Source organism: Streptomyces sp. NPDC058157 (assembly GCF_042884105.1).
GTDB lineage: Bacteria > Actinomycetota > Actinomycetes > Streptomycetales > Streptomycetaceae > Streptomyces.
On sequence record NZ_JBHVUQ010000047.1, the window covers coordinates 1 to 48,511 of the forward strand.

Genomic DNA, 48,511 nt, shown 5'->3' on the forward strand with positions numbered 1-48,511 from the left:
GTCCCGTACGTCCCGGAGGCGCACCCCGCCGCGCCGGGCGGGGTCCCGGACGCGCTGGCCGCGCGCCCCGCCGCGCCGGGCGGGGTTCCGGACGTCCCGGAGGCCGGACCGGTCGTGCCGGACCGGGCCGCGCGTTCGGCGGGGGCCGGGGCCGCGCCGCCGGGTGCCGGGCGGGCGGTGCCGGGGGTGCCCGTAGACACCCGGGGGTCCGCCGCACCGGGTGGGGAGGCGTAGCCGTGGCCGCCGGGTCGTACGACGTCCTCGTGCTCGGCGAGGTGCTCGTCGAGGTCCACGCCGACGCCCCGCTGCGCGAAGCCGCCGACGGGACCGCCGCCCGGATCTCCTACTCCGGTGACGCCCTCAACGCCGCTGCCGCCGCCGCGGCGGCGGGGGCCCGTACCGCGCTGCTCGCGGTCGTCGGCGAGGACGAGCTGAGCGTCCCGCTGCTGCGCCGGGCCGCCGAGCTGGGCGTGGACGTCTCGCACGTCCACCGCGCCCCCCACCCCAACGGCGCCTACCTGCTCAGCGCGGACACCGACGGGGAGCGCGAGTTCGTCTACTGGCGCACCCGCAGCGCCGGATCCACCCTCTCCCCGGCCCACGTCGAGGCCTGGCGGGAGCTCCTGACCGGAGCCGGAGCGCTCATCACGGGCGGGATCGCCGGCGCGCTCTCCCCGACCAGCCGCGAGGCGGTGCTCGAAGCCGCCCGCACCGTCCACGGGGCCGGCGGCCACGTCACGTACGACCCCAACTTCCGCCCCCGGCTGACCGGACGGGCCGGGGCCCGCTCCCTGCTGGCGGCGATGGCCCCGCTGACGGGGCTGCTCAAGACCTCCTGTCCCGCCGACGCCCTCGCCCTCGTCGACACCGACGACCCCCTCACCGCCGCCGCCCGCTACCGGGCGCTGGGCGCCCGCGCCGTCGCCGTCACCGCCGGGGCAGGCCGGGTGCTCCTGGACGAGGGCGCCCGGGCGGCGTACCACGCCGTCCCGGTGAACCCCGATCCCGTCGACGCCACCGGCGCCGGGGACTGCTTCACCGGCACCGCCACCGCCCGGCTCGCCCTCGGCGACCCGCTCCCGGAGGCGGTGGCCCACGGCGTCGCCGCGGCCTCCCTGTCGGTGTCGGGGCGCGGCGGCACCGGCCGCGTCCCCTCCTTCGCGCAGACGGCGGCGCTGGCCGCGACGCTGGCGCCCCCTACTCCTCTTCCGCCCAGGCCTCCTCTTCCTCCCGCAACTTCTCCTCCAGCGTCTTCTCCGGCGGCCGCGCGTACGGGAGCGGATCACTGACCCAGCCGGCCGCCAGGACCAGCCGCGAGGTGCGGTGCACGGCGAGGAATCCGAAGGGGCGGTCGAAGGACACCTCGACCCGGCGGGTGCGGTAGCGCAGGCGCGGGGGCGCGGCGCAGCCCACCGCCATGCCGACGGCGGTGACCGCCGCGGCCTCGAAGCCCTCCGCCCGGAACCGGGCCATCGCCGACTGCCGGGCCGAACCGACGGCCAGGGGCTCGGATCCGACTCCGGGGAAGTGGCCGCGGCTGTTGTCGCACGCCGCCTCCAGGCCGAACAGCCGGGCCCGCCGCAGGAGGTCGTGCTCGGCCCGCACCTCGAAGGCGGGGGTCTCGACCACGAGCCGGGGCTCGGGCGTCAGCGCGAGCTCCCTGGTGACGGTGAGTCCGGGACCGGGGCGGCCCTCCGGGAGCAGGCTCGCGGGGGTGACCGGCCGGGCGCGGGTGACGGCTTCGACGCCGGTGGTGAGGACCCCGCCGGGCCCGGCGCCGGCTTCGCCCAGCAGCAGGTGGACGTCCACGCCGGTGTCCCCGACCACCTCCAGCAGGGTCACCGCCCCGTGCGGCCCTTCCGCCACCGCGGCCCGGTCCGGCAGGGCCGTGGTGCGGTGCAGCATCTGCAGGGACCGCCCGGACCAGGGGCCTTCGGACGGCTCGCGGGGCCACTCGAAGAACGGCCGGACCCACTTCGTCTTCAGCGTGAGGGCCGAAGCCAGCACCAGCCGCGTCCCGTCCGGGCCCTCGGTCAGCGTGACCGGCATGTGCTTGACCAGCCCGCCCGTCCGCCGGTCGGCCCACGCGTCCAGCGCCTTGTGGCCTGCCTCCGCGGTGCCGCTCAGGGTGCCGTGGCTCCCTGGTGCGAGCCGTTCCAGCCAGGCCGGCTCCAGCGGCAGGTCCGCCCGGGTCCACAGGGCCGTCGCGGACCGCAGCCCGCGTACGCCGTCCAGCGCGGCCAGCAGCTCCCGCGCCGCCCCCGCCGCCCGCTCGGCGGGTATGCCCAGGGCCTCCGCCAGCTCCGCCCGGGCCGGGCCCGCCGCCCCGTCCGCGAGCGGGGCGAGCAGCGGCCAGACCCCGGCCGCGGTGAAGACCGTACCGGCGTCACCGCCGTGGGCTGCGGCCCAGCGCGCCGTGAGCCGGTTGACCGCCCGTACCGTGGAATTCCTCATGCTCATGCCGGGGGAGCGTACGGGGCGGGTAGCGGCCCCGCCGAATCCTTTCTCCGCGCCCGGAGTCCAGGGTGCGGCCGGTCCGAAAAACATCCTCCGCGCCCCTGGGCTCCTCCGCGCCCCGTCGCTACCCTCCGCGCATGATTCCCACGGTGGTCTGGGGCACGGGCAACGTAGGCCGCGCGGCGATCCGCGCCGTCGAGGCCCACCCGGCGCTCGAACTCACGGCAGTCATCGTCCACAACCCCGCCAAGGTCGGCCGCGACGCGGGCGAACTCGCCGGGCTCGACCGCCGGCTGGGGGTGGCGGCGACCGACGACGTCGGGGCGGTGCTCGCCGCCCGCCCGGCGGCCGTCGTCTACGCGGCGTCCGGCGACGTCCGCCCCGACGACGCCCTCGCCGACATCACCCGGGCCGTCGCCGCCGGCGCGGCCGTCGTCAGCCCGGCCCTCTACCCCCTCTACGACCACCGCAGCGCCCCGCCGGAGTTCCGCGACCCGGTGCTCGCGGCGATAGCCGAGGGCGGCGGCTCCCTCTTCGCCTCCGGCGTCGACCCCGGCTGGGGCAACGACGTGCTCCCGCTCCTGCTGAGCGGACTGGGCACCGAGGTGGACGCGATCCGCTGCCAGGAGATCTTCGACTACTCCACCTACGACCAGCCCGACTCCGTCCGCCACCTGGTCGGCATGGGACACCCCATGGAGTACGAGCCGATGATGCTCATGCCCTCCGTCCCGACGATGGTGTGGGGCGGCCAGATCCGGATGATGGCCCGCGCCCTCGGCGTCGAACTCGACGACATCCGCGAGACCTCCGACCGGCGCGCCCTCGACACCACCGTCACCACCCCCACCATGGGCGTGTTCGAGGCCGGTACCCAGGGCGCCATCCGCTTCGAGGTCCAGGGCATCGTCGGCGGCGAACCCCGCATCGTCATCGAACACGTCACCCGCATCCACGCCTCCTGCGCCCCCGACTGGCCGGCCCCGCCCGACGGCGGGGCCGGTGCCCACCGGGTCGTCATCGAGGGCCGTCCCCGCATCGAGGTGACCGTCGAGGCCACCGACGAGGGCGAGAACCGCTCGGCGGGCGGCAACGCCACCGCCGTCGGACGGCTGGTCGGCGCCATCGACTGGCTGGTGGAAGCGGAACCCGGGCTCTACGACGCCCTCGACGTCCCGCTGCGCCCCGCAGTCGGCAAACTCGGAAGGAAACAGCCATGAGGATCGACGTCCCCGACGGGCAGCACCCCATCGAGTACGTGTGGGGCGACCTGGTCCCCGGCATCGGCATGGCCGCCGCCAACTTCTCCCTGTCCGTCTACGCCCACACCACCCTGGGCCTGCGCGAGTTCGAGGCGGCCCGGCTGCGCATCGCGCAGATCAACGGATGCGTCTTCTGCCTGGACTGGCGCACCGACCGCGACGGCGAGAAGGTCGAGGAGGGCTTCGCCGACGCGGTGACCGCATGGCGCACCACCAAGGCCTTCGACGACCGCACCCGGCTGGCCGCCGAATACGCCGAGCGCTACGCCCTGGACCACCACAACCTCGACGAGGACTTCTGGGAGCGGATGACCGCGCACTACAGCCAGGTGGAGATCGTGGAGCTCAGCATGAGCATCGGCTCCTGGCTCGCCTTCGGCCGGCTCAACCACGTCCTGGGCCTCGACAGCGTCTGTGTGCTGCCGGGCGGCTGAACGGAGCCGGGGCCGGCCGGGGCGCGTACCGCGCCCGGCCGGCCCCGGTGACCGTGACCGCCCCGCGTCACAGGTCGGTGGCGATGATCTTCTCGATGTTCCGCTCGGCCAGGGCCGTGATCGTCACGAACGGGTTGACGCTGGTGTTGCCGGGGATCAGCGCCCCGTCGATGACGTAGAGGCCCGGGTGGCCGTGCAGACGGCCGTAGTTGTCGGTCGCCTTGCCCAGGACCGCCCCGCCGAGCGGGTGGTACGTGAGGTGGTCGCCCCAGATCTTGTTGGTGCCGAAGAGGTCGCTGCGGTAGATCGTCCCCTCCTTCGCGTTGATCTTGTCGAAGATGGTCTTCGCCATGTCGATGGACGGCTGCTTCCAGGCCGTCTGCCAGTTCAGCTCGACCTTGCCCGTCGCCGCGTTCCAGGAGAACTGGGCGCGGTTGGGGTTCTTGGTGATGGAGAGGTAGAAGGAGGCGTACGTCTCGATGCCGGTCGGCAGCGGGGCGACCTCGGCGAAGGCGCCGCCCGCGTCCCAGTTGTCGATGCCCCCGCAGGGGATGGACGCCTGGACCTTGCCGGTGGGGTCCCACATGTGGTTCGCCCGGCCGCACATGACGTTCCCGTTGTCCCCCCAGCCCTTGCCGATCTCGTCGTTGAGCAGCGGCAGGGCTCCGGTGGCCTTCAGCCGGACCAGGAGCTTGCTGGTGCCGACGCTGCCGGCGGCGAAGAACACCCGGTCGGCGGTGACGGTCTTGACGGAGACGACGTCGCCGGTGGTGTTCAGCTCCTCCATGGCGACCGTGTAGCCGCCACCGTCCGAGGGGGAGACGGTGGTGACCCGGTGCAGGGGGGAGACGGCCACCTTGCCGGTGGCCCGGGCGGCGGCGAGGTAGGTCTTCTGGAGGGACTTCTTGCCGGCGTTGTTGCCGTAGAGGATCTCCCCGTCCACGGCGGACTTGGGGACGGTGCCGGCCACCTCCTGCTTCATGTAGTCCCAGTCGTAGACGTCCGGCACGAACACGAAGGGGAAGCCGGAGCGCTGGGCGTGCTTGCGGCCGACGCGGGCGAACTGGTAGCAGTCCACCGTCTCGAACCAGTCGGGGTCGATGAGGCCCACGCCGAGCCCGGCGTTGGCCCGGGGGTAGTAGGTGGAGTACATCTCCTCGGCGTCCACCGTGGGGAGGATGGCGGCGAAGTTCTGCCGCTTGGGGGTCACCGCCATGCCGCCGTTGACGAGCGAGCCGCCGCCGACGCCGCGGCCCTGGTAGACGATGATCCCGCCCATCTCCTCGGCGTCGAGGATGCCCGTGTACTTCGGGACGTCCTTGTCGATGGGGAAGCCGAGGAAGTTGCTCAGCGGCGCCTTCGTGCGGGTGCGCAGCCAGAAGGAGCGGTAGTCGGGCTTGGTGGTGTTGGCGAAGATCTTGCCGTCGGTGCCCGGGGTGTCCCAGGCCATGCCCATCTCGATCATGTGCACGTCGACACCGGCCTGGGCGAGCCGCAGCGCGGCGACGGAGCCGCCGTAGCCGGTACCGATGACGAGGGCCGGGACCCGGTCCCCGGACGCGATGGGCGGGTTGGATACGGCGGATCCGGTGGCGGGATTGGCGCGGGCCGGGATGGCGTTGACGCTGAGGGCCATGGCCCCCAGAAGAGAACCGGTTCCAGCGATGAATCCACGTCGGGAGACACCCTTGGACACCTTGTTGTGCAGGCCTTTGTCGCTCATGTGGCGTTCCTCACTCTCGGCGGAGTGGGAACAAGTTCTACTGGCGGGTGCCTGCTAAGTCACTAGATACGTCGAGGTAATTTCCGGCCGGTTCCGGCGGGGGATCACGACAGGCTCACGACAGGCTCCAGTGGGCGACGTCGTCGCCGAGCCCGGCGTCCAGGGCGAACTGCACCGCCGCCGGGCGGGCTTCGGCCGGCAGCCGGAAGACGACGTAGCCCGTCGCCGACCCGCCCGGGGCGAGGGTGACGGCGGCGGGGAGCGCGGGGCCCGCGTCCGTGGCGGTGCTCAGGCCGGTGAAGCGCCGCCCGGTGGAGTCCAGGAGGTGCGCGGCCGGGGCGGGGGAGTCCGCGTAGGGGGCCGTTCCCGTGTTCTCCAGGCGCAGCTCCACGGCGACCAGCCGGTCGGCCCCGGCCCGCGCCGGCTCCGGGCCCGCGGGGTCGACGACCCGGGTGAGGGTCACGTCGAGCCGCTCGCCGGGCCGGTCGCCGTCGAGGGAGACGGTCTCGCCGGAGCCGCCGGTGCCCGCGCCGAGCAGCAGCACCGCGAGGGCGGGGGCCAGGAGGAGATGGGCGGTCCTGACCCCGTGCCCGGGACCTTCGTGGCCCGTGTGGCTGCCGTGGCGCATCACCGACCTCCTCCGCACCTCCCCTCGCCCTCCGTACCTCCCCTCGCCGCCCACGATCCTCCGTACCGCCCGCTCCCGCCACCGGCGCCCGGAGCGGTTCGGGGCGCCTTGGTCCCCCCTTCGGGGCAAACGCGGCATCTGGCAGACTTGGCCGGGTTGTCCCGGGCGGTGCAGGACAGGAAACCGGTGTGAATCCGGTGCGGTCCCGCCACTGTGACCGGCGACCCCCTCCGCGGGGTCCCGGGAGTCAGACACTGACGCACCGCCTCTTCACTTCGACCGGGGACGAGGATCCCCCGGAGAGGCCTCACCATGCCGCGTTTCCGCGCCGCCCCGCGCCCGCTCACCGCGCTCGCGCTCCTGCTGTCCCTGACCGCCTGCGGCGGTCCGCCCGGGGAGGAAGGGCCCGCCCCCGGCGCCCGGTCCGCGCCCGGGTTCCCGTACACCGTCACCAACTGCGGTGTGACCAGCACCTATCAGGCCCCGCCCGAGCGGGCCGTCACCATGAACCAGCACGCCACCGAGATCATGCTGGCCCTCGGCCTCCAGGACCGGATGGCCGGCACCGCCTACCTCGACGACGCCGTCCTCCCCGCCTACCGGAGCGCCTACGCGGGCGTCAAGGTGCTGGCGAAGGAGTACCCGTCGAAGGAGGTCCTCCTCGCGGCCGACCCCGACTTCGTCTACGGCGGCTATTCCAGCGCCTTCGACAAGGGGCAGGGCCGCGACCGCGAGGGGCTGGCCAGGTCCGGGATCGACTCGCGGCTCAGCGTGGAGTACTGCACCCCGGGCCGCGTCGGGCTCACCCAGCTGAAGACCGAGATCACCGAGGTCGCCCGGACCTTCGGCGTGCCCGAGCGCGGCACGGCCCTCATCGAGGACGAGCAGCGCCGGATCGACGCCGTCACCGCCCGGGTCGGGAACCGGCCCCGCCCGTCCGTCTTCGTCTACGACTCGGGAGAGTCCTCCGCCTTCACCTCCGGGGGCAACGGCATCGGCAACGAGATCGTCTCCCTGGCCGGGGGGACGAACGTCTTCGCCGACCTCCAGGACACCTTCGGCGACGTGCCGTGGGAGAAGGTCATCGAGCGGCGGCCCGAGGTCGTCCTCATCTACGACTACGGCGGCACCCCCGTGGAGGCCAAGAAGCAGCGCCTGTTGAACGATCCGGCGCTGGCGGAGGTTCCCGCCGTGAAGAACCGCCGGTTCGTCGTGCTGCCGCTGTCCTCGGCCGTCCTCGGCGTGCGCGTCGCCGACGCGGTCGAGTCCCTCGGCCGCCAGCTGCACCCCGACGCCCCGTGACCGGACGCCGCCGCACCCCGGCCGTCCTGGTGCTCCTCGCGCTCTTGCTGGCCGCCTCGATGGTGGCGGGGCTGGCCCTGGGCCCCGTCCGCATCGCCCCCGGCCGGGTGCTCGACGTCCTGCTGGCCGGGCCCCGGGCCCGGGGCGGCGCCTTCGCCTCCATCGTGTGGGACGTGCGGATGCCGCGCGTGCTGCTCGGGGCCGTGGTCGGCGCCGGGCTCGCGGTCTGCGGCGCCGTGCTCCAGGCCCTCGTCCGCAACGCGCTCGCCGACCCCTTCCTGCTGGGCGCCTCCTCGGGCGCGTCGGCGGGGGCGGTGGTCGTCATCGTGCTCGGGGTGGGGGCGGGTACCGCCCTCGGGCTCCCGCTGGCCGCCTTCGCCGGCTCCCTCGCCGCGCTCGTCGCCGTCTACACCCTGGCCCGGCGCGGCGGCACGATGACCACCGGGCGGCTGATCCTGGCCGGGGTGGCCGTGCAGTACGTCCTGTCCGCGCTGACCAGCCTGGTCCTCGTGCTGTCCGCGCACCCCGACCAGCTCCGGTCCGTGCTCTTCTGGACGCTGGGCGGCCTGGGCGGGGCCCGCTGGGACGAACTCGCCCTGCCGGCGGCCGTGCTGCTCGCCGGCACCGCCCTGCTCGTCGCCCTCGCGCGCCCCCTGGACCTGCTGCTCGCCGGGGAGGAGGGGGCCCGCACCCTCGGCCTGGACACCGGCCGCTTCCGGGCGGCCGCGTTCGTCCTCACCTCCCTGGTCATCGGGGTGCTGGTGGCCTACAGCGGGGCGATCGGCTTCGTCGGGCTGATGGTTCCGCACGCCGCCCGCATGGTGGTGGGCGCCGGGCACCGGGCGCTGCTGCCCGTCTGCGCGCTCGCCGGGGCGGTCTTCCTGAGTCTGGCCGACCTGCTGGCGCGCACGGCGGCGGCGCCCGAGGAGATACCCGTCGGCGTGGTCACCGCGCTGGCGGGCGGGCCGTTCTTCCTGTGGATGCTGCGCAGGTCCACCCGGGCCGAGGGGGTGGCCGGATGACGGGGCGTCCGGTGGAACTCTCGGTCGAGGGGCTGCGTTACGAGGTCGACGGGCGGAGGCTGCTGGACGGGATCGGCCTCACCGCCCGGCCCGGCGAGACGGTCGGGGTCGTCGGGCCGAACGGCAGCGGCAAGACGACGCTGCTGCGCTGCGTCTACGGCACCCTGCGGCCCACCGCCGGCCGGGTGCTGCTCGACGGGGCCGACGTCTCGGCGCTGGGCGTCAAGGAGCGCGCCCGGCGGGTGGCGGTGGTACCGCAGGACGCGGCGGGCACCTTCGGTCTGACGGTCCGCGAGGTCGTGTCCATGGGGCGCAGCCCGCACAAGAGGTTCTGGGAGCAGGACGGCCCGGACGACCGGCGGCACGTCGCGCGGGCGCTGGAGGAGGTCGGGGTGTCCGGCCTCGCCGGGCGCCGCTTCGACGGGCTCTCGGGCGGGGAGCGGCAGCGCGCGCTCGTCGCCCGCGCCCTCGTCCAGGAACCGGGGCTGCTCGCCCTGGACGAGCCCACGAACCACCTCGACATCCGCTACCAGCTGGAGGTCCTGGGGCTGGTCCGGCGGCTCCCCGTGACCGGCCTGCTCGTCCTGCACGACCTCAACCTCGCCGCGTCCTTCTGCGACCGGCTGTACGTGCTGGCGGGCGGCCGGGTGGTGGCCGAGGGTGCGCCGGGGCAGGTGCTCACGGAGGAGCTGCTGGCGGAGGTCTACGGGGTGGCCACCCGGATCGCCGTCCATCCGGCGACGGGCGCTCCGAGCATCGTCTACCTCCCGGGGCGGCAGGAGGTTCCCGCTCGTGGGGCCGGTCTCACTCCTCCGGCCGGGCCAGCCGCCTGAGCAGGGGCATCGCCTCGTCGAGGGGGACCGTGCGGAAGAAGCGCGCGTCGGCCTCCTCGACGGCGGCGACGGCCCGGGGTGCGAGTTCGGCCCCGGCGGCGGTGACGCGCAGCCGCTTCGCGCGGGTGTCGGCCGGGTCGACCTCGCGCTCGACGAGGCCCTTCTGCTCCAGGGCGCGCAGCACCTGGGAGGTCATCTTGACGTCGGTGCCGGCCTGGCGGGCCAGGGCGAGCTGGTTGGGGTGCTCACCCTGGCCGTTGAGCCACCAGGCGCAGGCGAGGAGCACGAACTGCACGTGGGTCAGGCCCAGCGGGGTGAGCGCCGAGGAGACCTCGCGCTGCCAGCGCAGGGTGGCGTGCCAGAGCAGGAACCCGGGGCTCTCGCCGGGGCTGAGGGCCATCAGCGGGCCGCCGACTCCGCCAGCGCGGCCATGGTCTCGGGCCAGTCGGCGGTGATGCCGGGGCCGATCGCGGGGCCGGTCTCGTCGGCGCCCGGGCCGGAGATCTCCATCCGGTAGGTGACGCGGACCAGTCCGTCCCCGGCGGGGTCGATCCGGTGGACCGTGCGCAGCAGCAGCCCGCCGAACCGGGCCTCGTCGACGAAGCTCTCGTCGCGGACGGCCTCGGCGACGACCAGCGGGATCGGGTCCTCGCCGGGCGGGGTCATCGTGATGCGGGCGCCGGCCGCGAAGGGGCCGTCGATCGCGATCCGCTCGACCCCCGGGTTCCAGTCACCCCAGTGCTCGACGTCGGCCCAGAGGCGCCAGATCGCGGCGGGGGCGGCGGTGGTCTCGATGGTGTGCTCGTACGTCCACATGCGCGTTCTCCTCCGTCGCCGTCATTCGTTCTGTGGAGAGATTATCTGCGCGCAGACTATCTGTCCAGGATTCCGGGCGGATGCGTGACGGGCAGGACGGCGGGCGGGGTGGGGGGCGGGGGGGCGGGGGGGGGGGGGGGGGCCCGGGCGGGGGGCAGGGCCCGCGACGCGGTGCGCCGCGGGCCCTGCGGGGTGGGTCGTCAGCCGCCGTAGGGGCGGGTGATGATCTCCATGGCGTGTCCGGAGGGGTCCAGGAAGTAGACCCCGCGGCCGCCGTCGTTGTGGTTGATCTCGCCCGGCTGCTTGCGGTGCGGATCGGCGAAGTACTCGACGCCGGCCGCCTGGATCTTCCCGAAGGCGGAGTCGAACTCCTCCTCCGAGATGAGGAACGCGTAGTGCTGCGTGGTGATCGACTCGGCGGTGCTGGTCGCGAAGTCCAAGGTCACCCCGTTCCCGGTCTCCACCGGAATGAACGGGCCCCACTCCGGGCCCACTTCGAGACCGAGGATGTGTGCCAGGAATACGGCGGACTCCCGGTTGTCACGGGAGTGGACGATCGTGTGGTTCAACTGGACGGACATGTGTGAATGCCTCCACAAGGCATCTCGCGGCACCTCCATGCCTCACCCGGCCGGTGACCGGCACGCGATGCCGCCGTCTTGATCCTAAGCACCCCAATCGCGCGCGGTCCACCGAATTCCGGCCGCCGGCCTGCCTCACGAACCCCCGTACACCGCGTTGACGTTGTCCTGAGCCGGGTGCGTCTTCCCGGCCGGGCCGGCGGCGAAGGCGCGCAGCAGGTTCTCCGTCACCCGGGTGGTCAGCGCGCCTGCCCGGGCGTCCAGGCCGTGGTTGGCGCCGCTGCGGCCGTCGCCGGTCGCGTCCAGGGCCTCGACCCAGCGCATCGTTCCGGTGGCGAAGACCCCCGCCCCGCTCGGCACGGTGTAGTAGGCCGTGTCCTGATGGCTCGGCCGGCCCTCGCACACCACCGGCGAGTGGGCCAGTATCTCGATCGGACGCGGGGTCGGAAAGCCCGTGCTGACCTTGTCGTACTCCACGCCGACCAGGTGCGCGAAGCCGTCGCCCGCCTTCACGCCCGTCCCCTCGAACAGCCAGTGGCCCGGGTTCGTGACCACGTACGGGGCGTCCACCGGGTAGCCGTCGTAGATCACCCCGAGCAGCGAGCTCTCCGGGTCGGCCCCCGGCGCGGACCGGAAGTCGACGGTCGCGGGATGCCCCCGCTTGAAGCCCGGGTCCTGCTCGTACGAGGACTTGTAGCAGACCACCGTACGGTCCGGGCCCAGCTCCGAGGGCTCCAGGCGGATGCGGCGGAAGCAGCAGTTCGCGCCCAGTATCGCGATGTTGCTCCCCGCGTCCCGGGCCGCGGTGACGTGCGCGCGCTGCTCCGGCGACCAGTACTCGTCGTGGCCGGGCGACAGCACCGCGGCGGCTCCCTCCAGCAGCCGCCGCTCGCGCGCCACATCGGTGGTCGTGGCGTACGCCAGGGGGATCCCGAGGCGCTCGGCGAGCGCGATCAGCGGCGCCTCGTACACCAGGAACAGCCCCGCCCCGTCGTCGTAGTCGTACGGCCGGTCGAAGGTCACGGACAGCGAACGCGAGGCGTATCCGCCGCTCGGGCCGTCGTAGCTGCCGTAGCCGCCCCAGCGGTTGTACGCCTGCCAGGTCGCCACCGCGTTGACCATCACCGTCCGTCCCGCCGCGGCCGCCGAGCGGACGGTCACCGGCACGAACCGCTGCCCCTCCCCGCCCTGTGCGTCCAGCCGCAGCAGGTAGCAGCCCTCCGGCCAGCCCTTGGTGTCTACCGTGGCGGTACGCGGCCACCGGGTGCGGACCATCCGAGTGCCGGACTCCACCGCGGGCTCGGGCTGGCGGACCCCGGGCAGCGCCTCGGAACGCCACACCAGCCGCGCCCGGGCCCCGCCGTACCAGCCCATCCGGTACGCGGAGACCGTGAACCGCGGCGCGGTGGTGGACACGTGCAGCCCGAACGACTCCCCGGGCAGCACGCTCACCCGGTCCGCGAACCCCTCGATCGCCCGGGCGGGCCCGGCCTTCGTCACGCGCCAGTCGGCGTTGCCGGGCCGGGCGTTCTCCGCCTTCACGTCGAACCCGCCCGGACCCGGCTCCGGCGTCGAGCCCTTGCCCGCGCCCTTCCCCTTCAGAGTGGCCCCGCTCGTCCCGTCCCCACCGCTCGCGCAGCCGGCGACCGAGCCGAGCCCGGCGGCGGTGGCCGTCCCCGTCGCGAGGGCGAGGAACCGCCGCCTGCCCGTGCCCTCGGGGCCCCCGGGTATCTGCTCCTGATCCATGCGGGCACGTTATGGCACCCCCTCCCGGCCGCCCCGCACCACCCCACCGCGAACCCACCCCCGCCCCCAGGCCGCGCGCCGCCTCCCTCATTCGACGTGCTCCCGGTAGCGGGCGATCACCTCCCGCAGCACCTCACGGCCGTCCCGCGCCCACAGGCCCGGATGGAAGATCTCCACCTCCACCGGCCCCCGGTACCCGGCCCGGTCGGCCAGCTGCCGGAAGGACCGCAGATCGACGCACCCGTCCCCGAGCTGCCCCCGCCCCAGCAGGACCCCCTCGGGGAGCGGAGTCACCCAGTCGGCCACCTGGACGGAGACGATCCGCCCGCCCGCACCCGCCCGGCCCAGATCGGCGGCCAGCCGCTCGTCCCACCACAGGTGGTAGGAGTCGGCCACAACCCCGACCCGCTCCGCCGGGAACTGCTCGGCGATGTCCAGGGCCTGCCCCAGCGTGGAGACCACGCAGCGGTCCGCCGCGAACATCGGATGCAGCGGCTCGATCCCCAGCCGCACCCCGTGCCCGGCGGCCCACGGAACCAGGTCGCCCAGGAACCCGGTGATCCGCCTCCGCGCCTCCGCGAGATCCCGCTCGCCCTCCGGCAGCCCGCCCGCGACCAGGACCAGGACGTCCGCCCCCAGCTCGGCCGCCTCCTCGACGGCCCGGCGGTTCTCCTCCAGCGCGGCCGCCCGCCCGGCGGGATCCGCGGCGGTGAAGAACCCGCCCCGGCACAGGGAACTGACGCGCAGTCCGGCGGCGGAGACCAGCCGCGCCGTCTCCCGCACCCCGAACCCGCGCACCGGATCCCGCCACAGCCCCACCGTCGTCACCCCGGCCGCACCGCACCCGGCCACCAGCTCGGGCAGCGACCACTGCCGCACGGTCTCCTGGTTCAGACTGAACCGGGCCGGAGCCGCCACCCCGGTCATCCCGGTCATCCCGGCACCCCCCGCTCCGACAGGAGCCGGCGCATCCGGCCCGCAGCGCATTCCGGGTCGGGGAACAGGCCCAGGGTGTCGGCCAGTTCGTAGGCCCGCGCCAGATGCGGCAGCGAACGGGCCGACTCCAGCCCGGCCAACATCGTGAAGTGCTCCTGATACCCCGCCAGCCAGGCCAGCAGGACCACACCGGTCTTGTAGAGAGGTGTCGGCGGTGCGAACAGGTGCCGGGCCAGTGCGACCGTCGGGTCCAGCAGCGCCCGGAAGCCCCCGGGATCCCCGCTGTCCAGGGCGAGCGCCGCCCGGGCGGCGATGGGGGCGACGGGGCCGAAGATCCCCAGGAGCGCGTCGCTGGCCAGCTCCCCGTCCCCGGCAATCAGCTCCGGATAGCGGTGGTCGTCGCCGGTGTAGCAGCGCACGCCCGCCGGGAGCCGGCGCCGCAGCTCCTTCTCCCGTTCCGCGTCCAGCAGCGAAACCTTGACGCCGTCCACCTTCCGCGGATGCTCGGCGACGATCTTCACGAGCAGGTCCGCGGCCTCGTCCAGGTCCTGGTGGCCCCAGTACCCCGCGAGCGCCGGATCGAAGACCGCTCCCAGCCAGTGCAGCACCACCGGCCGCGCGCTCTGCCTCAGCAGGGCCCCGTACACCTCCAGGTAGTCCTCGGGGCCACGGGCCGCCGCGACCAGGGCGCGGGAGGCCATCAGGACGGCCCCCGACCCGCAGCCCTCGACATGGGCGAGCTGTTCCTCGTAGGCGGCCCTGACCGCGGCGAGCGAGTGCGCGCGGCCCACGGCCAGCTGATCGGTACCCGCGCCGCAGACGATCCGGCCGCCCACCGCCCGGGCCTCCCGCGACGAGCGGCGGATCAGCTCCGCCGCCTCCGCCCAGCCCAGGCCCATGCCCCGCTGCGCGGTGTCCATGGCCTCCGCGACGCCGAGCCCCAGCCCCCACAGCCGGTGCCGGAACCCCAGGGTGGCCTCCCAGTCGACCACCGGGCCGCCGCCCGGCGAGGCGGGCGGGGCCGCGGCCACATGGGCGGCCGCGTACAGGACACGACTGCGGGCCGGGGCGGCGCCGAACGCTCCCAGTGGTGCGGCCGACGGCCGGTACAGCCGCCATCCCCCGTCCTCGGAGGGGAGCCGGATCCCGTTCACAGCGCCACCTCCGGTACCGGCAGCCGCCGTCCCTCCGCGCAGGAACGCAGGCCCAGCGAGGCCAGTTGTACTCCCCGGGCCCCGGCGAGCAGGTCCCACCGCCAGGGCTCGTCGCGTACGACATGACGCAGGAACAGTTCCCACTGGGTCCTGAACCCGTTGGCCGGCGGACCGTCGTCCGGCACCTTCCGCCACTGCGCCCTGAAGGGCTCGGCCGACGGCCGGTCCGGATCCCACACCGGTCTCGGCGTGGCCGCTCGCTGCTGGACCCGGCAGTTCCTGAGCCCGGCCACCGCCGAGCCGTGCGTCCCGTCCACCTGGAACTCCACCAGCTCGTCACGGTGCACCCGCACCGCCCAGGAGGAGTTGATCTGCGCCACGGCGCCGCCCTCCAGCTCGAAGGTCCCGTACACGGCGTCCTCGGCCGTGGCCTCGTACGGCTCGCCCTCCTCGTCCCACCGGCGGCCGATGTGCGTGCGGGTCAGGGCCTGCACCGTCCTGACCCGGCCGAACAGCTCGTGGAGCAGGTACTCCCAGTGCGGGAACATGTCGGCGACGATGCCCCCGCCGTCCTGCGCCCGGTAGTTCCAGGAGGGGCGCTGGGCCGGCTGTCCGTCGTCCCCTTCGAAGACCCAGTAGCCGAACTCCCCCCGGACGGAGAGCACCTGGCCGAAGAAGCCGTCCTCGACCAGCCGTCGCAGTTTCAGCAGGCCCGGCAGGAACAGCTTGTCCTGCACCACGCCGTGCTTGACCCCGGCCGCCGCGGCCAGCCGGGCCAGCTCCAGCGCGGCCGGGAAGCGCGAGGCCGTCGGCTTCTCGCAGTACACGTGTTTTCCCGCCGCCAGGGCCGAGCGCAGGGCCGCCTCCCGGGCACCGGTCACCTGGGCGTCGAAGTAGACCTCCACCTCCGGATCGGCCAGGACCGCCTCCAGGTCCGTGCTCACGTGTTCCAGGCCGTGCCGCCCGGCGATGGCCCGCAGGGCGGCCTCACGGCGCCCGACCAGCACCGGCTCCGGCCAGAGCAGCGTGCCGTCGCCGAGGTCCAGTCCGCCCCGCTCGCGCAGCGTGAGGACGGAGCGGACCAGATGCTGGCGGTACCCCATCCGCCCGGTCACGCCGTTCATCGCGATCTTGATCGTCCTGCGTTCCATGATGACTTCCTCCGGTCCGTCGCATCGTCTGTGAAAGCGATGGAAAGCGCTTTCTGCGTTTCACGGTAGGCCTCCGCATCGTGTCTCTTCAATTACCCGATCGAGTGATGGAAAGCGCTTTCTGAATCGGGCATCATGAGGAGCGCGGACAGATCGGACGACGGCCCGCGGCAACCACGGGCCACAGGGGGAGGGGATTGCGATGGCAGTGACGCTTGCGGAGGTCGCGGTACGTGCGGGGGTTTCGCCCGCCACGGTCTCGCGGGTGCTGAACGGCGGCTATCCGGTGGCCGGGGACACCCGGACCCGGGTGGAGCGGGCCGTCGAGGAGCTCGGCTACGTCGCCAACGCCTCCGCCCGAGCCCTCGCGGCCGCCACCTCCGACCTCGTCGGGATCCTCGTGCACGACATCGCCGACGGCTACTTCGGGATCCTCGCCGGCTCCCTGCAGAGCGCCCTCGACCCCGCCGGTGGGGCCGGTCCGCGCCGGCTGGCCGTCGTCTGCAACACCCAGGGCGCCCCCGCCGCCGAGACCGCCTACCTCACCCTGCTGGAAGGCCAGCGTGCGGGAGGCGTCGTCCTCACCGGCGCGGCCACCGAGGACCCGGAGCACACCGACGCCCTCACCCTGCGGGTGGCCCGCATGGCCGCCGCCGGCACCCGAGTGGTCCTCTGCGGACGCCCGCCCGTGCCGGTGCCCTCCGCCCTGCCCGTCGCCACCGTCGAGTTCGACGACCGAGGGGGCGCGTTCCGGCTCGCCGAACACCTCCTGACGCTGGGCCACCGGCGGATCGCCTACATCGCCGGCCCGCCCGGGCGGAGCACCACCCGCGAGCGCCTCGCCGGACACCGGGAGGCCCTCCGGCGCCACGACCCGGCCCTTCCCGAAGCCTGCGTCGACCTCACCGTCCACGCCGGGTTCGAGCGCTCCGCCGGCTATGACGCCACCCGTGAACTCCTGCGGAGGGGAGACCCCTTCACCGCAGTCGCCGCAGCCAACGACACGGCTGCCGCAGGGGTCGCCGCGGCACTGCGCGAAGCGGGCCTGCGCATACCCGAGGACGTCTCGGTCACCGGCTTCGACGACCTGCCGTTCAGCCAGGACACCGCCCCCGCCCTCACCACCGTCCGGGTGCCCCTGCGCGAGGCGGGCGCCCTCGCCGCCCAGCTGGTGACCGGCCGCCGGCCCCTGCCGCCGGGAGGCATCACCACCCTGCCCACCGAACTCATGGTGCGCGGTTCGACCGCGCCGCCACCGCTCACACGGAGGACGCCGTGAAGTACGCCTTCTCCACCCTCGGCCTGCCGGGGACCCCGCTCGCCCGCAGCGCCGCCCTGGCCGCCGGGCACGGCTACCAGGGCCTCGAACTGCGCGCCCACCCGGAGGAGCCACTGCACCCCCAGAGCCCGCCCGGGGACAGGGCCGCCGGGCTGCGGACCCTCAGCCGCGCCGGCGTGCGCGTCCTCGGGGTGGCGGGCTACACCAAGGTGGCGGCCCCCGGCGGTGACGAGCCGGTCCTCGGCGAACTGAGGTCCCTGGTCCGACTCGCCGCCGACCTGGAAGCCCCCTACGTCCGGGTCTTCCCCGGCGCAGCGGGCCCGCCCGGAGCGCAGGCCGACGGAGACGCCGTGCGCCGGCTGCGGGAAGCCGCCCCCTATGCCGAGCGCAACGGCGTCCGGATCCTGCTGGAGACCCACGACTCGCACCGCACGGCGGCGGCCGCCGCCCGTGTGCTCGACGCCGTCGGCCACCCGGCGGCCGGAGCCCTGTGGGACGTCCTGCACACCTGGCTGGGAGGCGAGGGGCCCGCCGAGTCGAGACGCAGACTCGGGCCGCATCTGGGCTACGTCCAGGTCAAGGACGTGGCGTCGGCCGACGACCTGACTCCGGTCGGGCTGGGAGCGGGCGTGCTGCCGCTCGCCGGGGCGGTGGCCGCCGCACCGCCCGACGGATGGCTGTGCTGGGAGTACGAGAGACGCTGGTACCCCGACGCGCCCGAGCTGACCGGCCCCCGGCTCGTCCGGGGCCGCGAACACCTCGAGGAGTTGGTGGCCCATGCCGGTCAGGCCGAGTAGGACAGCCGGCCCGGGTCCACCGGGTAGCGGAAGCCCACTCCCCGCGCGTACCGCTCCAGCTCCTCGACCGCCGCCATCGCCAGCCGCTCCAGCTCCCCGCCCAGCGAACCTGCCACATGGGGGGTGAGCAGGACGTTCGGCAGGTCGTACAGGGGGGATCCGGCGGGCAGCACCTCAGGTTCGGTGTGGTCGAGGACGGCGTACAGCCGCCTGGTGACCAGCTCCCGCGTCAGCGCCGCCGTGTCGACGAGGGAGCCGCGCGCGGTGTTGATCAGCGTGGCACCGTCCGGCATCAGGGCCAGCCGGGAGGCGTCCAGCAGGCCACGGGTGCGGGGCAGCTCGGGGGCGTGCAGGCTCACCACGTCACTGCGGCGGAGCAGTTCGTCCAGGCCGCAGGCCTCGCCGCCCAGGGAGGCGAGTTCGGCGGGGTCGGCGTACGGGTCGTGCACCAGGACCCGCAGGTCGAACGGGCGCAGCAGCTCCAGCACCCGCCGGCCGGTCCGGGAGGCGCCGACGAGTCCGACGGTCCGCTGGTAGTTGCCCGCCTCCGGGTAGCGGTGCAGGGGGTCGACCGGGCCGCGCGCGGTCCGGTAGGCCCGGGCGGCCTCCAGGACGCGCTTGTTGCACCACAGGATCGCGGCCAGCGTGTACTCCGCGACGGGCAGGGCGTTCGCGGCCGCCGCGCTGGAGACCAGCAGGCCGCGCTCCCAGCAGGCCTCGGTCAGATGCCCCTTGACGCTTCCGGCGGCGTGCACGACGGCCCGCAGCCGCGGCATCCGGCGCAGCGCCTCCGCGTCCAGGGCCGGACAGCCCCACCCGGTGAACAGCACCTCGGCGCGGGCGAGCCGTGCGCCGAGCAGGGAGCCGGGCCGTGTGAAGTCGGTGAGCAGCAGCCCGGGGTCCACATCGGCCACCCGGACCAGCTCGGCCAGGGCCGGACCGCGGAGGACGGCCGCCCGGGTGTCCGGACTCATCGCCAGCACCGTGGCGGGCCGGGCGGAGACGGCGGAACCGGTCAATCTGGCCTCTTCTGCACTGGCCCCCGGACGCCCGGGGCGCGGAGGCAGCGGGCCGTGAACGGGAGGGGACGGGGACGATGCTCACAGAGCCCGGCGGGACGGGGGCGGCGACACGGGGGGCCGGGTCCCGCGGTTCACCCGCAGGCCTGAGCGGGCCGTGGGGGCGGGGGAGGCCGTGCCGTCGTCGGCGGGGCCGTGTGGACAGCCGGTCCCCTCGGCCCCCGGCCGTGCGGGGGCGGGAGCCCGGCCCGGGGCCGCGGCCGTGCGGCGGTGGGGGCGCCCGGCCCGGGGGCGTGGCCGGTGCTCGTTCCGGGTGGACTGGGGCCCCGGCGCGGCGGCCGCGGCGTTCAGGGGGCGAGGGTGACGGCCGTCAGTTCCGGCCAGGCGGTGCCCGCCCCCTCCCGGGCCGCCACCGCGAAACGGGTGTCGCCGAGGGCGTGGCGGGCGGCCCGCTCGATCCTGGCCACGTCCGGGTGCGAGCGGTCCGGCAGCCCCCGCACCCCCGCGCTCGCCGCGAGCAGGCGCGCCGCCTGCGCGTACTCGCCCTGGCGCAGGGCCAGGTCCGCGACCCCGACCAGCACCTGCGCGATCAGCGGCGCGTGTCCCGCACCGGCCGCCGCTTCGCAGGCCGCCGCGCGGTGCGCGCGGGCCTCGGCCAGGTCGTCGGCGAGGTAGCCCAGCAGGTCGTGCGTCACCGCGAGGACATTGCCCTGCAAGGCGTCACCGCCCAGCAGCGCCGTCGCCGCGCCCAGCTGACGGCGCGCCTCCACCGCCTCGCCGCGCCACCGGGCGAGTTCCGCCCGCGTGAGCGCCAGTTCGGCCAGCGCGTCCGGCCAGGTGACCCGTTCCGCATGCCGCTGCGCCTCGGCGAGCGCGGCCGCGCAGGCCTCCTCGTCACCCCGCAGCCAGTACAGCTGGGCCTGCCGCGACCGCATCCGGATGACGTCCTCCACGGCCCCGAGCTCGGTGACCACCGTGATCGCCTGCTCCAGGTGCTCGCACGCGCCCGCGAACCCGCCCCGCACCGCGATCCGCTCGGCCAGCTCCGTCCGGGCGAACGAGATCCCGAACCGCTCGCCCAGCGCCCGGAACTCGGCGAGCGCCGTCTCCAGGTACGCGTCCGCGTCCCGCCCCTCGTGGCCCAGCATGATCCGCATCTTGCCCAGGTGTAGCCGCCCCAGCGCCCGCACCCAGGGGTCTTCGCTGTCGAGCAGCGGCTCGAACGCGGGCAGGAAGGCCTCCGGCGCCTCCAGCAGGCGTTCCAGCGCGGTGACGAGTCCCAGCAGCGGGTTCCGGTGCCGCGCGCGCAGGCTGAACCGGTACGCCTCGTGGATCCACTCCGCCGCCTGGTGCTCGTCGCCCCGCCCCGCGCTCACGAACAGCACCACCAGCGCGTACGCCGTGGCCCGTACGTCGTCCGCCACCTCCCCGGGCACGGCGACGGCGGCGGTGAGCAGCTCCCTGCCCTCGGTCCGGTGCCCGCTCAGCCACCAGTACCAGCCGGCGGCGGCCGCGAGCCGCATCGCCGACTGCGCCTCACCCCCCGAGATCGCCCCGCGCATCGCGGAACCGATGTTCTCGTGCTCGCACCCGAGCACGGCCAGCCACTCCAGCTGTTCGGCGCGCCGCAGATGCGGCTCGGCGGTCTCGGCGAGCGCGGTGAAGTGCGCCAGATGCGCCCGCCGCGCCCGCTCGGCCTCCCCGGCCTCGGCGAGCCGCTGGGCGGCGTACTCCTTGATCGTGCCCAGCATGCGGTAGCGCGGGGCGGCTCCGCCCTCGGCGCGCAGCAGGGACTTCTCCGCCAGGGCGGTGAGCAGTTCGAGCACGTCGCCCTCGCCGACACCCCCGCCCGCGTCGCCCAGGTCGTCCGCTCCGTCCGCGCAGACCCGTTCCGCCGCCTCCAGGCTCGCCCCGCCCGAGAACACCGAGAGCCGGCGCAGCACCGTCCGTTCGGCCCCGCTGAGCAGCTCCCAGCTCCAGTCGACCACCGCGCGCAGCGTCTTGTGCCGTGGCAGGGCGGTACGGCTGCCGCTGGTCAGCAGCCGGAACCGGTCGTCCAGCCGGTGGGCGAGCTGGTCGACGGACATCGTGCGCAGCCGGGCCGCGGCCAGTTCGATCGCCAGCGGCATCCCGTCCAGCGCCCGGCACACGCGCACCATCACCGCCAGCGTCCTGGCGTCCGTGCCCGCCGCGAGGTCCCGGCGCACCGCCCCGGCCCGGTCCCGCAGCAGCCGGACCGCCGGCGAGGACTCGATCTCCGCGGGTCCCGCCCCGCCGCGCGGCAGGGCCAGCGGCTCCACGGGCCACAGCGCCTCACCGGTGATGCCCAGCGGCTCCCGGCTCGTCGCCAGGATCCGCAGCCGCCGGCACTCGCCGAGCACCCGGTGGGCGAAGACCGCGGCCGACTCGACGACGTGCTCGCAGTTGTCCAGGATCAGCAGGGCCTCGCGTTCACGGACCGCGGCGATGAGCCGGTCCGTCAGCTCCGCGTTCGGCGCCCCGCCCAGCAGGGCGTCCCGCAGACCCAGCCCGTCGAGCGCCGTCCGCGCGATGTCACCCCCGTCCGCGCCGACCGCGGCGAGCTCCACCAGCCAGACCCCGTCCGGCAGATCGGCGAGCAGGGTGCGCGCCGTCTCCGTCGCCAGCCGGGTCTTTCCGGCACCGCCGGGACCGATGACGGTGGTGAGGCGGTGCTCGGCGACGAGTGCGCGGACGGCGGCGACATCGGCGTCCCGGCCGACGAAGCTGGTCAGTTCGGCACGCAGGTTGGTCCTGCGGTCCGCCGCGTTCCGCCCCAGCTCGCCCCGCAGCAACGCCAGGTGAACGGCGGCCAGTTCGGGCGACGGATCGGCGCCCAGGGTGTCGGCCAGGGCCTCGCGCGCCCGCTGGTAGACCTGCAGCGCCTCGCTGTCCCGGCCGGCCGCGACCAGGGCCCGCATCAGCGCGGCGACCAGCCGCTCCCGCACCGGGTGCGCGGCCACCAGGTCGGTCAGCTCCGTGACCAGCTCCGCACCGCGCCCGAGGGCGACGTCCGCCTCGGCCCGCGCCTCCGCGGCGGTCAGCCGCAGCCCCTCGAACCGTGCGACCGCCGCCTCGAACGCGGCGCTGTCCTGCAGACCGACGTCCTGCAGGGCCGCACCGCGCCACAGCCCGAGGGCCTCACGCAGCAGCCGCGCCCGCCCGGCGGCGTCCTCGCCTCGGGCCTGCCCCGCGACGACCAGCCGTTCGAACCGCACGGCGTCGACGGCCTCGGCCTCCACGGCCAGCCGGTAGCCGTCCGTCAGTCCCTCGACGGCCCCGCCGGGCAGCAGCTTGCGCAGCCGGGACACCAGGCGTTGGAGGGCGTTCGCTGCGTCGGCGGGCGGGTGGGCGCCCCAGATCCAGTCGACGAGCACCGACTTGGGGACCACGCGGCCCGGCCTGAGCGCGAGGGCGGCCAGCAGCCCGCGCAACCGGGCACCCGGCACGTCGACCGGCCGGCCGTCGTCCGCGCGCACCTCCAGTGGACCCAGCATCCCGATCTGCACGCGCCGATTCTGCCACGGGCTCCTACGGCCATCGCCAGGTCAACTCCCCTCCACGGAAGGCCGGCCGGACCCGCGGAAGGCGCGGACGGCACCGGTGTCACAAGCCTGCCAGGGAGAGGATCCGGCACATCTGCGCGACCGGCAGACGGGGATCCGCGGCCGCCGCGGCCGCGACGGATTCCGCGGGGTCGGCCAGCAGCCGCGTCAGCTCCTCCAGCGGCAGCCGGGGATGCCCGACCGTCACCCGGCGCACGAGGTGGTCGGGATCGGCGGCCAGGGCGCGGACGGTCTCCACCGGGAGCGCGGGGTCGCGCGGGGCGAGCTGCCGCATCCGCGGATCGGGGTCGCCGGCCAGCCGCCGCAGGACCTCCGCCGGGAGCGGGAAGTCGTCGGCCGGACGCCACCGGGTCCGTTTCTCCGGGCGGTGGTCGCGGTCGATGCGCTCGGCGGTGGCGGCATCGACCGCGTGGGGTGCGTGCCCGGCCATGGTCGTGCGTACGCCGCTGTCCTCGTCGGCGAGCAGCCGGGCCACGACCGGTGCCGGGAGGCGGTCGGAGGCGGCGGCCGAGGCGCGGAAGCAGACGTAGGGCGAGTCCGCGTGGGGCAACGGGTCGGCCGTCACCCACGGGAGGTACAGCCTCCGTAGTTCCGCGGGCGCCTGTTCGTTCTCGAACAGGCGCAGCAGCGCGGCTTCGTCCAGTTCGTCTTCGGGCTCCGGCCACTGCGTCGCGGCCGCCTCGGCCAGGATCCGCGCGTGGATCACGGCACGCAGCGGCTCCGGGGTGTCCTCGCGGGCGAAGACGGCTACCGCGACCCGCAGGCCGGGGTCCTCGGCGAGGCCTCCGCGCAGCTCCGGGGGCAGGTCCGGATGCCCGGCCAGCTCCCGGCGCACCGCATCGTCCGGGTCCCCGGCCAGCCGGCGGGCCGTGGCGGCGTCGAGGGTGCAGTGCCGCACCGCGCCCTCACATGTGACGGGGTCGGCCAGCAGCGCCGGGAGCAGGTCGGCGGGCGGTACGGGATGGGGGAGGCGGCGGTAGTAGGTGGCGCAGGCGGCAGCCCGCACGGAGTCCTCGGGGTCCGTCAGGAGGGTCCGGCGCACGGGTTCGGGGGCCCGCGTCCACCACTGGGCCAGCGTCGCCCGGACCTTCGGCTCCGGGTCGGCGGCCAGCCGGGCGCGCAGGTCGGCCGGTACCCGGTCGCTCTCCGCCAGGCATTCGCGTACCCGCAGGTCCGGGTCGCCCGCCAGGCGCTCGAAGAACTCCCGTGGTGCCCCGCGCTCCGCGCCGACCACCAGGGCCGCGCGGACGCCGGGATCGGGGTGCCCGGCGAGCTCCGTGCGGACGGGGTGCGGGAGGTCGCGGTTGAGTGCGAGCGCGTGCGTGAGCCGGATGTCGTCCAGGGCCAGGATCTCGGTGATCAGGTCGCCGGTCAGGTCCGGGCGCAGGGCCACGACGGAGCTCTGGCCGTGCGGCAGGAGGCGCCGTACCAGTTCGGTGGGCAGCGCGGGGTTCTTCGCGAGGCCGTCCACCACCGCATCGAGGTGGACCGGCCGGGGCAGGGCGTCCGACATGGCTGTTTCCGTTCCTGAGGGTCGCGCGGCGGGCGTTACGTGGTGCGGGAGCTCCTCAGGAGCCAGGGGGTGGGGTGCGGGGAGGTGACGAGCTCCTTGTAGACCTCGTCCCCGGGCAGCGGGACCACCAGCCACAGGCCGGGAGGGAAGAAGCGGCCCTTGGTGTGGGCGAGGCCTCCGTAGACCGAGCGGAGGAAGGCGGGGACCGCGTCGCGGGGGACGTCGTGGAACTCGACGTGGTCCACCGTGATCTTCGCGTCGTCGTCGGGGTGGAGGCGGACGTCCACCCGGGGCGTGCCGTCGAGTTCCACGAACGCCTCGTGCGGCAGGGTGCCGTCGGGGTCCAGGGCGGTGAAGGGGGCGGCGGCGGTACGGCGCGAGGTGCGGTCGGCGCCGATGTCCTCGGAGACCGTCGCCGTCCGGCCGTACTCCTCGGCGATCTCGCATATCGCGCGGACGGCGGATTCCGTCGTCGGGAGATGGGGGTGCTTCATGCAGTGATCATGGCCCATGGCGGCCCGGCACGGCGGAGCCGGGGCGACGTCACGCGGGGACGGACAGGCGGGCCAGGTGGACGGTGACGTCGGCGACGATCCCGACCGTCGGCGGGAGCACCCGGGCGATCCGCTCGAAGACCGGTTCCTGCTCCCTGACGGGCAGCGTCAGATAGGCCGAGACGGTGGAGAGGTGCCCCACGTAGTCGCGGGCGCTCATGGTCAGGCGGCGTTCCACCGTCGACTGCCGGACGTCGGTGAACCACTCGGACCGCCCGAGCTCCGCTCCCGGCCACAGCGGGTCGTACCCCGCGGGCGACGCGCCGTCCGGGGGCGGGGCTTCGTCGCTCTCCAGGAACGGTGCCCGCGCCGCCCGGACGGCCTCCTCCACGTCCGGGTCGGCCGGCCGGACCGGCCCGCCGAAGCAGGCGAACACCCCGCCCGGCCGCAGCAGGGCGGCCACGCGCGGCCACCGGCCCTCCGGCCGCGTCCAGTGCAGCGCCGCCGCCGCGTACACGGCGTCGTACCGTTCGCCGGGGCCCAGCTCCTCGAAGGCGGCCCGCACGGTGCGGACCGTCGGCGGCAGGTGCCGGCGCAGCTCGGCGAGCATGGCCGGGTCGGGTTCGGTCGCGGTGACGGTGATGCCCCGGGCGGCGAACACACGGGTGGCCTTGCCCGTTCCGGCGCCGATCTCCAGGGCGGTCCGGACCGGCCGGCCGGCGTACGCGACGACCAGGTCGGCCAACGCGTCCGGGTAGCCGGGGCGGAACCGCTCGTACGCCGCCGCCCGCGCCCCGAAGCTCAGCGCCCGATGTGCGTGATCTGCGGGATCGGACATGGCGAACATCCTGGCACGGGAACAGGAGGAGGGGGCCGCTCCGGGCCCGCTCCGGGCGGCCCCCTACGCTCCAGCGATGACGTTGAACCGGACGGCAGCCGCCGGGGTCGGCCTCGCGCGCGTGCCGGCGCACTGCGGGGGCAGCCCGGTGGCCGCCCTGCACCACCTGGGCGACGCGATCGCCGCCGCTCCGCAGGACCCCGAGCCCTACGAGGCACTCGCCGAACTGTGGGAGGAACGCCGCGCCGACCTGGCGGCGATCCTCGACGGAGCCGACACCCTGCGCACGGTGCCGGCGTACTCCTACGTCCGCTTCCTCGAGGGCGACATGGACGGGGCGGTGACCGCCCTGGGCTCCGTCACCGGCGCGCAGCCCGCCATCGCCTGGGCCCGGGCCCCCTGGTTCGGCGACCCCCGCTTCCAGGGGACGGTGGGTGCCGGGGCGCTCGCGGAGGCCCTCATCCGGACGATGGACCACGGTCACGCCCTGGACGGCGACGGTACGCGGGAGGCGCTGCGCCCCTGGCTGCACATCATCGAGGCGGTGTGCGCGCGAGCCGCTGCCGGAGGCGATGGCCCGGATGGCGATCTTCCTGCGGGCGTGCGGTCTCACCGACGCGTCGCTCGCCCTCTGCGACCGGGCGGACGCCGTCGAACCGGTGACGATGACGGAGGTCGTACGCGCGGGTACCTGGCGCAGGCTGGGCGACCCCGGCCGGACCGCGGCGGCGTTCGAGCGCGCGCTGGTCCTGGACCCCGCGAACTGGTCGCTGTACCTCGACCTGGCCGACGTGCGTGCCGAACAGGGTGACTTCGCCGCCGCGGTGCGGCTCGTCGGCCGGGGTCTGGAGCACGAGCCGGCCGAGGTCACGCTGCGCGCGGCCGGGGCGGCGTACCGGGCGCGTCTCACGGGCCGCGCCGAGGACCTCCGCGAACTGATCGCACTGGCACCGGCCGTCCCCGCCGCCGGATACCGCGGGCTCCTGATCGACCACACCTGCGCCGGGCCGGACCTGCCGCCCGCCCTCGTCGCGGAGGCACGCGCCCTGCGCGACGGCTGAGCGCCCTTCCGCGCCGGCGCGCCGCAGGCCGGTCGCCTTGTGCGTCATCGCGTGGCGTCCGGGCCGTGCCGTCGGCGAGACTGCGCGGACGAGACGCCGGCGCGGCGGGGAGGAGCCCTCCATGACGTCCCTGTCCTTCGAGGACATCGGCTACCGCGTCCTGTTCGGGCGCTACGTGATGCGCATCGACTCGGACCACCCGCGCTACGGCGAACTGAACCGCGGCCGCATCGTGCGGCCGGGCCGGTTCTACGCCGGACGTTTCGCCCGGGCCCTGATCGAGGACGCCACCGCCATCACCGACCCCGAGCTGGAAGCGCTCCTGGACCACGGCTGGCGCCAGCGGCTCACGGCCGCCTGGCTGATCGGCGTCGACCGCCGGACCTCCTTCCGCGAGCGGCTGGCCGGGCTGCTGCTGGACAGCGAGACCTGCTACGCCGGCGCCGGCTACTGCTTCGCCCTGGCCCGCTTCGGCACGGACGCGGACGCCGGGATCCTCGCCGCCTACCTCGACCGCTACCTGCCCCGCACCGACCTCGTGTACGACCAGCCGGAGGCCCTCGGCGCCCTCCTGCGCCTCGACGCCCGGCTCGGCGGCGACCGTGCGGCCCGCTTCACCGGGACCGACGGCCTCTGGGAGCGCTGGGTCCGGGCCCGGTCGTACCCGGTGGACCACCCGTACGCCAACCCCGGCGAACTGCGCCGCTGGATGGACCGCGAGTGCGACTTCGTCGACGCGTGGAGCCGGCCCGGGTAGGGGCGGCCCGTCGGCCGGGCCCCGGTCCGCACGCGTACGGCCCCGGAGGGAGGTGTTCCCGTAGGGACAGTAGGGTGGGCCGGGTGAACCTTTCTTCCGCGCTTCCGCGTTCCTTCCGGCTGCTCGTCACGGGTGGGGGCACCGGCGGCCACACCTATCCCGCCCTGACCGCGATCCGTACCCTCCAGGGCCGACTCGCGGCCGCCGGCGGCACGCTCGACGTGCTGTGGATCGGCACCGCCGACGGCCTGGAGGCGCGCGTCGCGCCGGCCGAGGGGATCGCGTTCAAGACCGTCGCCACCGGCAAGATCCGCCGCTCGGCGAACCCGCTGAAGATGCTGTCGGCCGCGAACATGAAGGACATGGCGCGCGTCCCGCTCGGCGTGGCCCAGGCCCGAACGATCGTCTCCGAGTTCGAGCCCGACGTGGTCCTCGCCACCGGCGGCTACGTCGCCGTGCCCGCCGGCCTGGCGGCCCGGCTGTGCAAGCGGCCGCTCGTGTTGCACGAGCAGACCGTGCGCCTCGGCCTCGCCAACCGCAAGCTCGCCGGATCCGCGACCCGCATCGCCGTGTCCTCGGAGTCCTCGCTCCCGCTGCTCCCCGCCGAGGTCCGCGAGCGCGCGGTCGTCACCGGCAACCCGGTCCGCCCCGAGGTGCTGTCCGGGCACCCCGACAAGGCCGTGCACGCGCTGAACCTGGTCGGCTTCGACCGCCGCCTGCCCACCGTCTACGTCACCGGCGGCGCGCAGGGCGCCCAGCAGATCAACGGCGTGGTGCGCGAGGTGCTCCCGTGGCTGCTGAGCCACGCGAACGTGATCCACCAGTGCGGCCCGGCCAACGTCGACGAGCTGCGCTTCGCGGCCGCCGGGCTGGACCCCGTGCTCGCGGGCCGCTACCACGTGACCGGCTTCGTCGGACCGGAGCTGCCCGACGTGCTCGCGCTCGCCGACATCGTGATCTCCCGCTCCGGCGCCGGCACCCTGGCCGAGCTGACCGCGCTGGGCAAGCCGGCCGTGTTCGTCCCGCTGGCCACCTCGGCCGGCAACGAGCAGGCGCACAACGCGCAGTACCTGGCGGACGCGGGCGCCGCCGTCGCCCTGCTCGGGGAGGTCACCGCGCACGGCCTGGCCGAGGCGGTCGGCCCGCTCCTCACCGACGCCGGCCGGCGGGCCCAGATGGCCGAGCGGGCCCGGGCCTACGGTCGGCCGGACGCCGCCGAGCGGCTCGTGGACGTGCTGCTGGCCGCCGCCAACGGCTGATCCGGAACAACAGCGCGGGGAGGGGCGTCGCCGGCACCGGGCCGGCGGCGCCCCTCCGCGCCGTCACACGGTGTTCACGCCCCCAGGGCCACGGACCATGTCCACCGACCGGACGGTATGCCTAGACTGGCCGCTCGTCGATCATGCAACCGATGAGTGTGGAGGACGGTCCCTCATGCGTTATCTCCCCCTGGGCAGTTCAGGTCTCCTGGTCTCCGCGGTAGGCCTCGGCTGCAACAACTTCGGCGGCCGCCTCGACCTCCAGGCCACCCGGGCCGTGGTCGACGCCGCCCTCGACGCCGGGATCACCCTGCTCGACACCGCCGACATCTACGGCGGCCAGGGCGGCTCCGAACGCCACCTCGGCCAGGCCCTCAAGGGCCGCCGCGACCAGGTGGTCCTGGCCACCAAGTTCGGCTACGACGGAGTCGACATGGGCTACGGGCCCGCCGCCGGCGCCCGCGGCGGCCGCGGCTACATCCGGCGCGCCGTCGAGGAGTCCCTGCGCCGCCTGGAGACCGACCACATCGACCTCCTCCAGCTGCACAGCCCCGACCCGGCCACCCCGATCGCCGAGACCCTCGCCGCCCTCGGCGAACTCGTCGCCGAGGGCAAGGTCCGCTACCTCGGCCACTCCAACTTCAGCGGCTGGCAGCTCGCCGAAGCCGCCCACACCGCCCGCGAGACCGGCGCGGTGCCCTTCGTGTCGGCGCAGAACGAGTGGTCGCTGCTGGAGCGGTCGGCCGAGCGCGAACTGGTCCCGGCCGCCCGCCACTACGGCCTGGGCGTCCTGCCGTACTTCCCCCTCGCCAACGGCCTGCTCACCGGCAAGATCCGCCGCGGCGCCCCCGTCCCGGCCGGCTCCCGCCTCGAAGGCCGCGACTCCTACCTCACCGACGAACGCCTCGACACCGTCGAAGCCCTGGCCGCGATCGCCGAGAAGCACGGCCGCACCGTTCTCGAACTCGCCATCGGCTGGCTCTCCGCCCGGCCCGGCTGCGCCTCCGTCATCGCCGGCGCCACCTCCCCCGAGCAGGTACGGGCCAACGCGGCCGTCGCCGACCGCCCCCTGGACGCGGAACTGCTGGCCGAGATCGACGCCGTCGCCCGGGCCCACGCGGGATGACCGCCCCCCTGCGCTGCGCGGTGCTGGACGACTTCCAAGGGGCGGCCACCACGCTCGCGGACTGGTCGCCCGTCACCGCACGGGGCGTCGAGGTGGTCTCCTACCCCGACCACCTCGCCGACGAGGACGAACTCGCCGCCCACCTGGCCGGTTACGACATCCTCGTCACCCTGCGCGAACGCGTCCCGTTCCCCGCGAGCCTGCTGGAGCGGCTGCCCCGCCTCAAGCTGCTCGTGGCCAGCGGCATGCGCAACTCCGTCATCGACCACGCCGCCGCCGCACGCACCGGAGTCACGGTGTGCGGCACCGCCAGCTCCTCCACCCCGCCCGTCGAACTCACCTGGGCCCTGCTCCTGGGCCTCGCGCGCGGGATCGTCACCGAGAACACCGCCCTGCGTACGGGCGGCCCCTGGCAGCAGACGGTGGGCGCCGACCTGCACGGCCGCCGCCTCGGGCTGCTGGGACTGGGCAGGACGGGCAGCCGGGTGGCCCGGATCGGGCTCGCCTTCGGCATGGAGGTGACGGCCTGGAGCCCGCACCTCACCGAGGAACGGGCCGAGGCCGAAGGGGCCGCCCTGGCCCCGTCCAAGGAGGCGCTGCTCGCGGGCAGCGACTTCGTCTCGGTCCACCTCGCCCTCGGCGAGCGCACCCGGGGGCTGATCGGGGCGGCCGAGCTGGCCCTGATGCGGCCGACCGCCTACCTGGTCAACACCTCCCGCTCGGCGATCGTGGACCAGGCGGCCCTCCTCGAGGCGCTGCGCGGCGGGCGGATCGCGGGGGCCGGCCTCGACGTCTTCGACACCGAGCCGCTGCCCGCGGACGACCCGCTGCGCACCGCCCCGAACCTCCTCGCCACCCCGCACCTCGGCTACGTCACCCGGGCCAACTACGCCACGTACTACGGCGAGGCCGTCGAGGACGTCCTCGCCTTCCTCGACGGCGCGCCCGTACGCGTCCTGTCCTGAACCCCGGAGAGCGCGCAGGGCCCTCCCGGAGACCGCCGGGAGGGCCCTGGGGGCGGGTGTCCTCAGGACACGATGTCCTTGCGGGAGAAGCCGCGGAAGGCGAGGGCGAACAGCACCAGCGCGTACGACACCGAAACCACCGCCCCCTTGGCCATCCCGCCCCACTCCAGCTGCGGCTGGAGGGCGTCCGCCCAGGCGAACTGCCAGTGCGCGGGCAGGAACTCCCGCCACGACCCGAGGGCCGTCACCGCGTCCAGCACGTTCCCCACGATCGTCAGCCCGACCGCCCCGCCGACCGCGCCCAGCGGGGCGTCCGTCCGCGTCGACAGCCAGAACGCCAGCCCGGCCGTGACCAGCTGCGAGACGAACACGAAGGCCACGGCCAGGGCCAGCCGGGGCACCGTGTCCGCGGCCGGAAGGGCCCCGCCCGCGGGCAGCTTCAGCGGTCCCCACCCGTACGCCGCCGTGCCCGCCGCCAGGGCCACCACCGGCAGCAGCACGATCGCGGCGAGGCTGAACCCCAGGGCCACCACCAGCTTGCTCCACAGCAGCCGGGCCCGGGGCACCGGCGAGGCCAGCAGGTAGCGCAGCGAGGACCAGCTCGCCTCCGAGGCCACGGTGTCCCCGCAGAACAGGGCCACCGGCACCACCAGCAGGAAGCCGGCCGACACGAACAGGCAGGTCGCGGCGAAGTTCGCGCCGGAGGCCGTGGCGGTGTCGATGAAGCTGACCCGGCCGTCGTTGCCGCCCCGCCCGTCGTCCGCCCCGCCCACCGCGAAGGCGATGATCATGACGAACGGCAGTGCGGCCAGCACCCCGCCCATCACCAGCGTCCGCCGCCGGCGCCACTGCCGCAGCGCCTCCACCCGCAGCGGCAGCGTCCGCCCCGGCCGGTAGCCGGGCGCGGTCTCCGCGGCGGGTGCCGCAGCACGTACGGCGCTCATGCCGCACCTCCGATCAGGGTCAGGAAGGCGTCCTCCAGCCGGCGGTGCGGCCCCACCGCCGTCACCGGCAGCTCCAGCCGCACGAGTTCGGCGATCAGGGCGGCGGGCGAGGCGCCGTCGAGCCGGACGAGGAGCCCCTCGTCGGCGGCCGCCACCGAGGCGACGCCCTCCAGCGCCGCGACCTTGCCCACGGCCGCCTCGTCCACCGGTCCTCCGAGCGCCACCAGCAGGGTGTCGCCGCCGCCGGTGATCTCCGCGACCGGACCGGCCTGCACCAGCCGTCCGCGGTCCATGACCACCAGGTGGGTGCAGGACTGCTCCACCTCGGACAGCAGGTGGCTGGAGACGATGACCGTCCGCCCGGCAGCGGCGTAGCGGATCATCACGTCGCGCATCTCCCGGATCTGCGGCGGGTCCAGCCCGTTCGTCGGCTCGTCCAGGATCAGCAGGTCCGGCAGCCCCAGCATCGCCTGGGCGATCGCGAGCCGCTGGCGCATGCCCTGCGAGTACGTGCGCACCGCGCGCTCCAGGGCGTCGCCCAGCCCGGCGATCTCCAGGGCCTCCGCCAGGTGCGCGTCCTCGGCGGGGCGGCCGGTGGCCTGCCAGTACAGCTCCAGGTTGGCCCGGCCGCTCAGATGCGGCAGGAACCCGGCGCCCTCCACGAACGCCCCGACCCGCGACAGCACCGGCGCCCCGGGCCGGATCGCGTGCCCGAACACCCGGATCTCCCCGGCGTCCGGCGTGATCAGCCCCATCAGCATCCGCAGCGTGGTGGTCTTCCCGGCCCCGTTGGGCCCGAGCAGGCCCAGCACCTGGCCCCGCTCCACCCGGAAGGACAGGTCCCGCACGGCGTACCGGTCCTGGGACTTGGCGTAGCGCTTCGTCAGGCCGGTGATGTCGAGCGGAACGCCGGCCGGCTCCGGCTCCGGCGGCGCCGCGGCCGCCCGGCCCCCGCCGGTGCGGCGGATCCCGAGCAGGGCCGCCGCCAGCGCCACCGCGCCCAGCGGCAGCCACCAGATCCAGCCGGGCAGACCTGCGGTGGCGGTCCGCACACCGGCGGCCACGGGCACCTGGAGCGGCCCGTCCACCGAGACGGTGTACGAGGCCGGCTCGGCCGGGGAGGCGTAGCCCAGGTCGGTGGCCGCGACGACCAGCCGCAGCCGGTGCCCGGCCTGGAAGGCGTGGTCCACGGCGGGCAGCCGCAGCCGCACGCTCCGGCCCTGCCCCGCGTCCGTCACCCGTACCGGGGCCACGAGCCGGCTCGGCAGCACCTGCTGACGCCCGTCGGGCCCCACGTCGTACAGCTTGCCGAACAGCACGGCCGACCCGTCCGCGGCCGTCGACCTCAGGTTCAGGGTGATGGTCGGGGTGCCGGTGACCCGGACCTCCCCGGCCAGCGGCTCCGACTCGAAGCGGGCGTTCTGCCCGGGGAAGTCCAGGGAGAACCCGGTCCCGAGCGCGGCCAGCTGACCGCCGATCCCGGGCAGCGCCGACAGGGCGGGCGGCGCCCCGCCCGCAGGGTTGCGGAAGGTCTGCTCGCGCCCCGCCAGGGCGTACGGCCGCGGATCCGCCACCAGCCCGGGATAGCGGTCGCCGCTCGCGCCGCGCACCATGATCCGCCCGTCGGTGGAGTCGACGCCGCCGGTGCGCGAGACGCGGAAGGCCGGGCCGGTGTCCACCCCCTCGTCACCCTTGAGGTAGCGGTCGAACCAGGCCTCGACCCGGGACTCGATCCGGCCGGACTCGCGCATGCCGCCGTCGTGCCCGCCCGCCGCCCAGTCCACGGCCACCGGCGCGCCGTTCGCGGCGATGGCCCGGGCCGTCGCGTCGGCCTGGTCCAGCGGGAACAGGGAGTCGTCCTGCCCCTGCACGATCAGCGCCGGTACCTTGATCCGGTCGCCCACGGCCGAGGGACTGCGCCGCTCCAGCAGCTCGCGCGCCTCCGCGTCGGGCTTCCCCGCCACCGCGACCCGCTCGTACATGGCGCACAGCTGCGGCTCGAACCGTCCGCAGCCCGAGGCTGCCGGGGGGCCCGCCGCGCCGGCCGGAGGATCCGGCGGCCGGAGGCCGTCCGCCGTGCCGCTGGTGAAGAAGATCCCGGCCCAGAGCTTCTTGAAGACGCCCTGCGGGAAGAGGGCGTCCGCGAGGTTCCAGTACGTGATCTGCGGGGCGATCGCGTCCACCCGCCGGTCGTACCCGGCGGCCAGCAGCGCCACGGCCCCGCCGTAGGAGGCCCCGGCCACGCCCACGCGCGGGTCGCCGGGCGCGTCGAGCCGCACCTCGGGGCGGCGGGCCAGCCAGTCGACCAGCGCCGAGACGTCCTTGACCTCGTGGTCGGGGTCGTTCAGCCCGATCTTCCCGCCGGAGCGGCCGAAGCCGCGCGCCGACCAGGTCATGACCGCGTACCCGTCGCGGGCCAGGCGTTCGGCCTGGGCGCGGACGTCGTCCTTGCTGCCGCCGAAGCCGTGGCCCAGGAGGACGGCCGGGCGCCGCCGCGAGGCGTCCCCGGCCGTGAAGAAGGAGGTGTCGATGCCGGTGGGACCGTCCGCGTCCGTACCGGGCATCCGCAGGACCTGGTCCTGGCGGTGCACGGCCGGCCCGTCCCCGGAAGCGGCCGCGGCCGTCCAGGTGCCGGCGCCCGCGAGCACCGCGAGGGCGGCGGCACCGGCGAGCAGGCGGTCCCGGGGCCGCCGGGGGAGTCGGAGCTTCATAGGGGAACCCTAAAGCCCGTGATCCCCGTCCCCGAGCTCCCTCAGGGGGAGCCCGGCCCCTTCTCCAGGAGTACCCGCGCGGCCGCGCGTACCGCGCCTGCGGTACCCGGGCTGCGGACACCGCCGGGCGGCGGCAGGATGGGGCGCATGCTGCTGGCCGAGGTCGCGCGCGTGTCCCGGGAGGTCGCCGAGACCTCCGCCCGGTCGCGGAAGACCGCCCTGCTCGCCGAACTCTTCGCGGCCGCGCCCGCCGACGAGGCCGGCCTCGTCATCGCCTACCTCTCCGGCCGCCTCCCGCAGGGCCGCCCGGGCGTCGGCTGGCGCACCCTGGCCGAGGACACCGGGCCCGCCGCGCGGCCCACCCTGACCGTACGGGCCGTCGACGCGGCGGTGACCGAGCTGGCCGCCGTCTCCGGCCGGGGGGCGCAGGCGGAGCGGCGCCGGATCGTCGCCGCCCTGCTGGGCGCCGCCACGGGGCCCGAGCAGCGGTTCCTGCGCAGCCTGCTCTCCGGGGAGGTGAGGCAGGGAGCGCTGGACGCGGTGGCCCTGGAGGGGGTGGCGGCCGCGGCCGGGGTGCCGGCGGCCGCGCTGCGCAGGGCGGTGATGCTGGACGGTTCGCTGCCCCGGGTGGCGGCGGCGGTGCTGGCCGAGGGGGCCGGGGCGCTGAGCGGGGTGGCCCTGCGCGTCGGGCAGCCCGTCCAGCCGATGCTGGCCGGGACCGCCCGCTCGCTGGAGGACGCCCTGCGCGCGCTCGGGCCGTGCGCGGTGGAGGAGAAGCTCGACGGGATCCGGGTCCAGGTCCACCGGGAGGGCGGGGAGGTCCACGTGTACACCCGCTCCCTGGACGAGATCACCGCCCGGCTGCCCGAGGTGGTCGAGCTGGCCCTGGGCCTGCCGGGGGAGCGGTTCATCCTCGACGGGGAGGTCATCGGGCACGACGCCGCCGGGCGGCCGGTCCCGTTCCAGGAGATCGCGAGCCGCGTCGGCTCCCGGGTGGACGTGGACGCCGCCCGGCGGGCCCTGCCCGTGGGCGCGTTCTTCTTCGACGTGCTGGCCCTGGGCGAACGGGTGCTGCTGGACCTGCCGGTGCGTGAACGGTACGCCGCGCTGGCCGGCCTCGTCCCGGAGGCGGCGCGGGTGCGCCGGCTGGTGGTGGAGGACCCGGCCGCCCAGGCGGAGCGGGCCGGGGAGTTCCTGGCCGAGACCCTGGAGCGGGGGCACGAGGGCGTCATGGCCAAGGGGCTCGGCTCCCCGTACGCGGCGGGGCGGCGCGGCAAGCAGTGGCTGAAGGTCAAACCCGTGCACACCCTCGACCTGGTGGTGCTCGCCGCCGAATGGGGCCACGGCCGCCGCACCGGCCTGCTGTCCAACCTGCACCTGGGCGCCCGCGCCGCCGACGGGACCTTCGCCATGCTGGGCAAGACGTTCAAGGGCCTCACCGACGAGATGCTGCGCTGGCAGACGGGGCGGCTGCGCGAGCTCGCCGTGGAGGACGACGGGTTCACCGTGCGGGTCAGGCCGGAACTGGTCGTGGAGATCGCCTACGACGGCCTCCAGCGCTCCCCGCGCTACCCGGCCGGGGTGGCCCTGCGCTTCGCCCGAGTGCTGCGGCACCGCCCCGACAAGGGGCCGGGGGAGGCCGACACGGTGGAGACGGTACTGGAGCGGCGCCGCGGCTGACCTCGCGGTCTCCCCGGCGCCGCGTTTTGCCTCAGAGGTAAGGAAGATTGCCACCCGGGCAAGTTTCTGGCTCAATCGGGGCATGACCCCCCGTCCCGAGGAACCCTCGGACACCGAGGCCCCGGAGGCCCCGGATGCCGCGCAGGCCCCCGGCGCCGCCGGAGAGCTGCCCGCCGTGGCCCCGCAGCTGCGCGAACTGCGCCGGCGCGCCGGACTCACCCTGGAGGCGGCCGCCGCCAGGGCCCGGCTCTCGCCCGCGCACCTGTCGCGGCTGGAGACCGGCCGGCGCCAGCCCTCGCTGCCGCTGCTGCTCGGACTCGCCCGCACCTACGGTACGACCGTCTCCGAACTGCTCGGCGAGACCCAGGGCGTCGCCGATCCCATCGTACGGGCCGGCGGCCCCGGGGCCCGCGAGGCCGACGGGTGGACGTACTGGCAGGCCGGGGGCTCCGGGCGGGGCATGCAGGCGCTGCGCGTGCACGTCCCGCCGGGGCGCAGCCAGGGCGAACTGGTGCGCGTGCACCCCGGGGAGGAGTGGCTGTACGTGCTCGGCGGCCGGCTGCGGCTGCACCTCGGGGAGGCCGAGCACCTGCTGGAGCCGGGGGACAGCGCGCACTTCGACTCGCTGACCCCGCACCGGATCGGCGCGGCCGGCCCCGGCGGGGCGGAGCTGCTGTTCGTCCACACGCTGCTGCAGAGCAGCCTCGCCGGGGTGTGCCTCGGCGGCACCGTCAAGCACCATCCCTGACCTCGACCAGCCCAGGAGCCCCCGTCATGCCGTCCGAGGGAGAGACCATGTCCACGACGTCCACCACGTCCACCACGCCTTCCGGGCAGAAGGCCCCGCGCGGCGTCTTCCGGCGCTTCGAGTCCAAGTTCCCGCGCGGCCTGGTCATCCGGCTGATCGCCTACCTGTTCGTCGGACACCTCTTCGCCTTCTTCGTCTACCTCCTCTTCGTCCTGGGCGGCCAGAACCAGTAGCGGGCACCGCGCGCCGGACCCAGCCCAGCACCAGCAGCGAGGCCACCGCGGCGAAGGCGCACCAGGTGGAGGCGAACTCCAGCCGCCACAGCGCCGCGCACACCGCCGCCCCCGCCCCCAGCACGCCCCCCAGCACCCGCAGCAGCCGGTCCCCGGAGAGCAGCAGGGAGCCCAGGGTGGCGCACAGGTAACCGGCCAGGACCAGCGGCGCGTACGGCACGTCCACCGCGTAGCCCATCACCCGCCCCCGCACCTCGGCGGAGACCGGCCGCACGGCCAGGCAGTACGCGAGCACCCAGGCCGTGGTGGCCGGACCGCAGCCGCCGCCCGCGTCCCAGACGGCGGCCTCGACCAGCTGGTGCGCACCCAGCAGCAGCGGCAGCGCGGCCACCGGCAGGTCCCGGGCCCGCCGCACCCGCGCCAGGCACACCACCCCGACGGCGGCCACGGCCGACCCCGCCGCCAGGTCCGCCGACGCGCTCCAGCACACGGAAGGCCCCCAGGCCCCCTACGGCGCGGGCCGCCGGGGGTGCTCCGCCCCGTCCGGGTGCTCCAGCGGAGGGGAGCCCACCGCACACGAGGTCCGGCACTCCGGATGGCAGGCCCCGGGCGACGGCGAGCGTACGGTCGCCCACGCCAGGGCCGCGCCGGCCACCAGGAGCCCCGCGCACCAGGCGATCGCCCGCCCGTACGCCGCGTCGAAGGCGCCGGCCGACAGGTAGGCGTCCGGGCCCATCCCGGCCAGCAGCGGCAGCGCCGCCACCGCCAGCAGCCCCGCCGCCCGGGCGGCGGCGTTGTTGATGCCGCTGGCCAGGCCCGCCCGGCCGGGGTCCAGCGAGGCCAGCACGGTCGCGGTCAGCGGTGCCACCAGGGCGGCCATGCCCGCGCCGAGCACCACCATGGCGGGCAGCACGTCCCGCAGGTACGAGGCGTGCGGCCCCACCCGCAGGCTCAGCAGCATCCCGGCGGCGCACAGCAGCGGCCCCACGGTCAGCGGGATCCGCGGCCCGATCCGCTCGCCCAGCGCCCCCGCGCGGGCCGACAGCAGCAGCATCAGGGCGGTGGTCGGCAGCAGCGCGGCCCCCGCGCCCAGGGCCGAGTACCCGGACACCACCTGGAGCTGGAGCACGACGAGGAAGAAGAACCCGCCGAAGGCCGCGTACACGCACAGGGTGACCAGGTTGACGGCCGTGAACTGGCGGGAGGCGAACACGTCCGGCGGCACCATCGGATCCGGCCGCCGCCGCTCCGCGTACACGAACCCGGCCGCCAGCAGCACCCCGGCCACCCCCGCCCCGACCACCGCCCCGGTCGCCGAGCGGGCCTCGATCAGCGCGTACGTGATCAGGGCCAGGGCGGCCGCCCCGAGCACCGCGCCGAGCACGTCGAACCGTCCGCCGGCCTGCGGATCCCGCGACTCCGGCACGTGTCTCAGCGCCACCGGCACGCACAGCGCGGCCACGGGCACGTTCAGCAGGAACACCCACCGCCAGCCCGGCCCGTCCACCAGCCAGCCGCCGAGGAAGGGCCCCACGGCCGCGCCGACCCCGCCGAACCCGGACCACAGCCCCACCGCCCGGGCCCGGTCGTCGGCCCGGATCGAACCCTGGATCAGCGCGAGCGACCCGGGGGTCAGCAGGGCCCCGCCGACGCCCTGGAGGGCGCGGGCGGCGATCAGCACCCCGGCGTTCGGGGCGATGCCGCACAGCAGCGAGCCCACGGCGAACCACACCACCCCGAGGACGAAGATCCGCCGCCTCCCGAACCGGTCGCCGAGCGCCCCGCCGACCAGGATCAGCCCGGCCAGGGTCAGCAGATAGGCGTTGACCGTCCACTGGAGCACCGCGAGATCGGCGCCGAGGTCGCGACCGATGCGGGGGAGCGCGACGTTGACCACGGTCGAGTCCAGCAGGGCCATCGCGGACCCGAGCACGGTGGCCAGCAGCACCCACCGCCCCCGCGCGGACCGCAGCACCACCCCCGGCCCGGCCCCGCCCCCGGAGCCGGAGGACGCGGGCGGTGGCGGTGACGCACCGGGGCCGGGCACGGGTTCACCGGGTAGGGCACTCATCCCTCCAGGCTGACCCGCCCGCTCCCGGAGGTCCAGCGGACGCGGCCCCGCGGAGACCTCAGGGCGGCGCCGGACATGGCGTGGGAGGCGGTCTTGTGAGGGGTGCGGGGGCTCCTCCACGATGACCGCTCGCATGTCACACGGCGTACGAGGAGACCACACGTGCCCCGACCCACCCGACGATTACGCCCCTTGCGGACGGCGCTCGCCGCCCTCGCCTCCGCCCTGCTCCTGCCCCTCGGCGCCGGCGCCGCTGCCGCCGCCCCCGGCCCGGGACCCGCCCCCGGCCCCGCCGAACGGAAAGTGGAGCCCGCGCTGCGCGCCCGGCTCGACGGCGCCGGCAAGGCCGCCTTCTGGGTCTACCTCGACAGCGCCGCCGACCTCACCGCCGCGCGGCGCCAGCCGACCCGCACCGCCAAAGCGGAAACGGTTCTGCGCACCAAGCGGGAACACGCCGCGCGCACCCAGGCCGGGTTGCTGAAGGCGCTGGACGGGGCCAAGGCCGAGTACACCGCGTACTGGATCGTCAACGCCGTCCGCGTCGTCGGCGACGGCAAGCTCGCCGCGGCCGTCGCCCAGCGCCCCGAGGTCGCGCGGATCGACGCCGACGAGAAGGTCACCCTCCCGAAGCCGGACGCGGGCACCCGCGAGAAGACCGCCGCCGACGCCGTCGAGTGGAACATCGACCGGATCAAGGCCCCCCAGGTGTGGGAGCGGTTCGGGGTCCGGGGCGAGGGCATCGTCGTGGCCAACATCGACAGCGGGGTCGACTACACCCACCCCGCCGTCAACGCCCAGTACCGCGGCCGCAGGGCCGACGGCGGCTACGACCACGACCACAACTGGTTCGACCCGGCCGGGATCTGCGCCGGCGCCGCCCCCTGCGACAACAACGACCACGGCACCCACACCATGGGCACCATGGTCGGCGACGACGGCGGCGCCAACCGGATCGGCGTGGCCCCCGGCGCCCGCTGGATCGCCGCGAAGGGCTGCGAGTCCAACTCCTGCTCCGAGGCCTCCCTCCTCGCCGCCGGCCAGTGGATCGTCGCCCCCACCGACCTGCACGGGCAGGACCCCCGCCCCGACCTCGCCCCGCACATCGTCAACAACTCCTGGGGCGGCGCCGCGCACGACGACTGGTACCGGCAGGTCGTCGACGCCTGGCGGGCCGCCGGGATCTTCCCCGCCTTCTCCGGCGGCAACGCCGGCCCCGCCTGCGCCACCAGCGGCTCGCCCGGCGACTACGCGGGCTCCTACAGCTCCGGCGCCTTCGGCAGCGACGGCGCCATCGCCCCCTTCTCCTCGCGCGGAGCTGGCCCCGGCGGAACCGTCAAACCGGACATCGCCGCGCCCGGGGTGAACGTCCGCTCCGCCGTCCCCGGCGGCGAGTACGCGTCCTTCTCCGGCACCTCCATGGCCTCCCCGCACACCGCCGCCACCGTGGCCCTGCTCTGGTCGGCCGCCCCCGCCCTCCAGGGCGACGTGGCGGCGACCGAGGCCCTCCTCGACGGCACCGCCCAGGACGCCGACGACGCCCAGTGCGGCGGCACCCCCGCCGACAACAACGTCTTCGGCGAGGGGCGGCTCGACGCGCTGGCCGCCGTCACGGCCGCCCCGCGCGGCCCCGCCGGCGCCCTCGCCGGGACCGTCCGCGGCGCCGCCGGGGAGCCCGTCGCCGGCGCGCAGGTCACCGCCCGGGGCCCGATCGCCCGTACGGCCACCACCGCCGCCGACGGCACCTACCGCTTCCCCTCCCTGTCGGCCGGCGCCTACGCCCTGACCGCCTCGAAGTTCGGCTACGGCGAGCAGAACGCCACCGCCGAGGTCACCGAACACACCACCGCCACCGGCGACTTCACCCTCACCCCGGCACCCTCCGGCAAGCTCACCGGAACCGTCTCCTCCGCCGCCGGGCCCGCCGCGGGCGCGGCCGTCACCATCGCCGGCACCCCGGTCACCGCGACCACCGACGCCCAGGGCCGCTTCGAGGTCACCCTGCCGCACGGCGGCTACGACGTCACCGCCACCCACCCCTCCCGCTGCCTCACCACCGCCACCGCCCGGGCCCTCGTCGCCGGGGACACCGCGATCGCCCTCACCCTCCCCGAACGCACCGACGCCTACGGCTACGCCTGCGCCACCGCGACCGGCCGCCCGTACCCGGCCGGAGACCGGCGCCTCGCGCTGACCGGCGACAACACCACCGAGCGCGTCGACCTGCCCTTCCCGCTGCCGCTGTACGGCACCACGTACGCACAGGCCTGGATCGGCACCAACGGCACCGTCAGCTTCGGCGGCGACCACACCGGCGACGTCAACGGCGACCTCCCGAGCACGGCCACGCCCAACGCGGCCCTCTACCCCTTCTGGGACGACCTCGTGGTCGGCGCCCCCGGCAGCGGCTCCGGCGTGTACACCGCCATCACCGGCAGCGCCCCGCACCGCAGTTACGTGATCGAGTGGCGCCAGGTCGTCCACTGGTCCGCCCGGTCCGACCCCTTCTCCTTCGCGGCGGCGATCGGCGAGGACGGCACCGTCACCTACTCCTACAAGGGCACCGGCGGCACCGGCGTCAAGGGCGGAGCCTCGGCCACCGTCGGCGTGGAGAACGCGGCCGGCACCGACGCCCTGAAGTACTCCTTCAACACCCCCGTCCTCACCGACGGCCTGTCCCTCGCCTTCCGCACCACCCGCAGCGGAGTCGTCACCGGCCGGGTGCTCGACGCCAACGACGGCAACGGCGTCGCCGGCGCCACCGTCACCGTCGGCAGCGGAGACTCCGCCGTCTCCGCCACCACCGCCGCCGACGGCGGCTACGTCGTCCAGAGCCCCTCCGGGCCGCGCACGGTGTCCCTCGCCGCCCCCGCCTACGAGACCGCCCGCACCGAGACCGAGGTCAGGGCGGCCGACGTCACCACCGTCGAACGGTCCCTGCGCACCGGCCGGGTCACCGCAGGCCGGCCGGCCGTGGAGCTGGTCCTCCCGGCCGGGCAGCGCCGCACCCGCACCCTGGACCTCACCAACCCCGGCCTCGGCACCGCCTTCACCGTCGCCGAGGACGCCCCCTGGCTGACGGCCGCCCCGGACGGCGGGAACCTCCCCACCGGCGGCCGGACCCCGCTCACCCTGACGGCGGACACCACCGGACTGACCCCGGGCGCGGTCCTCACCACCGACCTGAGGATCACCTCGGCCAGCGGCCGCACCCCCGTCCTCACCGTCCCCGTCACGCTGGTCGTCCCGCGCTACCAGGCGGCCGTCGACGCCGGATCGGACCAGCCCGCCACCGACGCGGCCGGCGACTCCTGGTCCCCGGACCGCGCCTACACCCCCGGCTCCTACGGCTACCAGGGCAAGGCCGCCGTACGCTCCACCGGCCGCGCCATCGCCGGCACGGACGACCAGCGGCTGTTCCGCAGCGCCCGCGAGGGCATGTACGAGTACCGCTTCGACAACCTGCCGAACGGCACCTACACCGTCGAGCTGGGCTTCGCCGAACTCTCCTCCACCCGGCCCGACCGACGCGTCTTCGACGTCCTCGCCGAGGGCACCCAGATCCTGCCCTCCCTGGACATCGCCCTGGAGGCCGGCAGCTACACGGCCCTCACCAGGACCTACACCGTCAAGGTCACGGACGGGGCGCTCGACCTGCGCTTCGTCACCCACAGCGGATTCGGCAAACCCCTGGTCAACACCCTCAGGGTGACCGACCGCCCCGATAAGGGGTAACCCCCGGGCGGACGCCGCCGCCGCCCGCCCCCGGCATTCGGGTGGCGGGCGGCAACGCGTCCGCGCGTTCCCCGCGACCTGCCCGGCGGGCCGCGCGGGCCGACGTACCGTGCCGGGCATGACGCCGCAGATCGAGGCACTCATGCGCAGCGCCGACCCGGACGCGCTCTGGGCGGTGGGCTCGGCGGACGGCGTGCACGCCGCCCACCCCGACCCGCCGGGCGACCGGAACACCCCGCTCACCGCCGACGCCCTCACCCCCGCCCTCGCCCTCTGGCCCGTCCTCGGCACCCTCGTGGCCCAGGGGGAACTGGCCCTGCACACCCCCCTCACGGCCTACGGCCAGCCGCCCGCCGCCGGAGCGCCCGCCGGGACCACCACCCACCAGCTCCTCACCCGGGGCGACGGCCCCGACGCCCCCGCCGCCCTCACCCGTCTCGCCGAACGGCTCGCCGGCGCCCCCCTCGGCGACTGCGCCGCCACCCGGATCTGGCAGCCCCTCGGCATGACCCGCACCCGCCTCGCCGACGGCGTCCTGCACACCACCCTGGCCGACTGCGCCCGCTTCCTGAGCCACCTGCTGTCCCCGGCCGGCCACCCCGTCCCCCGCGCCTGGACCGCCGAGTCGCTGCGCATCCGCACCGGAGAGCTCACCCCCTCCCGGGGCCTGCTCTGGCACCCCGCGCCCGCCGGCGTATGGGCCCACCACCCCCCGTCCGGCCCCGGACCAGCCCTGTGGATCGCCCCGCGCCGGGGCCGCTGGGCCGTCCTGCTCCCGGGCCCCGCCGCCGGGTCCGGATCCCGGCTGCGCACCGCCTTCCGGGAGGCCGCCTTCGCCCACGAGAACAGCACCGAACCGGCCCTGACCGGCGGCCCACCCTCGTAGCGCAGTCGGAGCGCGCGGCTCGCGGGGCCGACGTACGGTGGCGTCAGCCGCCTGAACCCGCCGTACACAGCCCCCGCGAGGAGCCCATGTCCGACGCCGTGACCGCGCCGGCCACCGACCCGGACGTCGACGCGCTCGACGCCCTGTGCCGGGAACTGGCCGAGGCCGCAGACGCCGTGGGCGAAGCCGCCCGGTACGCCTCCGGGCTCGCGTTCGGCGCCCGCCTGCCCGCCGGGGCCCTCGTGGCCCGCAGCAGCCGTCGGCGCCGCGCCTGGGGGACCCTGCTGCGCACCCTCACCGACCCGGCCGGCCTCGGCTGGGCCCTGCGCGGGCGGGGGGTGGCCCGGGCCGGCTGGTTCGCCGGGATCCTGGCCCGGCGGGAGAACCTGGCCGTCAGCGCGGCCGTCTGCGGGCTGAAGGCCCGGATCCGGGTGGCGACCGCGGGCCGGCCCGAGCTCCTCGCGGACCCCGGTTGCGCCGCCGTGCTGCGGGCCGTGGACGGCGGCCGGCAGGCCGACGCCGCCCGCGCCTTCCGGCGCATCCTGCGCGAGCGGGGCACCGGTCCGGCCTTCACCCTCCTCGCCCCCGCCTTCGCGGACATCCTCGCCTGGCACGCGCTGACCGACGAGAACCCCTTCAACGACCACGCCGGCTGGCAGGTCGCCACCGGACGGGCCGTCACCGCCGAACCCCTGCTGGGCCTCGGCGCCGCCGTACGCGCCTTCTGCGCGCGCGAACCCGCGGCCCCCGGCCCCGCGTCCCCGTCCCCCTGGAGCACCCCGTGACCGACTGCCGCCCCCCGCGCCCCGTCCCGTCCGCCCCCGCCGACGGCCTGCGCGGCCACTGCGCCGTCCTGCGCGGGCACGCCCGGCGGCTGCGCGCGGGTGCGGCGGCGCTGGAGTGGCGCGGCCCGCAGGCCGACGCCCTGCGCGCGGAGGTGGCGGCCCTCGCCGACCGCTGCGCCCGGGCGGCCGACGGCTTCGCCCTCGCGGCGTCCCAGCTCGACGGCCCGGACCCCCGGCGCTCCTGACCCCGGGGGCCGGACGGCTTCGAGCGCGGACCGCGCGACCGCACCGGCCCGCACCAGCCCCACGCGCCCGCCGGGGCCGCGTAGACCGAGGCAGCGCCCGCCGAGGCGCGGCCTCCGTCCCGCCGTCCCGCACCGTCCCCACGCGCCCGCCGGGGCCCCGTAGGCCGAGGCCGCGCCTCCGTCCCGCCGGCCGCGCCCTTCCGCCCGCCGAGGCCGCGCCTCCGTCCCCTCGGCCGGGGCCGGGGCCCGTTACGGCGCGTCCGTCGTGCTGCGCGGCGCCCGCAGGGCGGCCCGTACCCGCCCGGCGACCTCCTCCGGGGTGCCCGAGACCTCGACGGCGAAGCCCGGCTCGTCCGCACGGAGCGGTTCGAGCGCTGCGAACTGGGAGTCCAGCAGGGAGACGGGCATGAAGTGCCCGGTCCGGGCGGCCATCCGCGCCTCGATCAGCGGCCGCCGCCCCGTGAGGTGGACGAACACCACGGAGGTCTGCGGTGCGGCGGCCCGCAGCCGGTCGCGGTGGGCCCGCTTGAGGCAGGAGGCGGCCACCACCCCGCCGCCCGCGCCCCGGCCCCGGACCCACGCGCCCACCGCGTCCAGCCACGGCCACCGGTCGGCGTCCTCCAGCGGGATCCCCGCCGACATCCGGGCCACGTTGGCCGCCGGATGGAAGGAGTCCCCCTCGGCGTACGGGACGCCGAGCGCCTCCGCGAGCAGCCCGCCCACGGTCGACTTGCCCGTGCCCGATACGCCCATCACCACGATGACGCCCTGGGGGTCCACTCCGTACCTCACCTTCCTCGCCGCCGTGTCGCCGAGCCGCCGGGCACCACCCAAGCGCATCCGGGGCCGCCTCCCGGCGCCGGGGCCCGTCGGCCCGGGGAGTCGCGGCTCAGCCCGTCGCGGCCGTGCCGCGGGTCGCGAACTGCGTGCGGTACAGCTCCTCGTAGCGCCCGCCCGCCGCCAGCAGCTCGGCGTGGGTGCCGCGTTCCACGATGCGGCCCTCCTCCACCACCAGGATCAGGTCGGCGGCCTGGACCGTGGAGAGCCGGTGCGCGATCACCACCGCCGTCCGGCCCGCCAGGGCCTCGGCCAGGGCCTCCTGGACGGCCGCCTCGGAGGTGGAGTCCAGATGGGCCGTGGCCTCGTCCAGGATCACCACCCGCTGCCGGGCCAGCAGCAGCCGGGCGATGGTCAGCCGCTGCCGCTCCCCGCCCGACAGCCGGTAGCCGCGCTCGCCGACCACGGTGTCCAGGCCGTCCGGGAGGGAGGCGACCAGCCCGTCGAGGCGCGAGCGGCGCAGGGCCTCCCACAGCTCCTCCTCGGCCGCCCCGGGCCGGGCCAGCAGCAGGTTGGCCCGTACCGACTCGTGGAAGAGGTGCCCGTCCTGGGTGACCATGCCCAGGGTGTCGCGGATCGAGTCGGCCGTGAGGTCGCGCACGTCGATCCCGCCCAGGCGCACCGCGCCCGCGTCGGCGTCGTAGAGGCGGGGGAGCAGCTGGGCGATGGTGGACTTGCCGGCGCCGGAGGAGCCGACCAGGGCGATCATCTGGCCGGGTTCGGCACGGAAGGACACCTCGTGCAGCACCCGCGTGCCGCCCCGGGCGTCGAGGACGGCCACCTCCTCCAGGGAGGCCAGCGAGACCTTGTCGGGGGAGGGGTAGCCGAAGGAGACCCGGTCGAACTCCACCGCCACCGGGCCCTCCGGCACCCGGCGGGCGTCCGGCTTCTCGGCGATCAGGGGCTCCAGGTCGAGGATCTCGAAGACCCGCTCGAAGCTGACCATCGCGCTCATCACCTCGACGCGGGCCCCGGCCAGCGCGGTCAGCGGGGCGTACAGCCGGGTCAGGAGCAGGGCCAGGGCGACGACCGAGCCCGCCTCCAGGCTGCCGCGCAGGGCGTAGTAGCCGCCCAGGCCGTAGACCAGGGCCAGGGCGAGCGCCGAGACCAGGGTGAGGGCCGTGATGAACGCCGACTGGGCCATCGCCGTACGGATGCCGATGTCCCGGACCCGGGCCGCGCGGGCCGCGAACTCGGCGGACTCGTCGGCGGGCCGCCCGAACAGTTTGACGAGGGTGGCGCCGGGCGCGGAGAACCGTTCCGTCATCTGCGTGCCCATCGCCGCGTTCAGCGCCGAGGCCTCCCGCTGCATCCCGGCCATCCGGGTGCCCATCCGGCGGGCCGGCAGCACGAACACCGGCAGCAGCGCCAGGGCCAGCAGGGTGATCTGCCAGGAGATGCTCAGCATCACCCCCAGCGTCAGCAGCAGGGTCACCAGGTTCGACACCACCCCGGACAGGGTGTTGCTGAACGCCCGCTGGGCCCCGATCACGTCGTTGTTGAGCCGGCTGACCAGGGCGCCGGTCCGGGTCCGGGTGAAGAAGGCCACCGGCATCCGCTGGACGTGGTCGAAGACCGCCCGGCGCAGGTCGAGGATCAGGCCCTCGCCGAGGGTCGAGGAGAGCTTGCGGGTCAGCAGGCCCAGCCCCGCCTCGGCCACCGCGATCACCGCGATCAGCAGGGCGAGCCGGGTCACCTGCCCGGTGTCGCCGTCGCCGCCCGCCTTCGCCCCCCGCACGATCGCGTCCACGATCCGGCTGGCCAGCAGCGGGGTGGCCACCGCCAGCAGCGCGCCCACCACGCTGAGCAGCAGGAAGAAGGTCAGCCCGCGCCGGTGCGGGCGGGCGAAGGCGGCGATCCTGCGCAGGCTGGCCGGGGAGAACGGGGGCCGGTCGCCCTGCTGGGCGTTGATCGCGCTGTGCAGTGAGTGCCAGGCGGTGACTTCCATGTCCATGACCCCCACGGTAGAACCTCGACCAAACTTCAGGTCAAGGGATCGGCGCGGGACCACCCGCCGGGGGCCCGTCCCGGTCAACTCCCGCGGACCGCAGGGATTTCCGGGAACGCCCGGCCCGTTCCGGGCGCGGTGGCATCATCGGGGGAATGACGCAGGCATCGTCCTCCGCCGGCTCCGGCCGGCCCGCCGCCGACACCGTCCTCGAGCGCTTCGAGCAGTGGGCCCGCGACACCCCCGGGGCCCCCGCCGTCATCACCCCGGCCGGTCCCCTCTCCTACGCCGGCCTCGACACGGCCGCCAACCGGCTCGCCCACCAGCTCCTCGCCCGGGGCCTGCCCGACCGCGCCCGCATCGCCATCGCCCCCACCCGCCGCGCGGAGACCGTCGTCGCCCTCCTCGCCACCCTCAAGGCGGGCGCCGCCTACGCCCTCGTCGACCCCGGGGACACCCGCACCGCACGGGTCCAGCTCACCGCCCTGGCACCCGGCCTGCTCCTCACCGACACCGCCGGCGCGGCCCGCCTGGACCAGGGCGACGGCCTGCCGGTCCTGCGCACGGACACGGAAGCCGAGGCGATCGCGGCCCGGCCCGGCCACCCCCCGGCCCGCGCGCCCCGGACCGACCCGGCGGCGCTCCTGTTCACCGGAGCCGCCGTGCCCCGCCCCGTCCCCGTCGGCCACGCCCTGCTGCTCGCCGCCCACGAGGCCTGGGCCCGGGTCGCCCGGCTGACCCCCGAGGACCGCCACCTGTTCACCGGCGGCCCCGACCTCACGCCCTTCGCCGCCGGCTGGACCCGCGCCCTGTGCGCCGGAGGCGCCCTCGTCCTGCCCGAAGGCCCCGCCTGGCCGCCCGGCGAGATACCCGAAGCGGTCTCGGAGTACGAGGTCAGCGCGCTGCACACCGACCCCGGCGGCGCCCTGCGCCTCCTCGACCGCGGCCTCGACC

General features: G+C 75.6%; 42 protein-coding genes, 1 pseudogene and 1 riboswitch. Of the genes and pseudogenes, 22 read left to right on the top strand and 21 right to left on the bottom strand.

Annotated features, from left to right (window positions below; genetic code table 11):
* Together ACFVXK_RS14590 and ACFVXK_RS14595 are read left to right on the top strand one after the other, a co-directional pair.
* Positions 1–234: pseudogene (locus tag ACFVXK_RS14590) on the top strand (response regulator); the annotation flags it as partial.
* A 2-nt stretch (positions 235–236) separates the two neighbouring features.
* Positions 237–1,289 carry a carbohydrate kinase family protein gene (locus ACFVXK_RS14595; RefSeq protein WP_389611863.1) on the top strand — a complete coding sequence of 351 codons (1,053 nt, stop codon included), beginning with the start codon at positions 237–239 and terminating at the stop codon, positions 1,287–1,289.
* Here the strand turns inward: ACFVXK_RS14595 and ACFVXK_RS14600 are convergent.
* Positions 1,198–2,460: a serpin family protein gene (locus tag ACFVXK_RS14600; protein ID WP_389611864.1), complete on the bottom strand. Its 1,263-nt coding sequence runs from the start codon at positions 2,458–2,460 to the stop codon at positions 1,198–1,200. The genes ACFVXK_RS14595 and ACFVXK_RS14600 overlap by 92 nt on opposite strands.
* 134 nt (positions 2,461–2,594) lie before the next feature.
* Here ACFVXK_RS14600 and ACFVXK_RS14605 point away from each other — a divergent pair, with 134 nt between their 5' ends.
* Both ACFVXK_RS14605 and ACFVXK_RS14610 read left to right on the top strand, forming a co-directional pair.
* Entirely contained in the window at positions 2,595–3,677 is a 1,083-nt protein-coding gene (locus ACFVXK_RS14605) for a dihydrodipicolinate reductase (RefSeq protein ID WP_389611865.1), read from the top strand.
* Complete coding sequence (locus tag ACFVXK_RS14610) at positions 3,674–4,153, top strand: carboxymuconolactone decarboxylase family protein (RefSeq protein ID WP_389611866.1); 480 nt, start codon at positions 3,674–3,676, stop codon at positions 4,151–4,153. The genes ACFVXK_RS14605 and ACFVXK_RS14610 overlap by 4 nt, the downstream gene beginning before the upstream one ends.
* Before the next feature lie 67 nt (positions 4,154–4,220).
* Here the strand turns inward: ACFVXK_RS14610 and ACFVXK_RS14615 are convergent, their stop codons facing one another.
* Together ACFVXK_RS14615 and ACFVXK_RS14620 are read right to left on the bottom strand one after the other, a co-directional pair.
* Positions 4,221–5,876, bottom strand: a complete 1,656-nt coding sequence (locus tag ACFVXK_RS14615) for a GMC oxidoreductase (protein ID WP_389611867.1) — start codon at positions 5,874–5,876, stop codon at positions 4,221–4,223.
* A gap of 115 nt (positions 5,877–5,991) precedes the next feature.
* Positions 5,992–6,504 carry a DUF4352 domain-containing protein gene (locus tag ACFVXK_RS14620; RefSeq protein ID WP_389611868.1) on the bottom strand — a complete coding sequence of 171 codons (513 nt, stop codon included), beginning with the start codon at positions 6,502–6,504 and terminating at the stop codon, positions 5,992–5,994.
* Positions 6,505–6,641: 137 nt separating this feature from the next.
* Positions 6,642–6,781: riboswitch (cobalamin riboswitch) on the top strand.
* A gap of 35 nt (positions 6,782–6,816) precedes the next feature.
* On the opposite strand from ACFVXK_RS14620, the gene ACFVXK_RS14625 reads away from it, so the two are divergent.
* The 3 genes from ACFVXK_RS14625 to ACFVXK_RS14635 are packed head-to-tail and all read left to right on the top strand — an operon-like array spanning position 6,817 to position 9,661.
* Positions 6,817–7,806 (top strand): ABC transporter substrate-binding protein, encoded by a 990-nt coding sequence (locus ACFVXK_RS14625; protein WP_389611869.1) that lies wholly within the window; start codon positions 6,817–6,819, stop codon positions 7,804–7,806.
* A 59-nt stretch (positions 7,807–7,865) separates the two neighbouring features.
* Positions 7,866–8,828, top strand: a complete 963-nt coding sequence (locus tag ACFVXK_RS14630; protein WP_389611903.1) for a FecCD family ABC transporter permease — start codon at positions 7,866–7,868, stop codon at positions 8,826–8,828.
* Entirely contained in the window at positions 8,825–9,661 is an 837-nt protein-coding gene (locus ACFVXK_RS14635; RefSeq protein WP_389611871.1) for an ABC transporter ATP-binding protein, read from the top strand. The genes ACFVXK_RS14630 and ACFVXK_RS14635 overlap by 4 nt, the downstream gene beginning before the upstream one ends.
* On the opposite strand, the gene ACFVXK_RS14640 is transcribed toward ACFVXK_RS14635, so the two are convergent.
* From ACFVXK_RS14640 to ACFVXK_RS14670, 7 genes are all read right to left on the bottom strand, one after another.
* Positions 9,633–10,061 carry a MarR family winged helix-turn-helix transcriptional regulator gene (locus tag ACFVXK_RS14640; protein WP_389611872.1) on the bottom strand — a complete coding sequence of 143 codons (429 nt, stop codon included), beginning with the start codon at positions 10,059–10,061 and terminating at the stop codon, positions 9,633–9,635. The two genes, ACFVXK_RS14635 and ACFVXK_RS14640, sit on opposite strands and share 29 nt — an antisense overlap.
* Positions 10,061–10,477 (bottom strand): SRPBCC family protein, encoded by a 417-nt coding sequence (locus ACFVXK_RS14645; protein WP_389611873.1) that lies wholly within the window; start codon positions 10,475–10,477, stop codon positions 10,061–10,063. The genes ACFVXK_RS14640 and ACFVXK_RS14645 overlap by 1 nt, the downstream gene beginning before the upstream one ends.
* 200 nt (positions 10,478–10,677) lie before the next feature.
* A complete protein-coding gene (locus tag ACFVXK_RS14650; RefSeq protein ID WP_389611874.1) occupies positions 10,678–11,058 on the bottom strand; it encodes a VOC family protein in 381 nt (126 codons plus the stop codon).
* A gap of 135 nt (positions 11,059–11,193) precedes the next feature.
* Positions 11,194–12,804 carry a N,N-dimethylformamidase beta subunit family domain-containing protein gene (locus ACFVXK_RS14655; RefSeq protein WP_389611875.1) on the bottom strand — a complete coding sequence of 537 codons (1,611 nt, stop codon included), beginning with the start codon at positions 12,802–12,804 and terminating at the stop codon, positions 11,194–11,196.
* Between the two features lie 87 nt (positions 12,805–12,891).
* Positions 12,892–13,731 (bottom strand): sugar phosphate isomerase/epimerase family protein, encoded by an 840-nt coding sequence (locus tag ACFVXK_RS14660; RefSeq protein WP_389611904.1) that lies wholly within the window; start codon positions 13,729–13,731, stop codon positions 12,892–12,894.
* 5 nt (positions 13,732–13,736) lie between these two features.
* Entirely contained in the window at positions 13,737–14,894 is a 1,158-nt protein-coding gene (locus ACFVXK_RS14665) for a dihydrodipicolinate synthase family protein (protein WP_389611876.1), read from the bottom strand.
* Positions 14,891–16,045, bottom strand: coding sequence for a Gfo/Idh/MocA family protein (locus ACFVXK_RS14670; protein ID WP_389611877.1), 1,155 nt, complete (start codon positions 16,043–16,045; stop codon positions 14,891–14,893). Before ACFVXK_RS14670 ends, ACFVXK_RS14665 begins: the two co-directional genes overlap by 4 nt.
* A 202-nt stretch (positions 16,046–16,247) precedes the next feature.
* Here ACFVXK_RS14670 and ACFVXK_RS14675 point away from each other — a divergent pair, with 202 nt between their 5' ends.
* Positions 16,248–17,324, top strand: coding sequence for a LacI family DNA-binding transcriptional regulator (locus tag ACFVXK_RS14675; protein ID WP_389611878.1), 1,077 nt, complete (start codon positions 16,248–16,250; stop codon positions 17,322–17,324).
* On the top strand, positions 17,321–18,121 hold the full coding sequence (locus tag ACFVXK_RS14680) for a sugar phosphate isomerase/epimerase family protein (RefSeq protein ID WP_389611879.1): 801 nt from the start codon (positions 17,321–17,323) through the stop codon (positions 18,119–18,121). Before ACFVXK_RS14675 ends, ACFVXK_RS14680 begins: the two co-directional genes overlap by 4 nt.
* On the opposite strand, the gene ACFVXK_RS14685 is transcribed toward ACFVXK_RS14680, so the two are convergent.
* From ACFVXK_RS14685 to ACFVXK_RS14705, 5 genes are all read right to left on the bottom strand, one after another.
* On the bottom strand, positions 18,109–19,095 hold the full coding sequence (locus ACFVXK_RS14685) for a hydroxyacid dehydrogenase (protein ID WP_389611905.1): 987 nt from the start codon (positions 19,093–19,095) through the stop codon (positions 18,109–18,111). The two genes, ACFVXK_RS14680 and ACFVXK_RS14685, sit on opposite strands and share 13 nt — an antisense overlap.
* 392 nt (positions 19,096–19,487) lie before the next feature.
* Positions 19,488–22,667, bottom strand: a complete 3,180-nt coding sequence (locus tag ACFVXK_RS14690; RefSeq protein ID WP_389611880.1) for a BTAD domain-containing putative transcriptional regulator — start codon at positions 22,665–22,667, stop codon at positions 19,488–19,490.
* Between the two features lie 97 nt (positions 22,668–22,764).
* Entirely contained in the window at positions 22,765–24,237 is a 1,473-nt protein-coding gene (locus ACFVXK_RS14695; RefSeq protein ID WP_389611881.1) for a hypothetical protein, read from the bottom strand.
* A 35-nt stretch (positions 24,238–24,272) separates the two neighbouring features.
* Entirely contained in the window at positions 24,273–24,731 is a 459-nt protein-coding gene (locus ACFVXK_RS14700) for a hypothetical protein (protein ID WP_389611882.1), read from the bottom strand.
* A 49-nt stretch (positions 24,732–24,780) separates the two neighbouring features.
* Complete coding sequence (locus ACFVXK_RS14705; RefSeq protein ID WP_389611883.1) at positions 24,781–25,569, bottom strand: class I SAM-dependent methyltransferase; 789 nt, start codon at positions 25,567–25,569, stop codon at positions 24,781–24,783.
* 581 nt (positions 25,570–26,150) lie between these two features.
* Between ACFVXK_RS14705 and ACFVXK_RS14710 the strand changes: the two genes are divergently transcribed.
* The 5 genes from ACFVXK_RS14710 to ACFVXK_RS14730 all read left to right on the top strand — a co-directional run bounded on the left by ACFVXK_RS14710 (position 26,151) and on the right by ACFVXK_RS14730 (position 30,737).
* Positions 26,151–26,630 carry a tetratricopeptide repeat protein gene (locus ACFVXK_RS14710; protein ID WP_389611884.1) on the top strand — a complete coding sequence of 160 codons (480 nt, stop codon included), beginning with the start codon at positions 26,151–26,153 and terminating at the stop codon, positions 26,628–26,630.
* Positions 26,631–26,751: 121 nt separating this feature from the next.
* Complete coding sequence (locus ACFVXK_RS14715) at positions 26,752–27,387, top strand: DUF6000 family protein (protein WP_389611885.1); 636 nt, start codon at positions 26,752–26,754, stop codon at positions 27,385–27,387.
* A gap of 83 nt (positions 27,388–27,470) precedes the next feature.
* On the top strand, positions 27,471–28,646 hold the full coding sequence (locus ACFVXK_RS14720) for a glycosyltransferase (protein WP_389611886.1): 1,176 nt from the start codon (positions 27,471–27,473) through the stop codon (positions 28,644–28,646).
* Between the two features lie 175 nt (positions 28,647–28,821).
* Positions 28,822–29,772, top strand: a complete 951-nt coding sequence (locus tag ACFVXK_RS14725) for an aldo/keto reductase (RefSeq protein ID WP_389611887.1) — start codon at positions 28,822–28,824, stop codon at positions 29,770–29,772.
* Complete coding sequence (locus ACFVXK_RS14730) at positions 29,769–30,737, top strand: D-2-hydroxyacid dehydrogenase family protein (RefSeq protein WP_389611888.1); 969 nt, start codon at positions 29,769–29,771, stop codon at positions 30,735–30,737. The genes ACFVXK_RS14725 and ACFVXK_RS14730 overlap by 4 nt, the downstream gene beginning before the upstream one ends.
* A 62-nt stretch (positions 30,738–30,799) precedes the next feature.
* On the opposite strand, the gene ACFVXK_RS14735 is transcribed toward ACFVXK_RS14730, so the two are convergent.
* Positions 30,800–31,681, bottom strand: a complete 882-nt coding sequence (locus ACFVXK_RS14735) for an ABC transporter permease (RefSeq protein ID WP_389611889.1) — start codon at positions 31,679–31,681, stop codon at positions 30,800–30,802.
* Positions 31,678–34,392 carry an alpha/beta fold hydrolase gene (locus ACFVXK_RS14740; RefSeq protein ID WP_389611890.1) on the bottom strand — a complete coding sequence of 905 codons (2,715 nt, stop codon included), beginning with the start codon at positions 34,390–34,392 and terminating at the stop codon, positions 31,678–31,680. Before ACFVXK_RS14740 ends, ACFVXK_RS14735 begins: the two co-directional genes overlap by 4 nt.
* Before the next feature lie 147 nt (positions 34,393–34,539).
* On the opposite strand from ACFVXK_RS14740, the gene ACFVXK_RS14745 reads away from it, so the two are divergent.
* The 3 genes from ACFVXK_RS14745 (at position 34,540) to ACFVXK_RS14755 (ending at position 37,053) form a co-directional block, all read left to right on the top strand.
* Entirely contained in the window at positions 34,540–36,072 is a 1,533-nt protein-coding gene (locus ACFVXK_RS14745; protein WP_389611891.1) for an ATP-dependent DNA ligase, read from the top strand.
* Between the two features lie 82 nt (positions 36,073–36,154).
* On the top strand, positions 36,155–36,820 hold the full coding sequence (locus tag ACFVXK_RS14750) for a helix-turn-helix domain-containing protein (RefSeq protein WP_389611892.1): 666 nt from the start codon (positions 36,155–36,157) through the stop codon (positions 36,818–36,820).
* A gap of 47 nt (positions 36,821–36,867) precedes the next feature.
* Positions 36,868–37,053, top strand: coding sequence for a DUF6126 family protein (locus ACFVXK_RS14755; RefSeq protein ID WP_389611893.1), 186 nt, complete (start codon positions 36,868–36,870; stop codon positions 37,051–37,053).
* Here ACFVXK_RS14755 and ACFVXK_RS14760 read toward each other — a convergent pair.
* The gene (locus ACFVXK_RS14760) at positions 36,965–37,543 is read right to left on the bottom strand and encodes a DUF6629 family protein (RefSeq protein ID WP_389611895.1); all 579 of its coding nucleotides are present in this window, start codon (positions 37,541–37,543) and stop codon (positions 36,965–36,967) included. The genes ACFVXK_RS14755 and ACFVXK_RS14760 overlap by 89 nt on opposite strands.
* Before the next feature lie 18 nt (positions 37,544–37,561).
* On the bottom strand, positions 37,562–39,124 hold the full coding sequence (locus tag ACFVXK_RS14765) for an MFS transporter (RefSeq protein ID WP_389611896.1): 1,563 nt from the start codon (positions 39,122–39,124) through the stop codon (positions 37,562–37,564).
* 162 nt (positions 39,125–39,286) lie between these two features.
* Here ACFVXK_RS14765 and ACFVXK_RS14770 point away from each other — a divergent pair, with 162 nt between their 5' ends.
* From ACFVXK_RS14770 to ACFVXK_RS14785, 4 genes are all read left to right on the top strand, one after another.
* The gene (locus ACFVXK_RS14770; RefSeq protein WP_389611897.1) at positions 39,287–42,856 is read left to right on the top strand and encodes a S8 family serine peptidase; all 3,570 of its coding nucleotides are present in this window, start codon (positions 39,287–39,289) and stop codon (positions 42,854–42,856) included.
* Positions 42,857–42,974: 118 nt separating this feature from the next.
* Positions 42,975–43,742: a hypothetical protein gene (locus ACFVXK_RS14775; RefSeq protein WP_389611898.1), complete on the top strand. Its 768-nt coding sequence runs from the start codon at positions 42,975–42,977 to the stop codon at positions 43,740–43,742.
* Positions 43,743–43,828: 86 nt separating this feature from the next.
* Complete coding sequence (locus tag ACFVXK_RS14780) at positions 43,829–44,527, top strand: hypothetical protein (protein ID WP_389611899.1); 699 nt, start codon at positions 43,829–43,831, stop codon at positions 44,525–44,527.
* Positions 44,524–44,772 (top strand): hypothetical protein, encoded by a 249-nt coding sequence (locus ACFVXK_RS14785; protein ID WP_389611900.1) that lies wholly within the window; start codon positions 44,524–44,526, stop codon positions 44,770–44,772. Before ACFVXK_RS14780 ends, ACFVXK_RS14785 begins: the two co-directional genes overlap by 4 nt.
* A 249-nt stretch (positions 44,773–45,021) precedes the next feature.
* Here ACFVXK_RS14785 and ACFVXK_RS14790 read toward each other — a convergent pair whose 3' ends face one another.
* Together ACFVXK_RS14790 and ACFVXK_RS14795 are read right to left on the bottom strand one after the other, a co-directional pair.
* The gene (locus tag ACFVXK_RS14790) at positions 45,022–45,525 is read right to left on the bottom strand and encodes a gluconokinase (protein ID WP_389611906.1); all 504 of its coding nucleotides are present in this window, start codon (positions 45,523–45,525) and stop codon (positions 45,022–45,024) included.
* 136 nt (positions 45,526–45,661) lie between these two features.
* Complete coding sequence (locus ACFVXK_RS14795; protein ID WP_389611901.1) at positions 45,662–47,563, bottom strand: ABC transporter ATP-binding protein; 1,902 nt, start codon at positions 47,561–47,563, stop codon at positions 45,662–45,664.
* 149 nt (positions 47,564–47,712) lie between these two features.
* Between ACFVXK_RS14795 and ACFVXK_RS14800 the strand changes: the two genes are divergently transcribed.
* Positions 47,713–48,511: AMP-binding protein (locus ACFVXK_RS14800; protein WP_389611902.1), on the top strand; the 799-nt coding region annotated here is incomplete at its 3' end.

Bases quoted from the DNA above. Each gene is read 5' to 3' on its own strand.
- ACFVXK_RS14600 (WP_389611864.1), bottom strand. From the start codon at position 2,460: ATGAGCATGAGGAATTCCACGGTACGGGCGGTCAACCGGCTCACGGCG.
- ACFVXK_RS14605 (WP_389611865.1), top strand. From the start codon at position 2,595: ATGATTCCCACGGTGGTCTGGGGCACGGGCAACGTAGGCCGCGCGGCG.
- ACFVXK_RS14610 (WP_389611866.1), top strand. From the start codon at position 3,674: ATGAGGATCGACGTCCCCGACGGGCAGCACCCCATCGAGTACGTGTGG.
- ACFVXK_RS14615 (WP_389611867.1), bottom strand. From the start codon at position 5,876: ATGAGCGACAAAGGCCTGCACAACAAGGTGTCCAAGGGTGTCTCCCGA.
- ACFVXK_RS14620 (WP_389611868.1), bottom strand. From the start codon at position 6,504: ATGCGCCACGGCAGCCACACGGGCCACGAAGGTCCCGGGCACGGGGTC.
- ACFVXK_RS14625 (WP_389611869.1), top strand. From the start codon at position 6,817: ATGCCGCGTTTCCGCGCCGCCCCGCGCCCGCTCACCGCGCTCGCGCTC.
- ACFVXK_RS14630 (WP_389611903.1), top strand. From the start codon at position 7,866: ATGGTGGCGGGGCTGGCCCTGGGCCCCGTCCGCATCGCCCCCGGCCGG.
- ACFVXK_RS14635 (WP_389611871.1), top strand. From the start codon at position 8,825: ATGACGGGGCGTCCGGTGGAACTCTCGGTCGAGGGGCTGCGTTACGAG.
- ACFVXK_RS14640 (WP_389611872.1), bottom strand. From the start codon at position 10,061: ATGGCCCTCAGCCCCGGCGAGAGCCCCGGGTTCCTGCTCTGGCACGCC.
- ACFVXK_RS14645 (WP_389611873.1), bottom strand. From the start codon at position 10,477: ATGTGGACGTACGAGCACACCATCGAGACCACCGCCGCCCCCGCCGCG.
- ACFVXK_RS14650 (WP_389611874.1), bottom strand. From the start codon at position 11,058: ATGTCCGTCCAGTTGAACCACACGATCGTCCACTCCCGTGACAACCGG.
- ACFVXK_RS14655 (WP_389611875.1), bottom strand. From the start codon at position 12,804: ATGGATCAGGAGCAGATACCCGGGGGCCCCGAGGGCACGGGCAGGCGG.
- ACFVXK_RS14660 (WP_389611904.1), bottom strand. From the start codon at position 13,731: ATGACCGGGGTGGCGGCTCCGGCCCGGTTCAGTCTGAACCAGGAGACC.
- ACFVXK_RS14670 (WP_389611877.1), bottom strand. From the start codon at position 16,045: ATGGAACGCAGGACGATCAAGATCGCGATGAACGGCGTGACCGGGCGG.
- ACFVXK_RS14675 (WP_389611878.1), top strand. From the start codon at position 16,248: ATGGCAGTGACGCTTGCGGAGGTCGCGGTACGTGCGGGGGTTTCGCCC.
- ACFVXK_RS14685 (WP_389611905.1), bottom strand. From the start codon at position 19,095: ATGAGTCCGGACACCCGGGCGGCCGTCCTCCGCGGTCCGGCCCTGGCC.
- ACFVXK_RS14695 (WP_389611881.1), bottom strand. From the start codon at position 24,237: ATGTCGGACGCCCTGCCCCGGCCGGTCCACCTCGATGCGGTGGTGGAC.
- ACFVXK_RS14700 (WP_389611882.1), bottom strand. From the start codon at position 24,731: ATGAAGCACCCCCATCTCCCGACGACGGAATCCGCCGTCCGCGCGATA.
- ACFVXK_RS14705 (WP_389611883.1), bottom strand. From the start codon at position 25,569: ATGTCCGATCCCGCAGATCACGCACATCGGGCGCTGAGCTTCGGGGCG.
- ACFVXK_RS14710 (WP_389611884.1), top strand. From the start codon at position 26,151: ATGGCGATCTTCCTGCGGGCGTGCGGTCTCACCGACGCGTCGCTCGCC.
- ACFVXK_RS14715 (WP_389611885.1), top strand. From the start codon at position 26,752: ATGACGTCCCTGTCCTTCGAGGACATCGGCTACCGCGTCCTGTTCGGG.
- ACFVXK_RS14725 (WP_389611887.1), top strand. From the start codon at position 28,822: ATGCGTTATCTCCCCCTGGGCAGTTCAGGTCTCCTGGTCTCCGCGGTA.
- ACFVXK_RS14730 (WP_389611888.1), top strand. From the start codon at position 29,769: ATGACCGCCCCCCTGCGCTGCGCGGTGCTGGACGACTTCCAAGGGGCG.
- ACFVXK_RS14735 (WP_389611889.1), bottom strand. From the start codon at position 31,681: ATGAGCGCCGTACGTGCTGCGGCACCCGCCGCGGAGACCGCGCCCGGC.
- ACFVXK_RS14740 (WP_389611890.1), bottom strand. From the start codon at position 34,392: ATGAAGCTCCGACTCCCCCGGCGGCCCCGGGACCGCCTGCTCGCCGGT.
- ACFVXK_RS14745 (WP_389611891.1), top strand. From the start codon at position 34,540: ATGCTGCTGGCCGAGGTCGCGCGCGTGTCCCGGGAGGTCGCCGAGACC.
- ACFVXK_RS14750 (WP_389611892.1), top strand. From the start codon at position 36,155: ATGACCCCCCGTCCCGAGGAACCCTCGGACACCGAGGCCCCGGAGGCC.
- ACFVXK_RS14755 (WP_389611893.1), top strand. From the start codon at position 36,868: ATGTCCACGACGTCCACCACGTCCACCACGCCTTCCGGGCAGAAGGCC.
- ACFVXK_RS14765 (WP_389611896.1), bottom strand. From the start codon at position 39,124: ATGAGTGCCCTACCCGGTGAACCCGTGCCCGGCCCCGGTGCGTCACCG.
- ACFVXK_RS14775 (WP_389611898.1), top strand. From the start codon at position 42,975: ATGACGCCGCAGATCGAGGCACTCATGCGCAGCGCCGACCCGGACGCG.
- ACFVXK_RS14780 (WP_389611899.1), top strand. From the start codon at position 43,829: ATGTCCGACGCCGTGACCGCGCCGGCCACCGACCCGGACGTCGACGCG.
- ACFVXK_RS14790 (WP_389611906.1), bottom strand. From the start codon at position 45,525: ATGGGCGTATCGGGCACGGGCAAGTCGACCGTGGGCGGGCTGCTCGCG.
- ACFVXK_RS14795 (WP_389611901.1), bottom strand. From the start codon at position 47,563: ATGGACATGGAAGTCACCGCCTGGCACTCACTGCACAGCGCGATCAAC.